Origin of the sequence: Acetobacter senegalensis (assembly GCF_001499615.1) — a bacterium.
Taxonomy (GTDB): domain Bacteria; phylum Pseudomonadota; class Alphaproteobacteria; order Acetobacterales; family Acetobacteraceae; genus Acetobacter; species Acetobacter senegalensis.
The window spans coordinates 2,897,485-2,955,155 of sequence record NZ_LN606600.1 but is presented as its reverse complement, the minus strand read 5'-3'; the positions used below and the strand labels follow the sequence as shown (position 1 = coordinate 2,955,155).

The 57,671-nt window shown below is 55.9% G+C and carries 48 protein-coding genes (1 of these 48 running past the window's edge); 20 read left to right on the top strand and 28 right to left on the bottom strand.

Annotation, left to right across the window (positions count from 1 at the left end; genetic code table 11):
• Positions 1 to 108: 108 nt before the first annotated feature.
• Together ASN_RS13755 and ASN_RS13750 are read left to right on the top strand one after the other, a co-directional pair.
• Positions 109 to 873, top strand: coding sequence for a 16S rRNA (uracil(1498)-N(3))-methyltransferase (locus tag ASN_RS13755; RefSeq protein WP_058988509.1), 765 nt, complete (start codon positions 109 to 111; stop codon positions 871 to 873).
• 64 nt (positions 874 to 937) lie between these two features.
• A complete protein-coding gene (locus ASN_RS13750) occupies positions 938 to 2,365 on the top strand; it encodes a glutamate--cysteine ligase (protein ID WP_058988508.1) in 1,428 nt (475 codons plus the stop codon).
• On the opposite strand, the gene ASN_RS13745 is transcribed toward ASN_RS13750, so the two are convergent.
• The gene (locus ASN_RS13745; RefSeq protein WP_006557546.1) at positions 2,366 to 3,757 is read right to left on the bottom strand and encodes an MFS transporter; all 1,392 of its coding nucleotides are present in this window, start codon (positions 3,755 to 3,757) and stop codon (positions 2,366 to 2,368) included.
• A gap of 315 nt (positions 3,758 to 4,072) precedes the next feature.
• Between ASN_RS13745 and ASN_RS13740 the strand changes: the two genes are divergently transcribed.
• A complete protein-coding gene (locus ASN_RS13740; protein ID WP_058988507.1) occupies positions 4,073 to 5,416 on the top strand; it encodes a GntT/GntP/DsdX family permease in 1,344 nt (447 codons plus the stop codon).
• A gap of 113 nt (positions 5,417 to 5,529) precedes the next feature.
• On the opposite strand, the gene der is transcribed toward ASN_RS13740, so the two are convergent.
• From der to ASN_RS13720, 4 genes are all read right to left on the bottom strand, one after another.
• On the bottom strand, positions 5,530 to 6,984 hold the full coding sequence (gene der / locus ASN_RS13735) for a ribosome biogenesis GTPase Der (RefSeq protein ID WP_082666695.1): 1,455 nt from the start codon (positions 6,982 to 6,984) through the stop codon (positions 5,530 to 5,532).
• Complete coding sequence (locus tag ASN_RS13730; protein ID WP_050942394.1) at positions 6,977 to 8,371, bottom strand: PQQ-like beta-propeller repeat protein; 1,395 nt, start codon at positions 8,369 to 8,371, stop codon at positions 6,977 to 6,979. The genes der and ASN_RS13730 overlap by 8 nt, the downstream gene beginning before the upstream one ends.
• Before the next feature lie 8 nt (positions 8,372 to 8,379).
• Positions 8,380 to 9,072 (bottom strand): tetratricopeptide repeat protein, encoded by a 693-nt coding sequence (locus ASN_RS13725; RefSeq protein WP_058988506.1) that lies wholly within the window; start codon positions 9,070 to 9,072, stop codon positions 8,380 to 8,382.
• Between the two features lie 182 nt (positions 9,073 to 9,254).
• Positions 9,255 to 9,647, bottom strand: a complete 393-nt coding sequence (locus ASN_RS13720) for a hypothetical protein (protein ID WP_039905359.1) — start codon at positions 9,645 to 9,647, stop codon at positions 9,255 to 9,257.
• A 192-nt stretch (positions 9,648 to 9,839) separates the two neighbouring features.
• On the opposite strand from ASN_RS13720, the gene ASN_RS13715 reads away from it, so the two are divergent.
• The 6 genes from ASN_RS13715 to ASN_RS13690 are packed head-to-tail and all read left to right on the top strand — an operon-like array spanning position 9,840 to position 16,032.
• Positions 9,840 to 10,745: a glycosyltransferase family 9 protein gene (locus ASN_RS13715; RefSeq protein ID WP_058988505.1), complete on the top strand. Its 906-nt coding sequence runs from the start codon at positions 9,840 to 9,842 to the stop codon at positions 10,743 to 10,745.
• On the top strand, positions 10,742 to 11,821 hold the full coding sequence (locus ASN_RS13710) for a glycosyltransferase (RefSeq protein WP_082666694.1): 1,080 nt from the start codon (positions 10,742 to 10,744) through the stop codon (positions 11,819 to 11,821). Before ASN_RS13715 ends, ASN_RS13710 begins: the two co-directional genes overlap by 4 nt.
• Complete coding sequence (gene asnB, locus ASN_RS13705) at positions 11,821 to 13,587, top strand: asparagine synthase (glutamine-hydrolyzing) (RefSeq protein ID WP_058988504.1); 1,767 nt, start codon at positions 11,821 to 11,823, stop codon at positions 13,585 to 13,587. Before ASN_RS13710 ends, asnB begins: the two co-directional genes overlap by 1 nt.
• 42 nt (positions 13,588 to 13,629) lie before the next feature.
• Positions 13,630 to 14,502: a CAF17-like 4Fe-4S cluster assembly/insertion protein YgfZ gene (gene ygfZ, locus ASN_RS13700; RefSeq protein WP_058988503.1), complete on the top strand. Its 873-nt coding sequence runs from the start codon at positions 13,630 to 13,632 to the stop codon at positions 14,500 to 14,502.
• Entirely contained in the window at positions 14,499 to 14,921 is a 423-nt protein-coding gene (gene hisI / locus ASN_RS13695) for a phosphoribosyl-AMP cyclohydrolase (protein ID WP_058988502.1), read from the top strand. Before ygfZ ends, hisI begins: the two co-directional genes overlap by 4 nt.
• 52 nt (positions 14,922 to 14,973) lie before the next feature.
• The gene (locus ASN_RS13690; RefSeq protein ID WP_058988501.1) at positions 14,974 to 16,032 is read left to right on the top strand and encodes an SPFH domain-containing protein; all 1,059 of its coding nucleotides are present in this window, start codon (positions 14,974 to 14,976) and stop codon (positions 16,030 to 16,032) included.
• 763 nt (positions 16,033 to 16,795) lie between these two features.
• Here ASN_RS13690 and lpxB read toward each other — a convergent pair.
• Positions 16,796 to 17,980, bottom strand: a complete 1,185-nt coding sequence (gene lpxB, locus ASN_RS13680; RefSeq protein ID WP_058989347.1) for a lipid-A-disaccharide synthase — start codon at positions 17,978 to 17,980, stop codon at positions 16,796 to 16,798.
• A 275-nt stretch (positions 17,981 to 18,255) separates the two neighbouring features.
• On the opposite strand from lpxB, the gene ASN_RS13675 reads away from it, so the two are divergent.
• Positions 18,256 to 19,728, top strand: a complete 1,473-nt coding sequence (locus ASN_RS13675; protein WP_082666828.1) for a SulP family inorganic anion transporter — start codon at positions 18,256 to 18,258, stop codon at positions 19,726 to 19,728.
• Positions 19,729 to 19,981: 253 nt separating this feature from the next.
• Here ASN_RS13675 and sthA read toward each other — a convergent pair whose 3' ends face one another.
• The 4 genes from sthA to msrP all read right to left on the bottom strand — a co-directional run bounded on the left by sthA (position 19,982) and on the right by msrP (position 23,698).
• Positions 19,982 to 21,448 carry a Si-specific NAD(P)(+) transhydrogenase gene (gene sthA / locus ASN_RS13670; RefSeq protein ID WP_006558997.1) on the bottom strand — a complete coding sequence of 489 codons (1,467 nt, stop codon included), beginning with the start codon at positions 21,446 to 21,448 and terminating at the stop codon, positions 19,982 to 19,984.
• 75 nt (positions 21,449 to 21,523) lie between these two features.
• Positions 21,524 to 22,087: a nucleotidyltransferase family protein gene (locus ASN_RS13665; protein ID WP_058988498.1), complete on the bottom strand. Its 564-nt coding sequence runs from the start codon at positions 22,085 to 22,087 to the stop codon at positions 21,524 to 21,526.
• 28 nt (positions 22,088 to 22,115) lie between these two features.
• The gene (locus ASN_RS13660; protein WP_058988497.1) at positions 22,116 to 22,739 is read right to left on the bottom strand and encodes a protein-methionine-sulfoxide reductase heme-binding subunit MsrQ; all 624 of its coding nucleotides are present in this window, start codon (positions 22,737 to 22,739) and stop codon (positions 22,116 to 22,118) included.
• A gap of 5 nt (positions 22,740 to 22,744) precedes the next feature.
• Positions 22,745 to 23,698, bottom strand: a complete 954-nt coding sequence (gene msrP, locus ASN_RS13655; RefSeq protein ID WP_058988496.1) for a protein-methionine-sulfoxide reductase catalytic subunit MsrP — start codon at positions 23,696 to 23,698, stop codon at positions 22,745 to 22,747.
• A 133-nt stretch (positions 23,699 to 23,831) separates the two neighbouring features.
• Here msrP and ASN_RS13650 point away from each other — a divergent pair, with 133 nt between their 5' ends.
• On the top strand, positions 23,832 to 24,719 hold the full coding sequence (locus tag ASN_RS13650) for an NAD(P)-dependent oxidoreductase (protein WP_099048382.1): 888 nt from the start codon (positions 23,832 to 23,834) through the stop codon (positions 24,717 to 24,719).
• A gap of 136 nt (positions 24,720 to 24,855) precedes the next feature.
• Here ASN_RS13650 and ASN_RS13645 read toward each other — a convergent pair whose 3' ends face one another.
• Complete coding sequence (locus ASN_RS13645; protein ID WP_058988494.1) at positions 24,856 to 25,632, bottom strand: squalene/phytoene synthase family protein; 777 nt, start codon at positions 25,630 to 25,632, stop codon at positions 24,856 to 24,858.
• A gap of 247 nt (positions 25,633 to 25,879) precedes the next feature.
• Here ASN_RS13645 and ASN_RS13640 point away from each other — a divergent pair, with 247 nt between their 5' ends.
• Positions 25,880 to 26,488, top strand: coding sequence for a superoxide dismutase (locus ASN_RS13640; RefSeq protein ID WP_006559003.1), 609 nt, complete (start codon positions 25,880 to 25,882; stop codon positions 26,486 to 26,488).
• 95 nt (positions 26,489 to 26,583) lie between these two features.
• Here the strand turns inward: ASN_RS13640 and ASN_RS13635 are convergent, their stop codons facing one another.
• Complete coding sequence (locus tag ASN_RS13635) at positions 26,584 to 27,189, bottom strand: TetR/AcrR family transcriptional regulator (protein ID WP_058988493.1); 606 nt, start codon at positions 27,187 to 27,189, stop codon at positions 26,584 to 26,586.
• A gap of 161 nt (positions 27,190 to 27,350) precedes the next feature.
• Here ASN_RS13635 and ASN_RS13630 point away from each other — a divergent pair, with 161 nt between their 5' ends.
• A complete protein-coding gene (locus ASN_RS13630) occupies positions 27,351 to 27,968 on the top strand; it encodes a septation protein IspZ (protein WP_058988492.1) in 618 nt (205 codons plus the stop codon).
• A gap of 48 nt (positions 27,969 to 28,016) precedes the next feature.
• On the opposite strand, the gene ASN_RS13625 is transcribed toward ASN_RS13630, so the two are convergent.
• Positions 28,017 to 28,439, bottom strand: a complete 423-nt coding sequence (locus ASN_RS13625) for a DUF5367 family protein (protein ID WP_231948242.1) — start codon at positions 28,437 to 28,439, stop codon at positions 28,017 to 28,019.
• Positions 28,440 to 28,501: 62 nt separating this feature from the next.
• On the opposite strand from ASN_RS13625, the gene ASN_RS13620 reads away from it, so the two are divergent.
• The 3 genes from ASN_RS13620 to ASN_RS13610 all read left to right on the top strand — a co-directional run bounded on the left by ASN_RS13620 (position 28,502) and on the right by ASN_RS13610 (position 32,766).
• Positions 28,502 to 29,125 carry a TetR/AcrR family transcriptional regulator gene (locus ASN_RS13620; protein ID WP_058988491.1) on the top strand — a complete coding sequence of 208 codons (624 nt, stop codon included), beginning with the start codon at positions 28,502 to 28,504 and terminating at the stop codon, positions 29,123 to 29,125.
• 273 nt (positions 29,126 to 29,398) lie between these two features.
• On the top strand, positions 29,399 to 32,005 hold the full coding sequence (gene clpB, locus ASN_RS13615; protein WP_006559008.1) for an ATP-dependent chaperone ClpB: 2,607 nt from the start codon (positions 29,399 to 29,401) through the stop codon (positions 32,003 to 32,005).
• Between the two features lie 128 nt (positions 32,006 to 32,133).
• Positions 32,134 to 32,766, top strand: coding sequence for an NUDIX hydrolase (locus ASN_RS13610; RefSeq protein WP_058988490.1), 633 nt, complete (start codon positions 32,134 to 32,136; stop codon positions 32,764 to 32,766).
• Between the two features lie 305 nt (positions 32,767 to 33,071).
• Here the strand turns inward: ASN_RS13610 and ASN_RS13605 are convergent, their stop codons facing one another.
• From ASN_RS13605 to ASN_RS13530, 15 genes are all read right to left on the bottom strand, one after another.
• Entirely contained in the window at positions 33,072 to 33,977 is a 906-nt protein-coding gene (locus ASN_RS13605; RefSeq protein ID WP_058988489.1) for a ketopantoate reductase family protein, read from the bottom strand.
• 665 nt (positions 33,978 to 34,642) lie between these two features.
• Positions 34,643 to 35,959 carry a GTPase HflX gene (hflX, locus tag ASN_RS13595; RefSeq protein WP_058988487.1) on the bottom strand — a complete coding sequence of 439 codons (1,317 nt, stop codon included), beginning with the start codon at positions 35,957 to 35,959 and terminating at the stop codon, positions 34,643 to 34,645.
• The gene (gene hfq, locus ASN_RS13590; protein WP_006559672.1) at positions 35,940 to 36,224 is read right to left on the bottom strand and encodes an RNA chaperone Hfq; all 285 of its coding nucleotides are present in this window, start codon (positions 36,222 to 36,224) and stop codon (positions 35,940 to 35,942) included. Before hfq ends, hflX begins: the two co-directional genes overlap by 20 nt.
• Positions 36,225 to 36,291: 67 nt before the next feature.
• Positions 36,292 to 37,683: a nitrogen assimilation response regulator NtrX gene (ntrX, locus tag ASN_RS13585; RefSeq protein ID WP_006559673.1), complete on the bottom strand. Its 1,392-nt coding sequence runs from the start codon at positions 37,681 to 37,683 to the stop codon at positions 36,292 to 36,294.
• Positions 37,673 to 39,937, bottom strand: a complete 2,265-nt coding sequence (locus ASN_RS13580) for a sensor histidine kinase NtrY-like (RefSeq protein WP_006559674.1) — start codon at positions 39,935 to 39,937, stop codon at positions 37,673 to 37,675. The genes ntrX and ASN_RS13580 overlap by 11 nt, the downstream gene beginning before the upstream one ends.
• 9 nt (positions 39,938 to 39,946) lie before the next feature.
• Positions 39,947 to 41,386 (bottom strand): nitrogen regulation protein NR(I), encoded by a 1,440-nt coding sequence (ntrC, locus tag ASN_RS13575; protein ID WP_006559675.1) that lies wholly within the window; start codon positions 41,384 to 41,386, stop codon positions 39,947 to 39,949.
• A 62-nt stretch (positions 41,387 to 41,448) separates the two neighbouring features.
• The gene (locus ASN_RS13570; RefSeq protein WP_006559676.1) at positions 41,449 to 42,558 is read right to left on the bottom strand and encodes a two-component system sensor histidine kinase NtrB; all 1,110 of its coding nucleotides are present in this window, start codon (positions 42,556 to 42,558) and stop codon (positions 41,449 to 41,451) included.
• Between the two features lie 10 nt (positions 42,559 to 42,568).
• Entirely contained in the window at positions 42,569 to 43,642 is a 1,074-nt protein-coding gene (gene dusB, locus ASN_RS13565) for a tRNA dihydrouridine synthase DusB (RefSeq protein WP_035381003.1), read from the bottom strand.
• 280 nt (positions 43,643 to 43,922) lie between these two features.
• On the bottom strand, positions 43,923 to 45,077 hold the full coding sequence (ispF, locus tag ASN_RS13560) for a 2-C-methyl-D-erythritol 2,4-cyclodiphosphate synthase (RefSeq protein WP_058989345.1): 1,155 nt from the start codon (positions 45,075 to 45,077) through the stop codon (positions 43,923 to 43,925).
• Between the two features lie 395 nt (positions 45,078 to 45,472).
• Complete coding sequence (locus ASN_RS13555) at positions 45,473 to 46,426, bottom strand: glycosyltransferase family 2 protein (RefSeq protein WP_231948240.1); 954 nt, start codon at positions 46,424 to 46,426, stop codon at positions 45,473 to 45,475.
• A 110-nt stretch (positions 46,427 to 46,536) separates the two neighbouring features.
• Complete coding sequence (locus ASN_RS13550; RefSeq protein ID WP_197603293.1) at positions 46,537 to 47,526, bottom strand: glycosyltransferase family 2 protein; 990 nt, start codon at positions 47,524 to 47,526, stop codon at positions 46,537 to 46,539.
• 780 nt (positions 47,527 to 48,306) lie between these two features.
• Positions 48,307 to 49,914 (bottom strand): glycosyltransferase 87 family protein, encoded by a 1,608-nt coding sequence (locus tag ASN_RS13545; protein ID WP_058988485.1) that lies wholly within the window; start codon positions 49,912 to 49,914, stop codon positions 48,307 to 48,309.
• Positions 49,915 to 49,973: 59 nt separating this feature from the next.
• On the bottom strand, positions 49,974 to 50,963 hold the full coding sequence (locus ASN_RS13540) for a glycosyltransferase family 2 protein (RefSeq protein WP_050942435.1): 990 nt from the start codon (positions 50,961 to 50,963) through the stop codon (positions 49,974 to 49,976).
• A gap of 200 nt (positions 50,964 to 51,163) precedes the next feature.
• Positions 51,164 to 52,315 (bottom strand): UDP-galactopyranose mutase, encoded by a 1,152-nt coding sequence (gene glf / locus ASN_RS13535; protein WP_058988484.1) that lies wholly within the window; start codon positions 52,313 to 52,315, stop codon positions 51,164 to 51,166.
• A 331-nt stretch (positions 52,316 to 52,646) separates the two neighbouring features.
• Positions 52,647 to 54,110, bottom strand: coding sequence for a leucyl aminopeptidase (locus ASN_RS13530; protein WP_058988483.1), 1,464 nt, complete (start codon positions 54,108 to 54,110; stop codon positions 52,647 to 52,649).
• A gap of 361 nt (positions 54,111 to 54,471) precedes the next feature.
• On the opposite strand from ASN_RS13530, the gene ASN_RS13525 reads away from it, so the two are divergent.
• The 4 genes from ASN_RS13525 to ASN_RS13510 form a co-directional block, all read left to right on the top strand.
• Entirely contained in the window at positions 54,472 to 55,242 is a 771-nt protein-coding gene (locus tag ASN_RS13525; protein ID WP_197603292.1) for a 3'(2'),5'-bisphosphate nucleotidase CysQ family protein, read from the top strand.
• Between the two features lie 116 nt (positions 55,243 to 55,358).
• Complete coding sequence (locus ASN_RS13520) at positions 55,359 to 56,336, top strand: L-threonylcarbamoyladenylate synthase (RefSeq protein ID WP_058988481.1); 978 nt, start codon at positions 55,359 to 55,361, stop codon at positions 56,334 to 56,336.
• A gap of 7 nt (positions 56,337 to 56,343) precedes the next feature.
• Complete coding sequence (locus ASN_RS13515) at positions 56,344 to 56,880, top strand: hypothetical protein (protein WP_006559263.1); 537 nt, start codon at positions 56,344 to 56,346, stop codon at positions 56,878 to 56,880.
• 114 nt (positions 56,881 to 56,994) lie between these two features.
• On the top strand, positions 56,995 to 57,671 hold the 5' portion of the coding sequence (locus ASN_RS13510; RefSeq protein ID WP_058988480.1) for an FAD-binding oxidoreductase. Its footprint extends 757 nt past the window's final position; the window shows 677 of its 1,434 coding nt (coding positions 1–677); the start codon lies at positions 56,995 to 56,997; the stop codon falls past the right edge of the window.

Sequence of the window (57,671 nt, the reverse complement as noted above, 5' to 3'; positions counted from 1 at the left end):
ATCGGCTGGCCATGAAGCACTTTGCATAACGCCCCGTTCCCGCCTAAATGTGGCCTCCTTCTCCTCTGGGCGTTCCGCCCGCTCTCCTTTTAGCCAGATTATCCGAGTATGAGCGCCCACGCCCACCTGCCCCGCCTTTACCTGCCAGCCGACGCCCTTCCCGCAGCAGCGGCTGGGTCCGCCTGCGCGCTCCCTCCTGCGCAAGCCCGCTATCTGGGCACGGTTCTGCGCAAGCAGGCGGGCGATTCCGTGCGCGTCTTCAACGCCAGCATGGGAGAATGGCTGGCAACGCTGGGAGACATCCGCAAAGACAAAGGGAGCCTGACCTTAACGGAACGCCTTCGCACACCGCAGACACTCCCTTCCCTTGTTCTTGCCTTCGCCCTGCTGAAACGCGATGCCACGGATCTGGTCCTGCGCATGGGCACGGAACTGGGCGTCACGTCTTTCCAGCCCCTGATAACCGAGCGCACCAACACCCACCGCGTCAATCTTGACCGCCTGACCGCCATTGCAACTGAAGCCGCAGAACAATGCGAACGGATGGATATTCCGCAAGTGGTTGAACCCTGCGCCCTGACAACGCTGCTAGGCACATGGCCGGAAAAACACCGTCTGTTCGCTGCCGTGGAACGCACGCAGGACAGAGGGCTGGCCCCAAGCCTGACCTTCCACCATGCCCGCGCCGGTGATGGCCTGTTGATTGGCCCGGAAGGCGGTCTGAGTGATACGGAATGTCAGGCCCTGCTTGCGCGCCCCTTTGTTGCCCCGGTATCACTTGGACCATTGGTGCTTCGGGCAGATACCGCCGTAGCGGCCGGACTGGCATTGATGGGTGATGGCTTGCGCTCTGCGCAGGATCAGTCACAATAACCTGACTTCTCCGTTCTGGGCCGTGCAGCGTCACGGCCCGATTTTCAAGGAACAATACGCTCTCATGTCCAACGCTGGTGCCCTAGACGACACGCCTGTCCGCTCTGTTTCGCAGTTGGCCGAAATTCTGGCGCAGGGATGCAAACCTCGAGACGCGTGGCGCATTGGCACCGAGCATGAGAAATTTGGCTTCATCCGCCCGGAAGCCGCCAGCAATGGCAGCAACCCGCAGGGGGGCCGCCCGGCTTATGCCGCCCCACCCTACGCCCCTGCCGGGATTGAAGACCTGCTTATGGGAATGCAGAAAAGCGCGCCTGATGAATGGCAGCCTATTATGGATGCCGGCAGCATTATCGGCCTGAAAGGCCAGAATGATGCCAAAGGCGCTGGAATTTCGCTTGAGCCCGCGGGCCAGTTTGAACTTTCCGGTGCGCCGTTGCGAACATTGCATGAAACCGCGCAGGAACTGAACGACCATTACGAAACAGTGCGCCCCTTGGCCCGCAAGCTGGGCCTAGGCTTTGCACCACTGGGGTTCCACCCAACCGCCAGCCGCGCAGATCTGCCGTGGATGCCAAAATCCCGCTACGCCATCATGCGGGATTACATGCCCAAGGTGGGCAAACTGGGACTGGACATGATGCAGCGCACCTGCACCGTTCAGGTCAATCTGGATTTTGGTTCGGAACAGGACATGGTGCGCAAGATGCAGGTCTCGCTGGCCCTGCAACCTGTTGCGACCGCCCTGTTCGCCAACTCGCCGTTTGTCGAGGGCAAGCCCAACAACTTCCTCTCCAACCGGGCACGGATCTGGACGGATACGGACAATGGCCGTTCCGGCATGCCTGCCTGCGTGTTTGAAAAAGATTTCGGTTTTGAGCGCTACGCAGAGTGGGCGCTTGATGTGCCGATGTATTTCATCATGCGCAATGGCAAAATGCGTAACGTGGCAGGCCGGTCTTTCCGCGCCTGGATGAATGGTGAGCATCAGGACGGTCTGGAAGATGTCACCCCGACGCTGGGTGATTTTGAAGACCACCTGACCACAGCCTTCCCGGATGTGCGTCTGAAGCAGTTTCTGGAAATGCGGGGAGCCGATGCAGGCTCCTTTGAAATGATGATGGCACAGTCCGCCCTGTGGGTTGGTCTGCTTTATGATGATGCCGCACTGGAAGCTGCTTACGAACTGGTATGTGAACGCCCGTGGGAAGACTACGTAAAGCTGCGGAGCCTTGTGCCCATGCAGGCCCTAGATACCCCATGGGGTGAAGGCACTGTGCGCGATCTGGCCGCACAGATGATCGGCATTGCCATGGATGGTTTGCAGGGGCGTGGAATTGTGGATGAGAACGGCGTGGAAGAATGGGCCTATCTGGCCCCCCTCACTGCTCTTGCCGCTGGTGCCCCCACACAGGCTGAACGGTGGCTGGACCGCTATTACGGAGCATGGATGGGTGACACCAGCCGGATCTTCCTGGAAAGCGAGATCTGATCACCCGCGCATAAACAGGCGGCTTGCACTTAAAGCCGCCGCACTTGCCGCAACACAGGTGGCAGCCAGCAGGCAGGCCCGCGCGCCTTCATGCGCAAACTGCGCGAAGAACGCCGCAACCCCCATCGCCCCAAACGCCTGCCCGGCCTGACGCGCCACCTGCACCATGCCGCTGGCCCCGCCAGCACGGGCATGGGAGACAGAAACCATCATGGCGCGATTATTGGGCGGCTGAAAAAAGCCGAACCCCCACCCGGCTACTGCCGTGCGCCAGGCGATATCAAAAACCGAGGGCTGCAACGGTAAAAGCCACAGCAGCAAAAAGCCGGTTGCCGTGACAGAAAGCCCGATGGACGACAGCACACCCGCAGAAACACTATCTGCCACGCGCCGCACCACGGGGGCGGCACACATGATGCCAATAGGCCATGGCGTAATCAGCAAGCCCGTCAGCGCGGCGCTCAGCCCCAGCTCGTCATGCAGAGTAAACGGCATGGAAATAATGTAGAAATTGGAGGCGACAAACCCCAGAAACCCCGTGACAAACGCCACAGTGAAATCTGGCTTGGCCAGAAGATCAACCGGCAGAATGGGCTGCGGCGCTTCCGCTTCCCGCCGCACCAGTACCACACCAGCACCAAGCCCAATCAAAATCAGGCAGACAGACAGGGCAACATTGCCGTGATGGGAGAGTTCATCACACCCCATAACCAATGCCCCTACGCCCAGAATGCACAGAAAACTGCCCAACGTGTCAGATTTCTGATTGCTCCGGGGCGTTTCCGGCAATGCCTTGAACGCCATAATAAGCGCCAAAGCCCCCAACGGCAGATTGACCCAGAACAGCCACGGCCAGGAAGCAACACTCAGAATAACGGCCGCTGCTGTAGGGCCAAGCGCCACACCCACAGCCACAACCACGCCGTTCAGGGCAATGCCACGCCCGATTTCCGCATGGGGGTAAATAAAGCGCAGCAGCGCAATATTCACGCTCATGATGCACGCGCCCCCAATGCCCTGCAGCACCCGCGCACCCGCCAGCATGGGCAGGGAGGTTGCCGTAGCGCATAGCAGTGAGGAAACCATGAACACCATGATCCCCACCCGGCAGAGGCGGGAAAATCCGACCTTACTTCCCAAAGAAGCCAGAGGCAGAAGGGAGACCAGACTGGCAAGCTGATAGGCGTTCACCACCCAGATTGAGGATGAAGCTGATGCGTGGAGATCGCGCCCGATATCCGGCAAGGCCACGTTGGCAATGGCGTAATCCAGCAGCGCCAACAGAACGGAAAGTGAGACAGCAATCACAGCCAAGGTGCGTGCCGAACCCTGCAAGCCATCGGTAGAAGGGGAAGTTGTTACGCGCTCAGCCGGATGCGCAAGGTCTGTCATGGGCTTGCCGAAGCTCCTGTTTCATTCGCGTCATGATCTTGCGCCGCGCGCTTCTGTGCCATTCCTCTTCCTAAAGAGAAAGCATTTTATCTCGGCTTCCACCTTCGTATGGTGCGTTGCGGTGCGCATGTGCGTCGCTCCACACGAAAACGTGCAATCCACTTGATATAACATGGCCTGTTTTACGCGATGGGGCATTCTCCCTGTTCTCACATCCTTGTGCCCAAAGTTTTTCACGGAATGCGGCACGCTGAAACAGTTTGCCAGCAAGGAAGGAGTTGACATCACCCAGCCACCTCGCTCCATCCTCCGATCATGACGCCTCTTCTCGCTACGGTTCTGACAGCCGCCGCCATTCTGACTTTGGTTTTCCTGATTGGATGGGTGCGCCTCAACCCGTTCATCACGCTGTTGATCGTTTCGGTTGGGCTGGCGCTGGTCGCCGGTATGCCGGCCGAGAAAGCCGTGGCATCGTTTGAGGCGGGCATGGGCCATGTGCTCGGGCATGTTGCGGGGGTCATGGCCCTTGGCACCATGTTGGGGAAGATTCTGGCTGAAACGGGAGGCGCTGATCAGATTGCGCTCACCATTTCCCGCGTTGCGGGCAAAAGGCGGCTGAACTGGGCCATGATGGTGATCGGCCTGCTGGTTGGTCTGCCTGTGTTTTATGAAGTCGGGTTTGTGCTGCTGATTCCGCTTGCTGTTGTGCTGTCCCGCCAGAACAGCCTGCCATTGACCATGCTGGCGTTTCCGATGGCGGCAGCACTCTCGGTTACGCACGCCATGGTGCCGCCTCACCCCGCAACACTTCTGGCCATTTCCGCCTATCATGCTCACACCGCGCGCACATTGTTCTGGGGGATACTGGTGGGCACACCCATCGCCGCAATTGCCGGACCTCTTTACGCCTATTACATTGTTCCCCGTTTGGGAGAGATTGAGCCCACACCTCTGGCCGCCCAGTTCACGCGCGCGTCTTCCCCGCAGAAACGTCCTTCTTTTGTCCTGTCCTGCCTTACGTTGCTGATGCCTGTTATCCTCATGCTCGGTGGCGCGGTGGCGGAAATGATCTATCCTCCGGCCGCATGGCAGTATCGGCTGCTGCATTTTCTGGGAAATACAGATATCGCCCTGCTGGTCGCGACCCTGATGTCCTTCTGGCTGCTCGGTAGTGTCAGCGGTCTCTCGCGCGAGACCATTCTGCGCTTTTCCAACGAATGTCTGGCCCCCACAGCAACCATCATGCTGCTGATTGGCGCGGGCGGCGGATTTGGCAGGGAGCTGATTGACAGTGGCCTCTCCCATTCCATTACAGACATGGCTCTGGGGGCGCATGTTCCGCTGCTGGTGCTGGCATGGCTGCTCGCGCTTCTGGTCCGCATTGCCACTGGGTCCGCCACGGTGGCCACCACCACAGCGTCAGGCATTGTTGGCCCCATTCTGGCGTCTTCCCCCACGGTGTCACCAGAACTGCTGGTGCTGGTAACAGGTGCCGGGTCAGTCGGGCTGAGTCTGATGAACGATGCCGGATTCTGGCAGATAAAAGAATATCTGGGCATGAATCTCAGCCAGACCCTGCGCAGTTGGACGGTTATAGAAACCCTGATCGCGATACTCGGCCTGCTGATCTGCCTGCCGCTTTCATGGATTGTTCACTGAGATACAAATCGCCAGATTGGGCTATTGTAAAATCCTGCCCAAAATAAAAAATGCTTCCTTCTCGAAAGAAGAAAGCATTTCTTTACAATGACCAATACCAGAAAACCGATATCTCAGCGATCGGCATAAGGGTTTTTTGTGCCACGCAACTGTAAGCGAATAGGCACGCCTGGCAGATCAAACGTTTCACGCAGCCCATTGACCAGATACCGCTTGTAATCTTCCGGCAGCAATTCCGCTCGGGTGCCGAAAATAACAAACGTGGGCGGACGGGACTTCACCTGCGTCATATAACGCAGCTTCAGGCGACGGCCTTCCACCAACGGCGGAGTATGGCGTTCAAGCACTGCTTCAAACCAACGGTTGAGTTCCCCTGTTGGCACCCGCGCGTTCCATACCGTCCACGCATCTCGAACAGCAGGAAGCAGACGACGCAAACCTGCCCCGGTCAGGGCAGAGAACGTTACCACCGGCACACCGCGCATCTGCGCCAGAGAAATGCTCAGCCGATCCAGAATGGCTTTGCGGGTGCCAACCCGGTCTTCCACCATGTCCCATTTATTGAGGGCCAGAACGCACGCCCGGCCTTCCCGCTCAATCAGGCGGGCAATCTGCAAATCCTGCTCATGCACACCCAGCGTGGCATCAAGCACCAGCACAGCGACTTCCGCCATCTTCAGCGCTTCGATGGAAGCTGAGACGGACATTTTTTCCAGCGCCTCATCAATCCGCGCCTTACGGCGCAGACCGGCGGTGTCCACAACCTCGAACTCGTCACCATCATCATAAAGCGTAACAGCAACCGAATCGCGGGTCAGCCCCGGTTCTGGGCCGGTAATCATCCGCTCTTCACCCAGAAGGGCGTTCATCAGGGTAGATTTCCCCGCGTTGGGGCGACCAACAATGGCAAGACGCATGGGGCCTTTGGGGCCGACCTCAGGAACGTCCTCGCCTTCTGGAAGATCGACGCCATCAACGGCAAAGTCTTCTTCCGGAAATTCTGGCTCTTCCGGCTCTGGTTCCGGGGGCAGATGCTCCACAATTTCAGACATGAGGTCAGCAAGACCTTCCCCATGCTCGGCAGAAACTGCAACCGGTTCACCCAACCCAAGTGCATAGGCTTCCATGGCGGAGGCAGCGCCGGACCGCCCTTCGGCCTTGTTGGCCACCAGCAACACCGGACGACCCTGACGGCGCACCCATTGGGCAAAATGTTCATCTGCCGGGGTAATACCGGCACGGGCGTCCACACAGAACAGCACCAGCGCCGCGTTCACCATCGCACCTTCGGATGACGAGCGCATGCGGCCAAACAGGGTATCCGGCGCGGCTTCTTCCAACCCGGCGGTATCAATCAGGCGGACATGCCGCCCGCGTAGAATGGCCAGACCTTCCTTACGGTCCCGCGTCACGCCGGGGGTATCTGCCACCAGAGCCTGACGCCGTCCAACCAGCCGATTGAAAAGAGTGGATTTTCCAACATTGGGGCGGCCAACAATGGCCACGACCGGTAGATCACCGGAAGGAAGCGGCGCAACAGGCCGCATGGGCCGACGGCGATCAGCCATAAGAGCGCAGCTTTCCGTCGTTTGTTACAATCAACATTTGCTCATCAACAACAATAGGCGGCACGAAAGAAACCGCATCAGAGGAATCAACGGAGATAATGCCACCGGTTACAGGATTAACCCGCACCACTCCGTTGCCGGGCAGGGTACTGATGCAAACCAGTTGTCCCCCTGCCATAACGGGACCCATCCACGTTATGATATCTTTGCTCACATCCACACGGCGGAAGCGACGCAACTGCGTAATCCAGCGCACATGGCCGGAAAGACGATCAATACAGGTTAGCTGTTCGTCCAGAGACACCACAAACAGCCAGTCCCCTACGCACAGAATGCTGTTCTGGCTGGCAACGGCACGCTCCCACAGGCGGCGCCCGGTCCGAATGTCCACTGCGGCCAGAACCTGCGCCATGCTGACAGCATAGACAGTGCTGTCCACCACCACGGGCAGACCGCGCACACAGGTCAGGTTCAGGGTGCTGGCCTGGCTGCTTACGTTGCCAAGCATGTCGCTCCACACAACCTCACCCGTTTCAGCACGGAAGGCCACCAAGTCTCCCCCGCCAAAGCCGCCAATCACCACGCCATTGGCATAGGCTGGCGCGGGCAGACCGAACACCGTTGTATCTGCCTGCGTGGCCCCGTAGGACCAAAGCTGGCGGCCTGTAGCGGCATCCAGCGCAAAAAAGCGTTCATCAATCGTGCCAAAAAAGACACGTCCATCAACAACCGTAGGAGCGGACCGACCGGGAGTGCCGATATCTGACCGCCACTTCACCTTGCCGGTTGAGGCATTGACCGCCAGCGCTTCTGAAATGGCGCTGACAATATAAACCGTGTCTCCATCCACAGCCACGCCGCCGCCCAGATTGCTGGAGCGCATCTTTTTAGGCTTGGGGTCAACCGTCCAAAGATGAGACATGCGCGGCCAAGAGAACGCCCGCACAATGCCCTGTGCATCCATAATGAACAGGCGACCATTCTGGATAACAGGGGAAGACTGGATCAACCCGCGACCAAAACCGCCCAGCGCCGCCCATGCCAGCATGTCCGGCTCCGAAATACCGGCCCCGATGGATTTGGACCACCGCTCCCGCAGACCGGCCCACTTATAATTGCTGCCCACATGGGAACTCACACGCCCCACCAGCGGCCATTCAGAAACCGTGATCGGATCTGGCAGGGTGATGGAGGTATGGTCTTCCTTGTCTACTTCCAGACCGGAACCGGAGGACAGCACATCTGTCCGGTGGCCAGCCAGAATGGGCTTTTCGTCCTCATCAAACAGACTGCATCCGGCCAGCGCTGGCGCAAGCGCCGCCCCAGCCAGAAGTTTCCGGCGCGCCAGGGAGGCCCGCACAACGGTAGAAAAGCGCGTCTTGGTCATGAAATGCCTCACCCTGCCGAAGGATCCAGTGCCTGGGTCATTGCCTGCGCCCGGCTTCTTACGCCAGAGGGCACATCATCCGCCGCAGCCAGTTCTGCAAATTTCTTACGGGCATCATCCATATGCCCTTCCCTTACATCCAGCGTGGCGAGCGCTTCGGTCGCCAGCCCATGCCATGCCTTGTCTTTGCCCGTCAGCACGGAAAGGCGCGAGCGCAGGCTTGGAATGTCACCTGCATCAATCTGTTTCTGGCACCACAACAGCGTGGCAAGCTGGCGCAGGAGCGGGTCTGCCTTCTGGTCATTCTGCACGGCATCCCATGCCGCCAGCGCTGCCTTGATATCGCCGTGAGCAGCCTGCACGGCCCCTTCCTGCAAACGCGCAAGCGTGGCAATGCCATCAGGGCTGGAGGCTGCAAGCTTCTGCAGGCTGGCGAGACCGGCCTGTGCTGTTTCACCCAAAGGCGTAAGATTTTCGGAAGCCGGAGGGAGATGATCCGTCTGCCGCAGTGCGGTCAGATAAGTGCCTGTCGCGGCAAGAGAGGCTGATTTCTGGCTTGAAAGATGCCAGGACCAGGCGCCCGCACCTGCCAGAACCACCACAAGCACCCCAAGCCCCAGCCCCGCGTAACGACGGGCGGCCTGCCGCAGGCGCTCTGCCTTCAGTTCGTCATCAACTTCCTTGAAAACATCTTCTGCCACGTCTGGCCCGTTCCCGTTCTGGCTAACTATAAGTGCGTAACGGGCATATCTGCCCTACATGCACGCATCATACAAGGCACCACTCCGGAAAGACAGCCCCTAACAGGCGTGCACCGCGTGCGTTTTCCTCCATACCGGACAGGACGTTGCCCGGCCGGCATGCCTCCCGCCGGGCACTTTATTTAGTGAGACGCCCCTCCGAACTTGCTGCTTCCCGTCTTGAGGGTTGCCGTCATGCGGCTGAAATTGGCTGCAATCCGCTTCTGCACCGCAGCACTGCCTTCATGAATGTGCGCAATTTTTTCACGCGCTTCATTGCTGATGGCTGTTTCTTCCTTGTTGGCAGTACGTGCAACACAACTGTTATAGGCGCGGGCCGCTTTTTCGTAGGCCGTGGCTTTGTCAACGCTGGCGTTATAATGTTCGACCGAGGAGACATCCATGGAAGGCATGGTGGGCTCAGCACCGCAGGCTGATGCCGTCCAGGCGGTGGTAGCGGCCTGCGCCTTACCGCCCGCAGTCGGCAGGCTCGCCATAACGGCTACGCCACAAACCAGAAAAAAACCTTTCCTCATTCTTTTTATTCCCTGTGATAAGCAACCTCTCCTGCCTGACACACCACAAAGGTAAAAATCAGGCGGCCGCTGCAACGCCGGGTTCATGGCACAGGCTGTATAAATGTCCAGACCCTCTTCACGCAGCACGGGCTCACGCCCATCCTCTCCCGTGCCTTGGAAAAAACAAAAGGGCGGTATAACAGAGGTCTAATGCGTATTCTCTTCATCACGGCCACACGCTTGGGCGATGCCGTGCTCTCCACTGGCCTGCTGGCAGATCTGATACGCACCATTCCTGATGCCCGTTTTACCATTGCCTGTGGCCCTGTCGCTGCCGGGCTGTTTCAGAACCTGCCGGGACTCGACAAAGTGCTGGTGATGGACAAACGCAAATACGATCTGCACTGGCTGGATTTATGGAAAGCCTGCATCGGGCAGAAATGGGATCTGACCATTGATCTACGCGGCTCTGCCACCACGCTTTTTCTCCGTAGCCGTAAAAGACTGATCATGCGCGGCGGTCGTCGGCCCGGCCGACGCGTAACCCACCTGGCCAAGGTGCTGGAACTTACCCCTCCCCCTTTACCTACCGTCTGGCTGAGCGAAGCAGACAAAGCTGTTGCCACGGCTACCTTACCGGCAGACGGACCACTTATCGCATTGGGGCCAACGGCCAACTGGACCGGAAAGATCTGGCCCACAGACCGTTACCTGCCGTTATGGGACGCCCTTTCCGCCACCATGCCTCAGGCTCGACCCGTCATTTTCTATGGTCCCGGCCCGCAGGAGCGCGCCCTTGCGGAACCCGTTCTGAACGCCCTTCCCAATGCGGTGGATGCAGGCGGTCATTTCTCTCTGCCTCAGGTTGCCGCCATGTTGGCCCGTTGCCGCCTGTATATCGGCAACGATTCCGGGCTCATGCATCTGGCCGCCGCGGCAGGTACTCCCACACTGGGGCTATTTGGTCCCTCTCGTGCGTCAGAATACGCACCCTCCGGCAAACATACGGCATGGGTGGTTGCTCCGGGCCCAGAAGGCGACGCGCCGATTGCGGGCCTGAGCGTTCCCACGGTTGCACAAGCCGCAAGGCGCCTGCTGGCGGAAACAGATTTATGAGCCCGATCATGCCGCACTCTCCTCTACCTGCCTCCTCCGGCCCCAGCGCGCCCCTCCGTGTCGCGCATGTGATGGCCGGTGCGGCGACAGGCGGTGCTGAACTGTTTTTTGAACGTTTGTGCATCGCACAGGCGGCCTCGGGGCTATCCGTGCTTCCCGTTATCCGGCAGGAAAAAGCCCGCGCACAGCGGATGCAGGCGGGCGGTATTGCCCCGACAGAACTCACCTTTGGCGGCATGGCGGATCTTACCACCCGCTGGCGTCTGAAACGGGCCCTTACAGCCTTTGCACCCCGTGTCACGGTTGCATGGATGAACCGTGCAGCCCGCTTCACCCCAAAGGGAAACTGGGTTTTAGCCGGGCGGCTGGGCGGGTTTTATGATCTTTCTTATTATCGCCGATGCGACCATCTGATTGGCAACACGCATGGTCTGGTCCGGTGGATGAAGGAACAGGGCTGGCCGGAAAACCGTGTGCATTATCTGCCCAATTTCGCCACGGACCTTGCCGATACGGCCCCTGCCCGTCCCGATGGCGTGCCGCCCAATGCCCCTTTTATTCTGGCGCTTGGCCGCCTGCATAAGAACAAGGCGTTTGATGTGCTGATCCGCGCCATGCGGTATTTACCCGGCCAATGGCTGGTGATCTGCGGAGAAGGCCCGGAACGCGAAGCGCTTGAAGCACTTGCCCGACAGGAAGGGGTCGCCGACCGTGTGCTGATGCCGGGCTGGGCCACACAACCGGGAGGATTGATCCGTGCCTGCTCCGTGCTGGTCTGCCCTTCCCGCCATGAACCGCTGGGGAATGTGGTGATTGAAGGGTTTTCCGCCCTTAAACCGGTTGTGGCTGCGGCGTCTCAGGGGCCTACGGAATTGATCCGTTCTGGAGAAAACGGCCTGCTGGCTCCCGTAGAAGATGCGCAAGCTCTTGCACACCAACTTGGCACGGTTCTGGAAGACCCCGCTCTCGCGCACAGGCTGGCCCTTGCAGGGCGCGCGGATTATGACCAGATATTCGCCACAGGCCCGGTTCTAACCGCCTGGCAGCAGTTTCTCTCCTCAGTGGAGGCCCCCTGATGTGCGGCATTGGCGGACTGGTCTATACCCGCGGCACATCCCCAAAGCCGCAGGATGTGCTGGACCGCATGGCCGCAGCCCTGAAGCATCGCGGGCCAGACGGTGCGCATTTTGCCCGCCTGCCGCATGCTGATCTGGTTCATACCCGCCTGTCCATTATTGATCTGGCCGGTGGAGACCAGCCGCTTTCCGCAGGGACGGGTACGCTTATTGCCAATGGCGAGATTTATAACGACCCCCAAATCCGTCACCAGATCGGGCAAAGCCATTTCAAAACCGGCAGTGACTGTGAATCCCCCCTGCTTTTATGGGAACGCAACGGAACAGATTATGCTCGGGGGCTGCGGGGCATGTATGCCATCGCCCTCTATGACAGCGCACAGGAAGAACTCCTTCTCTCCCGTGATCCATTCGGCATAAAGCCGCTTTATGTCACGGAATTTGAAGGCGGACTGGCGTTTGCATCAGAACCCGGTGTGCTGCTGGCCGCAGGGCTTGCACCCCGCACAATGCGCACATCCGCACGAGATGAATTGCTGCAACTTCAGTTCACCACCGGGCGAGAAACCATTTTCAACACCATTCATCGCGTCATGCCCGGTGAAACGGTACGCGTCGTCCAAGGTCGTATTCTGGATCGCCAGCATTGTTCAGCCCTGCCTGACGTACAGCCAGATCAACCCCCGCTTGGGGAAGAAGACGCCCTTCATCGGCTTGATGCTGCCCTGATGAACAGCGTGCAGACCCATGAACGCTCTGATGTGCCTTTTGGCCTGTTCCTCTCCGGTGGCATAGACAGCGCCAGCCTGCTGACCGCCATGGCGCGCCTGCCGCGCCCGGAAAAGCTCCGCACATGGACTGCCGTTTTTGAAGCCAGCAACGCAGCGGATGAAGCAGATGCCGCAGCAGAACTGGCTCACGGCGTGCAGGCCGATCATGAAACGGTGCAGATTACCGCGCCCATGGTATGGGACCACCTGCCCGCCATTGTAGCCTGCATGGATGATCCCGTAGCCGACTATGCCATTATCCCCACATGGTTCCTTGCCCGTAAAGCAGCGGAAGACGTACGCGTCATCCTCTCGGGAGAAGGCGGGGATGAGCTGTTCTGCGGGTATGGTCGATACCGGTCAGCCATCCGCCCATGGTGGCGTGGAGGACGACGCATGTGGCGTCGTGGCATGTTTGATGGGCTGAATGTACTGCGCACCCAACCGGCCGACTGGCGCGATGGCATCATGGCTGCCGAAGTCAATACTTCTACCGCCCCCTCTCGCCTTGCAGCGGCCCAAGCGGTGGATTGCGCCGAATGGCTCCCCAATGATCTGCTGATAAAGCTGGACCGCTGCCTTATGGCGCACGGGCTGGAAGGCCGCACGCCCCTGCTGGACCCCGTGGTGGCGGATATTGCGTGGCGGCTGCCTGATACGCTGCGGGTACGTGGGGACAAAGGAAAATGGCTGTTACGCCGGTGGCTTGAACAGCATTGCCCCGCAGCCAGACCCTTTGCACCAAAACAGGGCTTTACCGTTCCCATCGGCGCATGGATTGCCAAGGAAGGCGAGCGCCTGGGCACGTTGGTGGCGCAACAGGATTGCATTCAGGAAATTGCCCGACCAGACCGTGTACGCGCCTTGTTCCAAGCCGCCGGAGGCCGCAAGACAGGCCATGCGGCATGGACACTGCTATTCTATGCCCTGTGGCACCGCACACACATACGTGGCCTTGCCCCCGCCGGGGATGTATTTGAAACGTTAAGCCAGTAACCTCATTTCAAGAAGATCGTCCTGCTTCTGGGAGAAAACGCCATGCCACCCATCACGCATGTTGCCCTGCTTGAAAACCGAACCGTTCTGAAGCTGTCTGGCGCAGACCGTGTGAAATTTCTACAGGGCTTGGTTACAGCCGATATTGCCGCCCTCACACCCGGGACGGCAGCATGGTCCGCCTGCCTGACGCCGCAGGGACGCTGGCAGGCCGATTTCTTTATTGTGGCAGACCCCGATGACACCTGCCTGCTGCTGGACTGCGCAACGGAACAGGCCGAAGCCCTGCGCAAACAGCTATTGCGTTTCCGCCTGCGGTCTGACGTGCAACTGGAGCCGACAGGCATGCGCGTGCTGGCTGCGTGGGGAGAACGCCCGGAAGCCGCCCTGCTGGAGAACGCCATTACCTTTGCAGACCCCCGTGTAGAAGCCGCTGGCTGGCGTCTGCTTGATGCCCCGCCAGAAACCACGCTGACTGCAACCGAACAGGATTATAACCTGCACAGGCTGGTTCTGGGTCTGCCCGATGGCGTGCAGGATTGTGAAGTGGGCCGCACGCTGGTGGCAGAAGCCAACATGGATCTTCTGGGCGGGGTTTCCTGGACCAAAGGCTGCTATATGGGGCAGGAGGTGACCGCACGCATGCATTACCGCACGCTGGTCAAACGTCGGCTGGTGCCTGTTGCCAGCACCGCTCCTCTCCCCGCGCCCGGCACCCCAATTCTGGCCGATGACGTCGAGGTTGGCACATTACGGTCCTCTCAGGATCATGTCGGCCTGGCCCTTCTCAAAACAGCAGCCCTTGAAAAAACCTTACTTTGTGACGGCCACAAACTGGTGCCTCGTCCGCCAGCGTGGCTCACCGCAGCCCTTGAGACACCGTCTTCCACCTCTGAAAATCCTGAGCCTTCATGACCTACACAGCCCCTTCCGCCGCCGTAATTGACTCCATGCTGGAGGCCGTCAATTTTGACGCATCCGGCCTGATCGCCGCCATTGCCCAGCAGCATGATACGGGCGAAGTGCTGATGATTGCATGGATGACGCATGACGCCCTGCGGGAAACCCTGCAAACGGGCCGTGTGTGCTATTATTCCCGCAGCCGCAAAAAACTCTGGCGCAAAGGCGAAACATCCGGACAGGTGCAACATCTGCATGAAGCCCGGCTGGATTGTGATGCTGATGCCGTTCTGCTTCTGGTCAATCAGATTGGCGTAGCGTGCCACACGGGGCGCAGAAGCTGTTTTTATCGTGCATTTGAGCCGGATGGACTGGTAGAACTGACCAAACCGGAAATTGATCCCAACCAGCTCTACGGGCACACTCATTCTTAAAGCCAGAGCCCGCATCTTTCCTTCCCCGCCCCCTTCATAAAGGACGCGCGCCATGCCCTCAGCCCCACAGTCTCCCAACACTGCACGGCCTGAGGGGGAGCCTTCTATCCGCTCCGGGCACATTACTGAATACACGTTCCGCGCCATCAGCGCGTGGCCTGTGCTGGCAACGTGTCTGGTGCTTGTTCTTGCCGGTGCGTGGCTTTTTTACCTTGCAGGCCACCCTCCGATACTGTCCCCCGCCCTGCCGGTTGTCGGCATTGCCTGTTTTCTGCTGACTTTTTTCCTACTGAAAGGCCTGATCATTCTTCAGCCGAACGAGGCCGCCGTCTGCCTGCTGTTTGGAAAATATAAGGGAACACTCACGCAGGCTGGTTTCTGCTGGCTAAACCCGTTTTATACCCGCCAGAAACTCTCCTTGCGGCTTAAAACCCAGGAAACAGGGCCCCTCAAGGTCAATGATGCCGTGGGGAATCCGGTAGAAATTGGTGCGGTCATTATATGGCGGGTGGCGCAGGCTGCACGCGCCACACTGGAAGTAGATAATTACGGCCTTTATGTCTCCGCCCAAAGTGAGACCGCCTTGCGTCTGCTTGCCAGCCGCCACCCCTATGACCCAACAGAACAACAGGACGCCCAGCCGACAACTGGCACTGGCACTGGCACTGGCACTGGCACTGGCACTGGCACTGGCACTGGCACTGGCACTGGCACTGGCACTGGCACTGGCGTCCCCACCCCTGCTGACGCCCTTTCGTCAATAACCCTGCGTGACGGAAGCGATGTTCTGGCCAGCATTCTCCTGCAGGAATTGCAATTACGGATGGCGCCTGTTGGCATAGACGTGGTGGAAGCCCGTATTTCTCATCTGGCCTATGCACCGGAAATTGCTGGTGCAATGTTGCGCAAACAGGCTGCCAGCGCCGTTATCGCCGCCCGCCGCGTCATCACGCAGGGCGCTGTCTCCATTATTGATGATGCGCTGGCAGACCTTGAAGCCCGCATGGGTCACCAACTGGAACCCCAACAGCGTGCTGCCATGATCTCCAACCTGCTGGTTGTCCTGATCGGGGATCGTGAAGCCACCCCCACCGTCAATACCGGATTATAAAAGAGTTTTTCTTAAAAAGGGACTTTAGAAAAAGGTGCATCAGTCCTGTAATGGCATAATTCTCACCATTCCCCACCCAGACTGAAACACTTCACTGCCAGATCGTATAAAAAATGAAATAGGCCGACTACACTGACACATTTGAATGGGACGGCTCTCTTCAGGATATTTATATCTTTGAAACGCCCCTTCATGACTGGCAATAAGTCTGATCTTTCCTGTTATCTTTTCATGAAAAGCTGTGCTTTCAGGTAGAAGGAACGGTTGCGCAGGCTCTTGAGCATGTCCGCGATATTTTTGCGATCAGAGCAAACAATACCGTCGTTGCATCCTTTTTCCCGGGACATTTCCAATCAACTGTCATTTTTTGGCATAGAACTGACGGAATGTGATCTCGACCCAAGAGACATCCATGATGCTGTAACATTCCAAATGTTACAGGATACTCTGAAAACCATCGCGCGGATTACGTCCAAACCCGTTTTCCTGACAGAAGAAAATGGGCCGGGCGTATCCTCTGGCATTATGATCCAGCCTGTAACCCCAGCATCCCGTAATAACAGCACAATGCTAAAATTTAAGTATCCCGAAATTACAAAGCATTTCTTAGATTTGATATGCGAAAGAAAAGGGAAGCGAATTTTACAAAGATTCATGAAAATACACTATTCCTACAGAAATATTTATTTTATCACCCTGTAGACATGCGCTATTGGCCTGTTTCAATTCACAGGCCCCCTTTTTCTTTACCATAGGGCGAGCCTTATTTTTGTCTCCCCGCTTGCCGCTCAGCCAGCAAGGCCAGCACGGCATCGGCTGCCGCGTCAGCAGGCAGTTTTCCTTCTGGCCCCTGTAAACCGTTCAGAACCGTTTTAAAGGCCTCTTTCTGCCGGTTCGCTATATCCGGGTTTTCAAAAAGAGTTCTTACTGCACTGGCCAGAACGGAAGGCTTGCAGTGTTCCTGCAACAGTTCAGGCACAATGGCCCGCCCCGCCAGCAGATTAACCATAGCCACATAGGGCACTCTGATAAGTCGCCGCGCCATAAAGGCCGTAATAGGGTTCACCCTGTAGGTGACTGCCATGGGCACGCCCGCCAAAGCCAGTTCAAGGGTGGAGGTGCCTGATTTGGTCAACGCCGCCCCTGCTGCGGCAAAAGCATCATGCTTGTCCTGCCCATCGGTCACAATGACCGGCCGCACCGGCCAGTTTTCAGTCTCACGCTCAACAGTAGCAGCCACCACAGGGGAAACGGGAATAACCGGTACCAGATCAGGCATATCCTTGCGGAGCAGAGCCAGCATTTTTCCAAACACCGGCAACAGACGTGGCACTTCGGAGCGTCGGCTGCCGGGCATCAACACCAGCACGCGCGCCTTGGCCGCCAGCCCATGCCGTTGGTGAAAGCGGGCACTCTCTCCATCCTGCGCACCAGACTGAAGCACAGGATGGCCGACAAAACGCGTCAGTAATCCATGGCGGCTGAAAAACGCCTCTTCAAATGGCAACAGACACAGCAGTTCATCCCACAGACCGGGAAATTCCTTTACGCGTTTCTGCCGCCAGGCCCACACCTGTGGTGCCACGTAGTGCACCCGCAAAATCCCCTTATCCGCAATACGACGAAGCAACCGCAATGCAAACCCGGGGCTATCAATGGTGATCACCATATCTGGTTTTCGGGCGGCAATGTCCTCCACGGCCTCGTTCAGTCGGACCGAAAGTGAACGGAGCCTTGGCAGAACCTCCACCAACCCCATCACGGCCAGATCACGCATGGGGAACAGGCTCGTCAACCCCTGCGCCTCCATCCGCACGCCCCCCACCCCAACAAACCGCACTGCAGGCTCACGTGCCCGCAGTGCCTGCATCAGACGTGCGCCAAGCACATCACCACTGGCCTCGCCAGCCAGAATCCAGATAAGGGGGGAAGAAGATTGGTCTACCATGCCTTCACGCATAAAGAGGTGTCCACCCCGGCACAATGGGGTCAGACGTTGACCGCGCTTTCCATGCGCTGTGATACCACGCGCAGAGCAGAAACCACATATCTCTCAAACCCAGTGGGATCATCCGAAAAAACGGCGAGGCGTGGGTTGCTTGAGATCAGGCACAACGAAACCAGGCCGCTGGCCCTTTCCCTTACATTCCGTGTCGTTCCACGATAAACAGGGCGGGCTTTTATCCCATGACCTTTTGCACCATTGCCTGAGAAAGGATGCCCGTGACTGTTAGCCAATACCTGAAAGAGTGGACGGAAGACCCTGTCAGAAACGTGCTTGCGGGCATGGTGGGCACCTTCGCACTTATTCCGGAAGTCATTGCATTTTCCTATGCCGCAGGGGTGGCACCCGCCGTCGGGCTGTATGCGTCTTTTGTCATCAGCGTTGCCATTGCAATTACAGGCGGCAGACCGGGCATGATTTCTGGGGCCGCGGGTTCCGTAGCACTTGTGGCTGCGGATCTGGTGCATGGCCACGGTTTTGACTACCTGCTGCTGGCAACATTACTGGCCGGTGCCATTCAGGTGTTATTCGGCCTGTTCAAACTTCAGAACATGATGCGGTTTGTCTCGCGCGAGGTTGCAACCGGCTTTGTGAACGCGCTGGCCATTCTGATTTTTTCCGCCCAAATTCCGCAAATGGTGAATGTTAGCTGGCAGACCTATGCGCTGATCGCGCTGGGGTTGGCCATTGTTTATCTGCTGCCGCGGTTTACAACACGCATCCCTTCCCCGCTCATCTGCATCATTGTTCTCACTGGCCTGACAATGGCGTACCCCATGCCTGTACATGTGGTGGCTGATCTTGGCCCCCTGCCAACAGGCCTGCCCTCCTTTGTTCTGCCGCATGTGCCGTTCACTCTGGAAACGTTTAAAATTGTGCTGCCCTACGCATTCGCCATGGCCATGGTGGGTGTGCTGGAATCTCTGATGACAGCAGGCGTCGTTGACGAAATGACGGACACGCACAGCAACAAACGTATGGAATGTACCGGCCTTGGCATTTCCAACATTCTTGTTGGCCTGTTTGGCGGCATGGCCGGATGTGGCATGATCGGCCAGACGGTCGGTAATCTGCGCTATGGCGGGCGCGGCCGCCTTTCTACCTTCACTGCCGGAGCGTTTCTCCTTTTGTTGCTGGTTGTCCTGCATAATTTTGTGGCGCAGGTGCCGGTGGCTGCGTTGGTCGCCATCATGATCATGGTCTCAATCAGCACCTTCTCATGGTCATCCCTCCGAGATCTGGTCAGGCACCCACGGCTATCTTCCACCGTCATGCTGGTAACGGTGATTGTGGTGGTGCTGACGCATGACCTCGCCGCTGGCGTAGCGTGCGGTGTGCTGTTGAGCGGCCTGTTTTTCTCATTTCAGGTCATGCAGCTTCTCCAGGTCAACTCCAGCCTCAGCCCGGACGGCCAGACACGAACCTATTATGTGCAGGGGCAACTCTTCTTTGCGTCCACAACACTTTTGACAGACGCCATCGATTTTCAGGATGCCGCCCCGCACGTTGTGCTTGATCTGAGCGCCGCCCACCTGTGGGATATCAGTGCAGCAGATGCTCTGGAAAAACTTGTCTCTCGCCTGCAAACACGCGGCAAGACGGTGCATATCATCCACGCGGATGAACGCGCTGCCCGCCTGTTAAAGGCGCTGGGGCATGATACATTGCTGGATGATACGCAACCTGCGTAAAACCACGAGAGCAGAGACATTTCTTGCAACAAGCCGGACCACACACACCGCATGGTCCGGCTTTTTTATGCTTCCTAATTGAAACGTCTGCGGTTGAGAAATCGTGACATATCTTTCGGGACTGAACAGACGACTGTAACAGGCGCTATGCGTCACCAGCGGCTCGAAAACCCAGCGCGTTCAGCCGCAAAAAGATCTACCAGACCACTCTGATAGATTGTTCAAACAGCCCCTTATTTCCGGCAGGTATGGTTCAATCTGTTTTTGCGGCTCGTTCAGGAGCCAACGTTTCCGGAGCCACGGCAGGAGGCTCACCATCCTGCCGGGGGGTCATACGGTTCCATACATCCAGCGCTGCTATTTTATAGGCCTCGGCGAATGTGGGGTAATTGAACGTAGCCTCAATAAAATACTCAAAACTACCACCAAAATTCAGAACAGCCTGCCCGATATGAATAAGCTCGGTTGCTGCTTCCCCAACAATATGCACCCCTAGCAGCCGATGCGTTTCAAGGCAGACAATAATTTTCAGAAACCCGGCTGTCTCTCCCATAATCTGTCCGCGTGATGTTTCACGAAAACGGGCAATACCGGTTTCATAAGGCATTTTCTTTTTCTGAACGTCTTCTTCCGTCAAACCAACGGTGGAAATTTCCGGCACGGAATAAATGCCATAGGGGAAAAACGCTGGGGCTGGCGGCACCGCGTACCCGCAGGCGTGGCAGGCCGCTATGCGTCCCTGCTCCATGGATGTTGAAGCTAAAGCCGGGAACCCGATCACATCCCCCGTCGCATAGATATGCGGCACCTCTGTCTGAAAGGAGTTGGCATCCACTTTCAGGCGTCCGCGTCCATCCGCGCTCAGGCCTGCTGCTGCCAGATTAAGGTCCGCCGTCGCGCCCTGACGTCCCCCTGTATAAAGAAGAAGCTCGCCGCGCACTCGTCGGCCACCTTCAAGCAGCGCCACGGGCTGGTCATCCTCAATCACTATGGATTCCAGAGTGCACCCAAGACGAAAATTCACGCCACGATCACGCAGTTGCTGCACAAAATCCTGCACAATCTCCCGATCCACAAAATCCAGGATCTGGTCACGCTGATCTACAATGGTGACACGCACATCAAGGGCGCTGAAAATGGTGGCATACTCAATCCCGATTACACCACCACCAATCACAACAAGAGAACGCGGGATATGCTCCAGACAAACCATGGCATCGCTATCGATCACATACTTTCCATCAAAAGGAATGTGATCGGGTCGATGCGGAACAGAGCCGACTGCAATCACAATAGCCTTGCCACTCACCTGCCGGGACCGTCCCTGTTCACCCACAATTTCAATTGTATGCGGATCAACAAACCGGGCCACACCGTAGGCCACGTCAATTCCGTTGCGTGAAAACTGATGTTCCAGAACATCAATTTTATCAGAAAGCGTCTTATCCAGACGCCGCCCCAGATCCTGTGCGTCAATATGGTGCTTGACGCGATAACTGAAGCCATAAATGCCCCGTTCCCGCCAGCCCGTGAGGTTCAGCACCGTTTCTCGCAAGGTTTTTGACGGAATAGTGCCTGTGTGAACCGAAACACCGCCTATCTTCTGGTGCCGCTCTATCACCAGAACGGCCTTCCCGAACTTGGAGGCCTGCACAGCCGCCCGCCGTCCTGATGGACCACTGCCAATAACAATCAGGTCATACGCATACGCCTTGTTCATGACAGCCCTCTCTGTGCTCACTATCCCTCAACAAGGACGCCCATGCAGCAAAGGAGTTGCCTCGCGCGCGTGCCATCAGGGCATATCGGGCTCGTATTCAAGCAGCGGGTAGCGCTGGAGCCACGTCTTCTGCCTCACCCGCTCTTCAAAAACTGATTTCTTTGCCCCACAAAAAGACGGACCGGGCCGCAGTTTCAACTGAAAGAGATCCGCTAACCCGAACGGAGCATTGACCTCGATCCTGCCATCATCACCCAAACGCACTGCAACGGCAGTCGCTGTTTCCGGCCAATACCGCATGGCGTCAGCCACACTGTCATAGGGCGCATCACCATTGCGTCTATGCATCCGGGCCTGATTTTTGACGGACCAGCTTGTATCGGGCATCTGCCTACATAACGCCTGCTCTATGGTGCGCTCTGTTTGCGCCTGTGTGTGTTCCGCTTCAAACCACACGACATCCACATCGCCAATGGGGCGAGAGGCCGGAAAACCATGCAGATCATCCCATACAGCATCGCGCACAAAACCTGCAGCAATCCAACAGTCCGGTAAGGCAAGCGCGCGCACCAACCGCACCATATCCATCCTGACAGGATCATCGTGCAGGAGGGCAATCAGCTTCTCTTTATAGCACATATGCTAAAATCTGTTTTTAGAATTTCTCTTACTGCACACTCCTGCGTGGCGGTTTGGGCACCAGCCGTAACGCCAGCACAAACAAAGCGACCGCACCGTAAAGAAAAGGCTCCACATGCCAGGTTTTAAAAGCAATGGTATAATGGATCGTTGCCAGAAGCATGGCCAGATAAGCCAGCCGGTGCAGAGGAACCCATTTGCGCCCCAACGCCCGAATGGCACGGCGCGTAGAAGTTGCCGCCAAGGCTGCCAGAATCAGAAAAGTGATTACCCCAAAGGTCAGGAACGGACGCGTTGTGAAATCCTGCCACAGAATATGCGTATCGAGATGCCGTGCCACAACCACGTAAAAGAAAACATGCAATGCCGCATAGGTAAACGCCAGCAACCCCAACGGCCGCCGGTACAGCATAAGATCCACGCCCACAAAACGCTTGAGCGGTGAAATAACCATAGAGGCCAGCAAAAGACGAAACGCGTATCGCCCAAAATCATGCAGGCAGACCGAAGTCGGGTTAGGCCCCAATGTGCCTGCCATGCCCTGTGCAATATCCAGAGCGGCCGGAAGCAGAAAAAACAGATACAGCAAAACCTGCCGCGTCACGGGCGAAAAACGCGAACGCCTGCGGCGCGGGGAAGAAAAAGAAGGCATCCTGCTTAAAAGTCCTTCCGCAAATCCATTCCCTGATACAGGTCTGCAACCTGTTCAGCATATCCATTAAAAAGCTGTGTTGGTTTTCTGGCTGTGCGGAACAGGCTGCCTTCTCCAATAACCTGTTCGCTGCCCTGGCTCCATCGTGGGTGATCCACAGCAGGATTCACATTGGCATAAAATCCGTATTCTTCCGGTGCCATCAAATTCCAGCTTGTTGGCGGCTGTCTGTCCGTCACTGTAATGCGGGTTATGGATTTAATCCCTTTGAAACCATATTTCCACGGAACCACCAGCCGAATGGGCGCACCATTCTGGGCAGGTAGAGCTTCCCCATAAACACCGGTTGCCAACAAGGTAAGTGGGTGCATGGCTTCATCCAGCCGCAACCCTTCCACATAAGGCCACTTCAGCGCGAATAATCCTCCTCGTTGGCCCGGCATCTCGGAAGGACGGAACACGGACGTAAACGCGACATATCGCGCACCTATTTTGGGCCCTGCCGCTTTCAACACTGCAGCCAGCGGAAAACCGTTCCACGGAATAACCATGGACCATGCCTCCACACACCGCATGCGATAAAGGCGGTCTTCCTGCCCGAACTGTCTGGTCAGATCCTCCAGCGGCCAGGTGCGGGGGTTATCAACCATGCCATCAACCTGCACACTCCACGGCAATGGTTTAAACGCACCTGATAATTCAGCGGGGTCTGACTTATCCGTACCAAATTCGTAAAAATTGTTATACTGCGTTACATCATTACGGGGTGTGGGTTTTTCTGGTGCAGGCCAGCCAGCCTCTCCGCCTGCATGCCCTGCCGCAGCCTGCGCCGTCTGGTCTGTATGTCCTACAGCAAGCATACTGCCGGCGGCTCCCGCAATCAGGGTACGGCGGGAGAGAAAATAAGAACGAGGTGTGATTTCTGATGCCATAGGCTGGGGGTATCGATACGCCTCCATAGCTGGAATCCCCTTTTCAGTATAAAACCGTGCATCAGAGAGCGACGTACGCACGCCACCCTGACGAGAAGGGCCAGAGACTCCGCTCGCTTATTTTTCGTTTGTGACACAAACCAGGGATGAAAGAGAAAGGATTTATTCAAAAATGAGCACTCAACAAACCATTGGGTTCATCGGCTTTGGTGCCATGGCCAGCCGTATGGCCGCCAACCTGCAAAAGGCCGGATATGCAGCCATCGCCTATACGCCCTCCGGCAAAGGTGGTGATGGCAGCACGCCTTTCTTTTCCTCCCCTGCGGAAGTCACCCAGAAGGCAGATATCGTTCTTGCATGCGTTCCGGATGATGAAGCACTTGCGGCCTCCATGTACGGCCCATCAGGGGCTCTGGCAGGCATGAAGGCAGATCAGCTTCTGCTCAACACCAGTTCCGTCTCGCCAGAAGCAGCAGATGCCCTGTTCAAAGCCGGGCAGGAAAAAAACATTATTGTGATCGACTGTCCGGTTTCCGGCAGCACACCGGAAGCCGAAGGCGGAAACCTTGTGGTGCTTGCTGGAGGAGAAGACTCCGCCATGGCACGCGCCAAACCTATTTTTGATGCCATCGGCAAAACCACCATCCACGCAGGCCCATCTGGCAGCGGTGCGCGGCTGAAGCTGGTTATCAACGGCATTATGGGGACAGGCCTTGCTGCCGTAGCAGAAACCATTGCCTACGGTCTGGCCGCAGGCCTTGATCGTTCCATGCTGTTTGATGCGCTGGACGAAGTGGCTGTGATCTCACCTCACCATAAACGCAAGATCCGGGCCGCTAAGGCGGGTGACTTCTCCCCACAGTTCCCAACCCGCCTGATGCAGAAAGACATGCGCCTGCTGATGGATGCTGCCGCCCGTCTGGCTGTACCAGCTCCCACACTGGCGGCCACCACCCAACAGCTTTCCCTCACCCGCCGCGCAGCCGAGGACGCTGACTACTCCGCCCTGATTGGCGTGATGGAAAAAATTGTCGCCAACGACGCCTGATTGAAACGGCTACAGTTCTTTACCCAGAGAACAGCGGTTCACTCAAAAAACGACACACTTACCCATTGGCAAGACTTGCTGGCCGTATCCGCTGGATGCGGCCAGAAACTTTATTGGCCCGAAAAAAGCCGAGACGTTAGCGCGCTTTCAAGGCGGCCATCATAACGGCCAGCCTGTCTCCTATCCCGCGAGGTTGGCCTGCTTGCTCGCTGTTACGCGCCAGATCCCGCGCAGCAAGGACGGCAAGCAAAGCCGCGAGCCGCCCCTTGCGTGGAAGAGATTTGACATCTGCTTCTGCCAGAAAGGCGCGACCAGCCTGCTGCAATGCGGCCTCTCCACCCGGAAAAAGATAGCGCCCGCTTTGCTGAAGTTTGGGCCAGTGCCGCACCATGGCCCCAGCACCATAGGCCGCGCCTACAGCCTCAAGCCTTACCAGTAACGCCTCGTCCTGTAAGCCCAAGGCCTCTCCCACCGCGCGTTGCAGGGCACCGGCTCCGTTCCGCATCATGGTCCGCCATGCGGCCTCATCGGGCTCGGGCGATAATTCGGCTTCACGAGCCTCCAGCACCCGCAAGAGAGTCGCCTGTTGGAATGTGCCCTTCCTGATTGCTGACACCATCAGGGGGGCGAGTTCATGGTCAGGCGCGCGCGTGCCCTCCAGCACTTCCTGCCACCATTGCAGCTTTATAAACCCCGCCATTGGCCCTGCCACAGCAGCGGAACGCGCAGGAGCAAGCGCCCGCACCAGTTCATCATGAAATGCAATAAGGCCAAATACGTCCGGCCGCACAGCATCCGGCAGGAAGCGGGCACACAGAGCACGATCAGGATCAACCTTCCGCACCCGTTCTTCCACTTCGCGCTCAGGCAGCATAGCTGGCAGAGTCTTGTTTTTCTGTATGGCCGCCGTCATTCCACCTCTGCACCTGAAAGTCTCTGCGCAGGGAGCATCTCCCCCACCGCGCCAAAGGCAGACCAGCCCTGCCGCATCCTTTTTCTACCTCATGCGTTAGCTGGGGCACACCACACATGACGGGCAAGAATGTGTGAGGCGAGCATTATGCGGCATTTGTCACGCCGCAGTCCCTTGACGCATCCGCCGTCGCCCCATAGCTCTGGGAGACGGCGCATTTCCGCCCTGATTTTTAACGGAGTATGTCATGGCTTTTGAACTGCCAGCTCTTCCCTATTCCTACAATGCACTGGCCGCACGTGGCATGTGCCAGGAAACGCTTGAACTGCATCATGACAAGCACCATCAGGCTTATGTCACGGCGCTGAACAACTTTGTTGCCGCCAAGCCGGAACTTCAGGGCAAGTCCCTGGATGAAATCATTCTGGCCGTAAAAGGCGACAGCAGCCAGGCTCCTGTCTTCAATAACGCTGGCCAGCATTGGAACCACATTCTGTTCTGGCAGAACCTCTCTCCGGCTGGTGGTGCCATTCCGGACAAACTGGCCGCCAAGATCAACGGTGACTTCGGCAGCGTTGATGCCTTCAAGGAAGAATTCAAGAAGGCCGCCACCACGCAGTTCGGCTCCGGCTGGGCATGGCTGGTTCTGGGTCAGGACGGCAAGCTGGCTGTGACCAAAACAGCCAATGGCTCCAACCCGCTGGCCGAAGGCCAGGGCAAGGTGCTGCTGGGTCTGGACGTGTGGGAACACGCTTACTACCTTGATTTCCGCAACCGTCGCCCAGACTACATCACCAACTATCTGGACAAGCTGGCGAACTATGAATTCGCTGAAGCGCAACTGAGCGCTGCTTGAGTCAAAGCCGGGCTCCGCTATCGGAGTCCGGCCCCTCCGGGGCCATAAGCGCCCTTGGTATTATTATTCTCTGACAATTTGATCTTGATGGCGGATTATCCGCTGGTTGCTGCCTTCATGTAATCCAGCGCCTGTTCAAGAAACTGTTCCAGATCAATGTGTGGATCTGTAGCCTGCACCAACGGTGTAAGCAGCCCATCAATGGCGAGAATCGCCAGTCCATGCACTTTCCCCCACATCACCGCTTCCGCAATCTGAGGGGCAAACCCTGCCGCATTGCCACTTGTGCCTGCCCAAGTGCCCAGTAACGCAAAGCTGTCACCCGCAGCCCCAGCAAAGGCAGGATCGCTTCTGTCTATTGCATCTCCCCGAAACATCAGTGTGAACAAGCCCGGATTCCGGATGGCAAAATAAATATAGGCCAATCCCGCATCTTTCAGGGACCGAGCCTTCCCCGTTTTTATGGCATGAGCCAGTTCCTCAAACCCTTGGGTGGCAAGTGCTGTCAGCAGACCGCATAAGTTCCCGAAATGCGGCGCTACGGCCATGGGAGAAACCCCCACCTGCCGGGTAATGGCCCGCAGTTTCAGCGCACCGACCCCTTGCGTCTCCAGCATTTCCCGCGCTGAAGCCAAGAGGGCAACACGCAGATTGCCGTGATGATACCCCTCCTTGCTACGCTCCGTTGTCGCTCTGACCATATTTTTTCAGCTTCCCCTCAAACTTTACAGTGTATATTTTTCTTGACACCCATCAAGGTGTCATTAATCTTTACAATGTAAATATGACAGACATACGGTCACGTCTCCATACCCCGCGCCACGAGGAACAGGCACGCCTCAAAGTCGTCAAAGGAATAGTCATGGCCCGCTTTTTTCTTTTTTCCAGAATACTACTGGATTTCGGAAGTTTGCTGGTGTTCTGGGTGCTGGCTTCGTTTTATTCCGTGCGTATCGCCATTGCCGGCACATTTATTTTCATTCTGTGTGATGGCCTGCACCGTTATCTGGGCAAGCGGACTTTTCCGCGCCTATGGATTATCAGCAATACACTGGCCATCGTGTTTGGGGTGATTGATCTGATCTCGATCACCCCTTTCATGATCCGGTATGAAGGCGTGCTGACAAACCTGATTATCGCCCTCTCCTTTGCTGTTGGCGCGTTCGGTGCAACTACGCCCATTCAGGAACTGGTAGAGGAACAGCAAGGTTTTCCTTTTCCACCTGAGCGGCAGGAAATCCGTGCTTATTTTAAATCTCTTACGCTTGTCTGGGCCCTCTATTTCGCAGCCAAGGCCATCCTGTATTTCTGGCTTTTAACCTATTTTCCACTGCCCCACGCCCTGATGCTCCGTTCCGTTATCGGCACTGTCAGCCTTGGCGTCATGATTGGCATCAGTTTACAGGGCAGACGCATTTTCCTGCTCTGCCAACGGGCAGGATTTTTCCTGCCGCGCTACAGCACAGAACCTCAAGCCTGATGTGGGCCGTCCATGGATGTGCTGGAACCAACAACAGGTGGAACAGGGTCATCCACCTGCATGGACCCCACTTGATGCCATCCTCTGCCGGACGGTTGCGCTCATCAAACCAATCCATGCGCTGGCACCATAACCCCATAGCAACCAGGCAGCCCCCAGCCGCGCCACATGATCATCTGCCGCATACAGGGCCGGAAACCAGCGCAGCGCAATGCCGTCCATCAGCATGGAATCGGCAATAACCACAAAACATCCGGCAAGACTTTGCTCAGGTGACAGATTCGCCAGTCGGCATATCAGCCAGACACAGAAGAACCCCACGGGCAGCGCCGTTATAAAGCCTATTGTTCCCCAGACAGGATCAGTGAACGAGTCTGGAACAAACCGTATGAACAACGTCGCCAGCCCCCAGAAAATGGTCGCCAGAAGAACGCAGATGCAGACCTGCCGGAATGTGAGCGTCATCATCATTTCCCTTCAATGTAGCAGGCACTACATAGCACACGCCATGTAGCACGTGCTACAAGATTCCGATGGACAAGACATCCTCCTCTCCCGCCTCGCCAAGCCATCAGTCAGACACGGACCCCACGCTGCGCAAGCAACAGATGATCATGCAGATGGCGGATATCGTGTTGGCCGAGGGGCTCAATAATCTGTCCTTGCGGGCGTTGGCCGCACGGATGGACACTAGCGACCGAATGCTGCTGTACTATTTTAAGACCAAAGATCTTCTGGTCCGTACAGTTCTGGACGAAGTCAATAACCGGCTGAGCGCCATCCTTGCAGCGCAGAGCACCGGGCCACGTGTAACGGCTACCCAGTTTCTCTCCCGCGTTATGCCCATGGTGTCTGATCCCGCCATTGCGCCTTTCATGCAGATATGGACAGATGTCATTGCCCACGGCGCACGTGGCGTGAAACCGTATGATGACATCGCCCGAACGGTCGTGCGGTCCTGGACCACATGGATAAACAGCCGCCTTGTCTCCAACCCGGAGGAAAGCCCGGAAAATGACGCCGCCCGCGCCACATTTCTGCTGGCATGTGTAGAGGGAATAATGCTTCTGGCTCAGGTCAATCCGGAGGGGTTACAGCCCGGCAAAACAGATATCGCACATATTGTCGGCACCCTGTTTGGAGAGCCCGGCCAGTAACACGCCTGATTTTCTGACTATCAAGCGTGTCGGAATTTTTTTTCTATGATCTCAGTCACTTCCGGCCCGCAGAATAGGCCGGAAGCAGAAGCGCGCAGGGTATAGGACATGCCTTTGCCCTCATTTTCTTCTGGTCAGACCTGCCCACTTCCCTCTTGATTGTTGCAACGAGCGTTCCAATCTTTGTTAGCGAGAAAAGACCATGTTGCCGTTGCCAGAATGGGGCGGTGATACGGCCTTCAGTCGCCTAAGAGAAAGGGACACGAGGGAACTATGGATATCGCAAAATTTACAGAACGGTCACGGGGTTTTCTGCAGGCTGCGCAAACCATCTGTATTCGTGACTTCAACCAGCAGCTTACACCCGAACATCTGCTGAAAGCCATGCTGGATGATGAGGAAGGCGCTGCCTCCTCTCTTATCCGCGCGGCAGGTGGTAAGCCGGAAGCCGTAAAGGCCGCAACGGAACAGGCTTTGGCCAAGCTGCCCAAGGTACAGGGTGGCGGCGCAGGCCAGCCTCAGGCCACACCTGACCTTGTGCGCGTGCTGGATGGAGCCGAACAGGCCGCCCAGAAAGCAGGGGATTCCTTTGTTGCACAGGACCGCCTGCTGATTGGTATCGCCCAGTCTGACACGCCAGCAGGCCGTGCTTTAAAAGAAAACGGCGCAACGCCTGATGCTTTGGAAAAAGCCGTTGCCGCCATCCGTAAAGGACGCACCGTGACCAGCGAAAACGCTGAAGCCAATTTTGATGCCTTGAAAAAATATGCCCGCGATGTGACGGAAGTTGCTCAGGCAGGCAAGCTGGACCCTGTTATTGGTCGTGATGAAGAAATTCGTCGTGCCATTCAGGTTCTGGCCCGCCGCAGCAAGAACAACCCCGTGCTGATTGGTGAACCCGGTGTGGGTAAAACCGCCATTGTGGAAGGGCTTGCCCAGCGCATTGTGAACGGTGACGTTCCGGAAGCCCTGAAAAACAAGAAGCTGCTCTCACTCGACATGGGCGCTCTAGTAGCTGGTGCCAAATACCGCGGTGAGTTTGAAGAACGCCTGAAAGCCGTGCTGAAAGAGATTGAATCCGCCGAGGGGCAGATCATTCTCTTTATTGATGAAATGCACACGCTGGTGGGCGCTGGCCGGACGGATGGCGCCATGGATGCCTCCAACCTCATCAAGCCGGAACTGGCCCGTGGCACCCTGCACTGCATTGGCGCGACCACGCTGGATGAATATCGCAAATACATTGAAAAGGATGCGGCACTTGCCCGCCGGTTCCAGCCTGTATTTGTAGGTGAGCCTTCAGTTGCGGACACCATCTCCATTCTGCGTGGCATCAAGGAAAAATACGAACTCCATCACGGGGTCCGTATTACGGATGGCGCACTGGTGGCAGCGGCAACGCTTTCCAACCGCTACATCACAGACCGTTTCCTGCCGGATAAAGCCATCGATCTGATTGACGAGGCGGCCAGCCGCCTGCGCATGCAGATTGACAGCAAGCCGGAAGAACTGGACGAACTTGATCGGCGTATCATCCAGCTCAAGATTGAGCGGGAAGCTCTGCGCAAGGAAGATGACAGCGCCAGCAAGGACCGTCTGGAAGCCGTGGAAGCGGAACTGGCCGATCTTGAAGAGAAATCCGATGCCATGAGCGCATCCTGGCATGCGGAAAAAGACCGTGTGAACGCTGTGCAGAAACTTCAGGAACAGCTTGATCAGGCGCGTTCTGAAGTGGAAGTCGCGCAACGTAAAGGCGATCTCGGCAAAGCATCCGAACTGATGTATGGCGTTATTCCCAACCTTCAGGCCCAGATTGCGCAGGCGCAGGAAACACAGTCTGAAGCTGGCAAGACCGATCTTGTGTCTGAAGCCGTGACAGATCAGGGTGTGGCCTCCGTTGTCTCCCGCTGGACGGGTGTGCCGGTTGACCGCATGCTGGAAGGCGAACGCGCCAAACTGCTTCGTATGGAAGATGAACTGCGGAAATCCGTGGTTGGTCAGGAACCCGCCCTCAAGGCCGTTTCCAACGCGGTGCGCCGTGCCCGTGCAGGCTTGCAGGACCCCAATCGCCCGATTGGCTCCTTCCTGTTCCTCGGCCCAACGGGTGTCGGGAAAACCGAGCTGACCAAAGCGCTGGCCCGCTTCCTGTTTGATGATGAAAAAGCGCTGCTGCGTGTGGACATGAGTGAATTCATGGAAAAACACGCAGTAGCCCGTCTGATTGGTGCCCCTCCGGGCTATGTGGGGTATGAAGAAGGCGGCGTGCTGACAGAAGCCGTGCGGCGGCGGCCGTATCAGGTCATCCTGTTTGACGAAGTTGAAAAAGCCCATGAGGACGTTTTCAACATTCTGCTTCAGGTTCTTGATGATGGTCGCCTGACGGATGGCCAGGGTCGGACAGTGGACTTCCGTAACACCATTATTGTGCTGACCAGTAACCTTGGTTCGGATGTTCTGGCCCATCAGCCAGATGGTGAATCTACGGATATGGTGCAGGCGCAGGTCATGAAGGTGGTGCGTGAGCACTTCCGCCCGGAATTCCTGAACCGGCTTGATGAAATCATCCTGTTCTCGCGCCTGCAGAAAGCGGACATGACGAAGATTGTCGATATCCAGATCGGCCGTCTTCAGAAACTGCTGGATGATCGCAAGATTACGCTCAAGCTGGATGAACTGGCCCACGCATGGCTCGCCAATGAAGGGTATGATCCGGTTTACGGTGCCCGTCCGCTCAAACGGGTTATACAGCGCAGCCTGCAGAACCCGCTGGCTGAACTGCTGCTGCAAGGCACGATCCATGATGGTGAAACCATCACCATCTCTGCTAACGGAGATGGGTTGCTGATCAACGGTCAGGAAGCCGCGGCCGTTATGGCCTGACAAGATCAGCCACATATGGCTAGTGAAACGGGAGGGCCTCGGCCTTCCCGTTTTTGTTTGTAGCGCGCAAGTGCCGTATCCTTGCCTTACACGATGATGCACCACTGACCTGTTTTAAGGAGAGAAGAATGTCAGAACCCGCATGGCTTGTCTGGGCACGTGAAATTCAGGCCATTTCTCAAACCGGGCTGACATACGCCACAGATCCCTTTGACAAAGAACGCTATGAAATACTGCGGGCTTTATCTGCCCGCATGATGACGGCAGGCAGTGCAGAATTGGAAGATACGCTTCTCACCCTGTTCAGCCAGCAGGATGGATACGCCACCCCCAAGCTGGAAGTACGTGTTGGCGTGTTTGATGCTGAGGGCCGCATTCTGATGGTGCGTGAAGTGCTGGATAAAAACCGGTGGACCGTGCCGGGCGGCTGGACAGATGTGAACCTGACCGCAAGCCAATGTGCCGCCAAGGAAGTGTGGGAAGAAACGGGATACACCGTGCACATAACAAAACTGGCTATGGTGCTTGACCGCTCAACCCAAAATCATCACCCACCGGAAGGTTTTTCCATAACCAAACTTTTCTTTCTGGGCCACATTACAGGCGGAGAAGCCACAACCAGTGTTGAGACCAGTGAAGTCCGCTTCTTTGCAAAAGACCAGATTCCACAAGATCTTTCTACCGGACGCATATTACCGCACCAGATTGAACGCCTGTTTGCGCACCACGCAAACCCACAGTTACCAACTGAGTTTGACTGAATAGAAAGCAGACTGCTCGGCGCACCTCACGCACTCTGCTCACGTCTTGAACCAACATCCTGCTGGGTGCTGTTTTTTGAAATACCAGCTTCCCTCAAAACATAACGTTGCTTCACGTATCATGAAGCAACTTTGTCTTTTCCCGCCTCAGCCTCAAATGGGAAACCTCAACAAAACGCAGGTAAGAGGCATTTGATAGGGCTCTTTGCTGAGGATGCAGTTCACCGGCCATCATCTGATAAGATAAGACCAGACATTGGTTAGCTTATCGAAAAAACTCTACCGACTTCCTTACTCCGTCTCCGTCATCTCTCAACATGGCAGTGGCTTTTTTCTGCCAGTTTGACCATGACCTGCAATGCCTGATTGGTGGGGGTTGCGATACCAAACTCGGCGCCTTTGCGCACAATATAACCGTTCAGGTAATCAATTTCCGTTGGCCGACCACGTTTGATGTCCTGCGCGGTTGAGGATTTCTGGTCTGGCATGAGTTTTGCAATATCCAGCACCTGTTGCAGCATTGTCTCTGGCAACCAGACCTGACATGCAGCCGCCACGTCCTGACATTCCTGCACCACCTGCGCCATGACTGCCTTTACCCCTTCCACTTCCAGCATGGGCGTGTAGGCAATCTGCGCCACGGCAGAAAGTGCGTTGTAGGCACAGTTTATTGTCAATTTCGTCCACAGCGCATTCAGCACACGCTCTGAAATAATAGTCGGCACCCCAGCCTGCGTGAAAGCTGACGCAATAGCCTCACTTTCCGGGCAGGAGCCAATCAGTAATCTTCCTCCCCCATGATAACCAACATGACCTGGCCCCTTCATGTCCACAGCCACATAGACCACCGCAGGCACAACGGAATGTCCGGTCACGGTTCGGAGTTTTTCGGCATTATCAACGCCATTTTGAAGACTGAGAATGACAGTCCCTTCCCGCAAGATCGGGAGGAGTTCACGTCCTGCGTCTTCCGTATCGGCGGATTTGACGCACACCAGCACAAGATCGGCAGGAGAAAGATCAGCCGCGTCCGTAACTGCTTCCACCTCAATCCGCCTGCTGCCATCAGGCATATCCAGCAGGAGTCCGTTTGCCTTGATCGCATCTACATGCACGGCACGGCCCAACAATGTAACATTATGCCCAGCGTGGGCCAGCAGGCCACCCACGTAACAGCCAACGGCTCCTGCCCCTATGACAGCAATGCGCATCGCCTCTTTTCCTTCCTGCTCGTTTTTCCGAAAATTTCATATCAGCCCGCCAAACAGCACGTTCGTTGAACCTCCCCAGAAACGCCCCTCTTTTTTCGGAAACGGTTTTGAAGCAGGAAGACCTACACCCCAGAAAAGGAATTTTTGTGACACCTTTTTTTCAAAGAACATCAACAATAAGTGAAAGGATAAAATCCCGCTCTCAGCTCCATGGACAGAAGACATCCCGCGACGAAAAAGGGAACTCTGCTTATAAAATATGCGGATTTCACGATTAAATCGCAGTCATTCGTTAAGTATCAGGCGTGTCAAAGCGACTCCCAAGAACGCGCTCCATCATAAAAACAGGCATGCCCTTTTTAGATAACAGCATAGAATTGTGGCATAAAAAGCCGACTGTCCCGAAGCAGGAACGCAGGAACGCAGGAACGCAGGAACGCAGGAACGCAGGAACGCAGGAACGCAGGAACGCAGGAACGCAGGAACGCAGGAACGCAGGAACGCAGGAACGCAGGAACGCAGGAACGCAGGAACGCAGGAACGCAGGAACGCAGGGTCCGGCTTTCCCGTCCCTTCCTCAAGAGAATTTTCCGCATAGTCCCATAAAAAATGGCCAGTCCTGACAGGAACTGGCCAATTTCTAGTCTTTTATCCTGAAGAAAAAATCAGGCGACGAGCGGTTCAACATGCTTGAATAGACTTTCAAAGCGGGCTCGCTCTTCAGCAAGCAGGCGCACGGTAATGGTTGTGCATGTATCATCATCCTGCCGGTCAGTTACCTCACCGTGCTGATAGAGCCACGCCGAAGCCGCACCATCAGAAAGCGGAACCCGATACCGCACATTTTCCATGGAAGACGTAATACGGCGGTCAATCACATCCATCAGGGCTGGCAAACCATCACCGGTGATAGCGGAAATGGCCACAGTATCTTCTGTCTGCGGCACCGCATCCGGGCCACCCAGCAGATCAGCCTTGTTCATAACTTCAATCATGCGGCTGGCCCAGTCAGACTCAATCATGTCGTCCCGTGCCATGCCATCCAGCACACCAAACACATCTTTCTTCTGGGCAGCACTGTCCGGATGCGCAATGTCACGCACGTGCAGGATAATATCTGCCTCCGCCACTTCTTCCAGCGTGGCACGGAAGGCCGCAATCAGTTCTGTTGGCAGATCACTGATAAAGCCCACAGTGTCGGAAAGGATGATACGCCTGCCAGATGGAAGCGTAATGGCCCGCATGGTCGGATCCAGCGTGGCAAAAAGCTGATCCTTGGCGTAAACGGTGGCCCCGGTCAGGGCATTGAACAGGGTTGATTTGCCTGCGTTGGTATAGCCCACAAGTGCAACAACCGGGAAAGGCACACGTTTACGGGCCTGCCGGTGCAAGCCGCGGGTACGCCGAACCTGCTCCAGTTCCTTTTTCAACCGCACAATGCGGTCACCAATCATCCGGCGGTCAGCTTCGATCTGCGTTTCACCGGGGCCGCCAAGAAAGCCGAAGCCCCCGCGCTGACGTTCAAGGTGAGTCCACAGCCGCACCAGCCGCGAGCGCTGATATTCCAGATGCGCCAGTTCAACCTGAAGCGTGCCTTCCTTGGTGGCAGCACGCGCCCCGAAAATATCAAGAATAAGGCCCGTCCGGTCGATCACCTTACAGCCAAATTCCGTTTCCAGATTTCGCTGCTGGCCGGGGGTAAGCCGGGCATCAACCACCAGAACATCAATCTTGTCCGCTTTGACGGCGACCTTGAGCGAGTCGACCTGCCCGCTTCCCAACAGGGTGGCAGACCGTTTGGCCCGTACCAGCAGCACTGCCTGCCGGACAATGACCAGACCGATGGAGGCTGCAAGGCCCACAGCTTCTTCAAGCCGAGCTTCTGCCGCCCGGATATCCTGATCATGGGAGGATTTTTCCCACGGCAGGATAACGGCGCCGCGCGTGGCGGAGGGTTTTGTATCAGATAAAGTCGTCGCCAAGAGTTGCTTCTCTGTCTGCCGACGCGCCAGACGCCGGGGTTTCAAATATATTGACTGGTATGGAAGGCATGACCGTGCTGATGGCATGCTTGTAAATGAGCTGGGTATGCTCGTCCCGCTTTAGCAGAACGGTCGTCTCGTCAAACCACGTAATGTTGCCCTGTAATTTGACGCCATTGACCAAAAATACCGTAACAGACGCACGTGAGCGACGAATCTGGCTCAAAAACGCATCTTGCACGTTATACCCGGTTTCCTTTTCCACAGTGTGAGGCCCTATTCTCGTTTTTTGTTAAAGTCGGAACCCGCGTGCAGTGTACGCTGCAATCGCCCTAGCCCGCCCCTCGTTCTTCTGATGTTACACCAAGCTGTTTCAGTTTGCGATGCAATGCGCTACGTTCCATGCCAACAAATATGGCCGTACGGCTGATATTGCCGCCAAAACGTAATAACTGCGCCTGAAGGTACTGGGTTTCAAACATATCTCGCGCTTCACGCAGCGGAAGGCTCATCACATCCGCCGCGGCATCAAACTTCAGCAGGGCTGGCGCACCCTCCCCGATGGTGGAAGGCAACATGTCCGCCCGAATGGGCTCCACCGTATTGCCGGGCAGCATGATCAGCACCCGTTCCATCAGGTTCCGCAGTTCACGCGCGTTACCGGGCCAGTCATATGCCTGAAGGGCGGCTATGGCATCAGCCGAGAGTTCCCGTTTGGGCAGCCCGGCCATTTCAGCGGCCCGCCGCAGAAACAGTTCCGCAAGGCCCGGAATATCATCCCGCCGCTCCCGCAGGCCCGGCACGCTCAGGGGCACAACCGCCAGCCGGTAATACAGGTCCTCACGGAAGCGCCCTGCCATGATTTCGGCCTGTAAATCCCGGTTTGTGGTCGCCAGAACACGCACATCAACCTTTACACGCGTAGAACCGCCCAAGCGCTCAAACGTCTGATCCTGCAAGGCACGGACAATCTTGCCCTGTGTCTCAAGCGGCATATCAGCCACTTCATCCAGCACCAGCGTGCCGCCATGGGCGCGTTCCAGAACCCCGGTGCGGCGGCCTGTGCCATCTGGCGCACCTTCCAGCCCGAACAGTTCTTCCTCAAACCGGCCGGGAGCCAGAATCGCGCAGTTCAGGGCCACAAAAGGACCATCAGCCCGGCGTGAGCGCGCATGAATCATCCGCGCAGCCACTTCCTTGCCGGAACCGGGGCCACCCGTAATCAACACGCGGGAACCTGTGGGGGCTACCCGTTCAATCTGCCCACGCACGGCTGAAATCAGGGCGCTGTTACCAAACAGTTCTGTGTCCTGCCCAGCGCGCAGCCTGAGTTCTTCATTTTCCTTGGCCAGACGGGAGGCTTCAAGAGCACGCCGCACCACAACCAGCAACCGGTCTGCCTGAAACGGCTTTTCAATGAAGTCATAGGCACCGTGCTGCAACGCCGCCACGGCTGTTTCAATCGTGCCGTGCCCGGAGATCATGATAACGGGCACAGAGGGTTCTTCCGCGTGCAGTACATTAAGGATACCAAGCCCATCCAGCTTGGACCCCTGCAACCACACATCCAGTACAACCAGAGATGGCCTACGCGCGCGGAACGCCGCTATGGCTGCATCGGAATTTCCGGCAACCCGCGTTTCGTATCCTTCATCTTCAAGAATGCCCTCAATGAGCATCCGAATATCAGGCTCATCATCAACAATCAGGATTTCATGAGCCATGGTCGTCCTTCATCGGCAACATCAGAATAGCCACAGTTCCTGTTTCCTCCGTCCTGTCTTCCAGACGCACTGCACCCCCGTGGTCTTCCATAATTTTCTTCACAATGGCCAGCCCCAGTCCGGTGCCTTTGGCCTTGTGCGTCACATAGGGTTCCGTCAGGCGGTGCCTGTCATCTGAAGGCAGGCCCACACCATTATCTGCAACTGAAATCTCAACCTCGTCCTGATCCTCTTGCAGACCAATCCATATCGCGCCTGCCACGTTTACGCCATGTTCTCCAACATCACCCTGTTTTGCCGTCATGGCAATGGCATCTGCCGCATTCTGTAAGAGGTTGATCAACGCCTGGCTGATCAGACGTCGATCACACCGCACGATCGGCCCCCTGTCCGGCAGGCTGACATGGTAGGTAATCTCCGGGTGTGCATTGCGTTGCAGCACCAGAACTTCCCGCACGATGCGGGACAGATCTTCCTGAGTCATAACAGGCTGCGGCATGCGGGCGAATGCGGAAAACTCATCCACCATACGCCCGATATCCCCCACCTGGCGCACAATTGTATCAGCACACTGGGCAAATGTTTCAGGATCAGACGTAATTTCGCGCAGAAAGCGCCGCTTCAGCCGCTCCGCCGCAAGCTGGATAGGGGTCAACGGATTCTTGATTTCATGGGCAATACGGCGGGCGACATCCGCCCAGGCCGCCTTGCGCTGGGCAAGCTGCAGGGCCGTAATATCATCAAACGTGATCACGTACCCTTCCGTTACCGTGCCGCGTAGCTCCGCCCCCAGCCGCACAAGCAACATGCGGCGGTTGGTTACCGGGCCTGTCTGCACCTCCCGCGTGATAACCTGATCAGGGGCCTGACGAGCTTCGGCCAACATTTCCGCAAAGTCCGGTACCCGGACGGAAAGCGGCTCGCCAATGGCATCCATCAGATCTGTTTGAAGCAGTAGGCAAGCGGCGCGGTTCGGCAGTTCAATCCGTTGCTCCACATCCAGCCCGATCACGCCGGCGGAAACACCGGACAACACAGCCTCCGTAAAACGGCGGCGTTCATTGATCTGGCCATAGGCCGCCATCAGTTCCGAACGCTGGCTGGCAAGCTGTTCCGTCATGCGGTTAAAGGCGCGGGACAGGCTCGTCACTTCATCATCACGGTTGGATTCGGGCACATGGACGCCCAGATCCCCTTCACTGATACGGCGTGCTGCCAGAATCAGCAGGCCTAATGGCTTGGCAATCTGATTGGCCAGAGCCAACCCGATCAGCGCTGCTGCCGCCAGCACCAGCAAGGCCACCAATGCAAAGATCATGATGAAGGTAAGCTGGATTTTCGCCTTGTTGTCATTCAGGCGCTTGTAATCCGCCACCACTTTTTCCGTGCGGTGCATGTGCTCCAGAATGGTGGGGTCCACCAAGCGGGTGATCACCAGCATCAGGGCAGGCGTCTGAGAAAGCTCTACCACGGCGCGCACACGGCGCTCATCCGGGGAATCAAGGATGGCAACATCATTGGTGCGGGCCATCAGCGTGGCAGCCGGGGGCGGTAGATCCTGCATATAGCCGGTGCGGCTCATCAACCCGCCAGCCGCCACCACCTTGTTGGTAATAGGATCATACACCAGAGCTTCGGTCAGACCGCGCATGGTGGCCTGACTGTCCAGCATCTGGCCCAATGCATCCGGGTCCTGCAACAGGTTCATGCCGCTGGCCGCCAGTTCGTTTTCCGCACTGGTGATATAGTTGGCCATCGAGAACGCATCTGTCCGGATATTGGCGTTGTGTTCCGTCAGATACCCACGTGATGCTTCAAGGGCTTCCGTCAGCGCTGTATTGACCCTGTCCGCAAACCAGATCTGAATGCCGTAATGAAAAAACAATGTGGCGAATGCGCCCACCACCAGAGTGGGGGCCACAGCCACAATGCCAAAAAGAGTAACCAGCCGCACATGCAGGCGTGCCCCGGCCAGCCCTTTGCGATGTTCGGCCAACATGGGCCCCACACGCATGGCCAGCGCCAGCAGCAGCAGACCCAGCACAAGGCTGTTCACCAGCAGAATCAGCGGTTCTATGATGGCATAATGCCCGAAGGACATACCGCCTGAAAGCGCGACAAAGGTTGCAAACCCCAAGCACAGCGCAAGCGCTGCCAAGGTAAGCGCCACACTTTTCCGCTCAAGGGACCGCAGCAGCCAATGCAGCCGGGTGCGGGAGAGCAGCGCCTTGAACGTGGAGAGAAAGTGCTTCATGCGCGCCGGTCAGACCACGCCACGCACAACCGGTATTTCCAGTTCACGTATTTTCTTGCGCAGCGTATTCCGGTTCAACCCCAGCATGGAGGCCGCTTTGATCTGATTGCCCCGTGTTTCAGTCAACGTCATCTGAATAAGCGGGCGCTCCACTTCCATGATGACGCGGGAATACAGATCATTCAGGGGCATCCCTTCCCTGCCAGCCACAAGGTAACGCAGGATATGGCGGGAAACAGCCTCGGACAGCGGCTCTTCCACCGCTGTTTTTTCCACCAATGCCTCGTTTGCCAGCGGTTCAGCCAGTTCCGCGTCAATCAGATCACTGCCTATGGTTTCCTGCGGATAAAGCGCCACAATACGACGGATCAGGTTTTCCAGCTCCCGCACGTTGCCGGGCCACCGCCAGGACTGCAAACGCTCGATAGCGGACTCATCCAGCACCTTGGAAGGACCACCTGCATCCCGACACTGCGCCAGAAAATGGCGGGCCAGCAGCGGAATATCCTCCAGCCGTTCCCTCAGCGGCGGCAGGCGCACAGGCACCACATTCAAGCGATAGTACAGATCCTCACGGAAGGTTCCGGCACGGATAGCCTGCCGCAGATCACGGTGAGTTGCGGCAATAATGCGCACATCTGCCCGAATGGGAGCACGCCCCCCAACCGTCGTGAATTCGCCGTCCTGCAAGACACGCAGCAGACGAGTCTGGGCTTCTGGCGGCATGTCGCCAATTTCATCCAGAAACAGTGTGCCTCCCGCCGCCTGCTCAAAGCGCCCCGGACTTCTGCCCCCTGCTGTGCGCTCCTGGCCAAACAGCTCGCTCTCAATCTGGTCACGCGGGATGGCCGCCATGTTCACTGCAATAAAGGGGCCGCCCCGCCTGCGCCCATATTCATGCAGAGCACGCGCCACCAGTTCCTTGCCGGTGCCACTTTCCCCGCTGATCATGACCGTCAGATCAGATGTCGTCAGGCGAGCGATGCTCCGATAGATGCCCTGCATCACCACGGACTGACCAATCAGCGGCAAGCGTTCTTCCGGGCTGGCGCTTACGGCTGGTTTGGCCACTTCCTGCGCTGGGGCCGCCAGCGCCCGGCCAACAACGCTCAGAAGCTCTTTCAGGTCAAAAGGCTTGGCCAGATATTCAAACGCGCCCCGCTGTGTCGCTTTCACAGCCGTCATGAGGTTGGATTGTGCGCTCATGACAATAATACGCAGGTCGGGCCGCGCCTGCCTGATGCGCGGAATGAGATCAAGCCCGCTGCCATCAGGCATGATCACATCCGTAATCACCAGATCGCCCTCGCCTTCCTCAACCCATTGCCATAGCGTGGCTGCATTGGGCGTGGACTGCACCTGATATCCGGCCCGCCCCAAAGCCTGCCCCAGCACAGTACGAATAGAACGGTCATCATCAGCAACAAGAATGGTGGGCAGAGGCGTCATGGCAGAAAGATCACATTCAGCAGCGTTGAAATCAGGTAAAATCCGGAAGCGCGCAAAACGCTTCAGGTGACGGGATGGTCTTCAGAAACAACTGGCAGATACAGGCTTATTTCCGTCCGGCCGGGGCGGCTTTCTACTTCAATCACCCCACCGTGGTCATCCATGATCTTGCCCACAAGGGCCAATCCAAGCCCGCTTCCACTCATTTTGGTGCTCAGAAAGGGCTCGAACAGATGCGGACGAATGGTCTCGGAAATACCGGGCCCGGTATCCCGCACCGTGACCACCAACGGCAGATGCCGCCATTGGGTTGTGCCGGGCACAGCCATGCGAATACCAGGCCGGTAGCTTGTCATAAGCGTAATTTCACCCGGCTTGCCGGTTTCCCGGATGGCTTCCGCAGCGTTTTTCACCAGGTTGATAAGCACCTGAACAAGCTGATCCCGGTCTCCCCACACATGCGGGAGGGACGGATCATACCGCTCTACAATACGGATACCCGCGGCAAACCCCTGATTTGCCAGGAGTTTCACATGCTCCAGAAGCCGGTGGATATTAAGCGAACGGTAATCCGTTGGGGCTTCTCCAAACATGCCCATCCGCTCAACCAGCGCATCAATCCGGTCTACTTCATCACAGATCAAGGTGGCCAGTTCCCGATCCTGATCGGAAACCGCATTTTCCAGAATTTGCGCCGCCCCTTTTATGCCTGACAGGGGATTACGCACTTCATGCGCCAGCATGGCCGCCATGCCAGACACACTACGGGCAGCAGATCGAAACGCCATCTGCCGGTCGAGCGTCCGCGCGGTGGAGGAATCATACACGGTCAACAGGATGGAACCCGGGCAATCGGGCACATCCGCCCCCTGCACCGTCACCCCTTCCCGATGGAAGCGCGGACTGCTGAAGGCCAGTTCATGCTCGGTTACACTTCCACCTTCACGGCGGAGATGCTGCACCAACAGAAAAAGCGGGTGATCAGAAGGAACCAGATCCTGCAAGGCGCCCTGACACAACTGATGCCGGGACATGGCAAAAAACTCTTCCGCCGCTGAATTGGCAAAACGAATGCCATCATCCGGGCCAAGTTCCAGCACTGGCACAGGCAGACTATCCAGAAGAATACCGGGGTCTGACCTTTCTGTTGCTGAAAGAGCGCCGGGTTTCATGCAGACCTGATCACGCAGCGCAGGCCTGAGCCTGCTCCGCCGCTTCTGCATGGCGGGAAACGCGTGGCTCACGCACTGCGCCTGCTGCAATCTGCTGATCGTAAAAATCAGTCATCATGGCAATGGCTTCTGGCGCGTTATCCACCCGGTTGAACGCAGCCCGGAAACCGGCGGAATTCGGCAGGCCAGCAGAATACCAGGCCACATGTTTGCGGGCCAACCGCAGGCCCGGACGCTCGCCAAAATGGCGGAGCATCATGTCATAATGTTCAAGCACAATGGCTTTTTCTGTAGGTAGGTCAGGGTCAGGCACGTTTTCACCCGTAAGCAGAGCCTGCGCCACCTGTGCCAGAAACCACGGCCGTCCATAGCAGCCACGGCCGATCATCACTCCATCCGCACCTGATTCCGCCAGGGCGGTTCTGGCATCATCAAGGGTCAGGATATCACCATTCACAATAACAGGCAGATCAACGGCGTCCTTCACAGTGCGCACAAAGGCCCAGTTTGCCGTGCCATTATAGAATTGCTGCCGGGTACGCCCATGCACCGTGATCATGCGAATACCAGCCTGCTGCGCAATACGGGCCAGAACCGGCGCATTCAGATGCTGATGATCCCACCCCATCCGCATTTTCAGAGTAACTGGCACATCTACGGCTTTGACCGTGGCTTCCAGCAGACGGCCCGCAGCAACCTCATCCCGCATAAGGGCCGAACCGGCCATCTGGCCCACGGCCACTTTCTTCACCGGGCAGCCAAAATTGATATCAATCATGTCCGCACCGCGGCCAACGGCAATGCGTGCTGCTTCCGCCATGGCATCAGGGTCACACCCGGCAAGCTGCACGGCGTTGGGGCCGCCCGCGTCTGCAACCTCGGCCATGCGGAGGGTTGTGTCATTCTCACGCACCATGGCCCAGGAGGCGATCATTTCTGAAACCACAAGCCCTGCACCCAGCTTGCGCGCCAGACGCCGAAACGGCAGATCTGTCACGCCAGACATGGGGGCCAGAATAACAGGCGTTTCAATACGGATGCCGCCGCCCAACTCAATAGGCCGCACTAACGGTTGCGTTTGCACTATCTTTTCCACATTGCCTATGATTTAGGCAGGAATAGCGTTTTCCCGCCCCGGAATCAATCTTTTATATCCGAAACATTCTAACGCTTCAGGACAACAAAAAGCTCAGTTTCCCAACGGTTTTATAACCGGGCCTTACATGTTGTAACGCGGGTTATAGTCTCCTGCCCAGCCAGCTTCAAGACTCTCTTGCGCAGGCCTCTTCAACAGAAAAAAGGCACCCCTCCTTACGGAGCAGAGTGCCTTTCTGGCCGCAAGCAGCGCAAAAATGCCCTTCGGGTCAGGGCACCAGAACGGAAACTGCCGCCGTGCAGGCAATGCCTTCTTCACGCCCCGTAAAGCCCAGACGTTCGGAGGTTGTCGCCTTCACGGAAATGCGGCCAATATCCACCTGCAACAAATCCGCTAACCGCTGGCGCATGGCTTCTGCATGCGGGCCGATTTTGGGACGCTCGCAGATCAACGTCAGATCCGCATTAATCAGCATGCCACCGCGCTCACGAATACGCTGGCCAGCATGCACCAGAAAACGCGCACTATCCGCATCTTTCCATTCATTCTGGCTTGGCGGAAAATGGCGCCCGATATCGCCTTCAGCCAGCGCACCATAAATGGCGTCACACAGCGCGTGTATCCCAACGTCTGCGTCAGAGTGACCAGCGAGCCCTTTGGTGTGCGGCACAGTAATGCCACACAGAATAAGCGGACGCCCTTCTTCAAACGCATGCACGTCATACCCAAGCCCCACGCGCGGCAAAAGGGTCGGGCCGATCAATCGTTCAAGACGCACGAGATCATCCTCATAAGTCAGCTTGATATTGTCTTCATCGCCACGCACCAGCGCCACGCTGAACCCGGCATCTTCCAGCAGCTTGGCATCGTCCGTCGCACTCTGGGAAGAAGCCGAACGATGCAGGTCACGAAACAGCCCGAAGCGGAACCCTTGCGGTGTTTGCGCGCGGAACAGGTGATCACGCGAGACTGTGCCCGCAATCACGCCATTTTCTTCCCGCTTGAGCGTATCGGCCACCGGCACCGCCGGTATTGCCCCCGGATGTTCGCTCAGGGCTGAAATAACGTTCTGGATTACGGTCGCAGTCACATAGGGACGCGCACCATCATGCACCAGCACCAGATCAGGCTTCTGATCTTCCGGCAGCTCGTCCAGCGCCTCAAGCCCGGCCCGCACACTGGCCTGGCGGGTTTCTCCCCCTGCTACCGGCGGCAGGGTTTCAAGCCCGTCCAGCGCATCCCGCAGGGAGTCCGGATGCCCGACTGGTTGCAGGCAAGTCACATGCGGCATCAGGGCTTCCGCAGCGTGACGGATAACCGGCAGGCCCGCCAGAAGCACATATTGCTTTGGCGTATCAGACCCGCTGGTAGCGGCGTAACGGCTGCCTGTTCCGGCAGCCAGAAGAATGGCAGCAACTCGCATGACGGGAGGAATGAGGCCGGAACCGTGCGGCGTCAAGGCGGAAAATGGCATACCGCATGACCATCAGAGGCTGCTACCCGCTTTGTCGGCCAACCGGACATAAACCAGCAGACGGGGGACTAAAGCCTCTCGCATCAGTTGGGCGTTCCTTTTTACACCTGAATGCGGTGCCTTCTTGACCCTGTAATACCGCCGTCAGACGTCAAAGCCGCCTTTTCAGACACAAAAATCTGGAGGGTTCTAAAAACCCTCTTTTCCGCCTGTATAACAATCGTAACCCATTGATATCGCTACTACTGGAAAAATCAAAACAAGGGGTTTTAGAACTCTCCATCTTTAACCACTTCGATTTCCAGATTTTTGAAAGAGCTCCCCAAAGGACGGTCAGATTACTGTCAGGTGGTCTGCTCAATAAAGAAACGGGGGCGCCGCTTCACCTCGGTATAAATACAGCCAATATATTCCCCAACAATTCCCAGCGCGAGCATCTGAAGCCCACCAATCAGGCAGATCATGGCGTTAAGAGACGCCCACCCGATCGCAGGCTGGAAAAACAGCTTATCCACCACGCTCCAGAGAATACTCACAAGCCCCAAGAGAAATACACTGACACCCAGAAGCGCGATCATCCGTAAGGGAACGACTGAAAAAGATGTCACTCCCCGTAATGCAAGGGTCACCATCCGGAACAGCGTGTATTTGGACTCTCCGCCCAACCGAGGCGTACGGGTATAATAGACGCTTGCTGTTCTGAAACCCACCAAGGGTACAATACCACGCAGATAAAGGTTTTCTTCCGTGAACGAGAGCACGGCCTTTCTCGCTTCAGGACCTAGCAGACGATAATCTGCGTGATCTTCAATGGTTTCCACGCCCATTATCGTCATGAAGCGATAAAAAAGACGTGCCGTGGTCCGTTTAAAAAGCGTATCGGCTGAACGATCCTGCCGCACTCCATACACCACCTGGCAACCGTCCCGATAATGTTCGACCATGGCGCTCATGGCCGCAACGGAATCCTGCAAATCCGCATCTATGCTGATACACGGGCCTTCCTGCACAGCGCTCAACCCCGCCAGAAGCGCATTCTGATGCCCAACATTCCGAGACAGCTTCATCCCGCCAAAAGAGCCCGAGCGGGCAGCCAGATTGGTAATTATAGGCCACGTCTGATCAGTGCTGCCATCATCCACAAACAGCACCTTGCTCTGTTGTGCCACAAGACCTGCCTCAACCATTTTCTGGAGTTGTTCTGCCAGACAAGCCGCAGACTGCAACAGAACAGGCTCCTCATTATAGCAGGGCACGATGATGGTCAGCACGTCAGGCTGATCTGCGCCTTCATGCACGAGTACGCCCTCTTCCTTTTTCGGCACTTACGTAACAGACACCATGAAACATGGAGCAATGTTGCCCTGCCTTGGCGCAACACGCCATGCCGCATGCGCATTGGAGCAGATCACTCTGGTTTAACACCAGCCTGCGGCACCCCTGCCACATGGTAGGACTCAACAAAATAGAGAGGGCGATTTTTTGTCTCGTTAAAAATACGACCAATATATTCGCCTATTAGCCCGAGCGTCATGAGCTGAACACCGCCCAGAAACAGGATAACACTCATCAGGCTGGGATAGCCGGGCACATGGGAGCCGAACAGAAGTGTATTCAGCACAATCCATCCGCCATACAACACGGCCAGCAGGGAAATCACAAACCCCAGATACGTCCCTAACTGCAAGGGCAGTACGGAGAACGAGGTAATTCCTTCCAGCGCAAAATTCCACAGAGACCAGTAATTGAAACTGGTAACCCCTGCGGCCCGTGGCGCCCGATCATAAAACACGGCCTTGGAGGGATAGCCTATCCAGGCAAACAACCCTTTCATGAAGCGATGGCGTTCACGCATCTGCAACAGACTATCCAGCGCTCGGCGGCTAAGAAGCCGAAAATCGCCGGTGTCTGGCGGAATGACAACACGGTTCCCAAGTTTAGCCATCACCCGGTAAAACATCCACGCCGTAAAACGCTTTGGGATGCTCTCACCCTCCCGCGCCCGTCTGCGGGCATATACCATATCCACATCGTCCGACCATTCGGCCACCAACGTTTCAATAACTTCAGGCGGGTCCTGCAGATCGGCATCGATCACAATCACGCCCTGAGTTCCACGGGCATGGTCCAGCCCGGCTGTCAGCGCTATTTCCTTTCCGAAGTTGCGGGAAAGATTGACACTGGAGACCCGATTATCCTGCTGTTCCAGATCACGCATGACCACAAGTGTCTGATCTTTGGAACCATCGTTGACATACACCACTTCCCACGGCCGCCCGACACGGTCCATCACGGCGCAGAGATGCTGGTGAAACTCCGGCAAAACACCCTGCTCATTATAGCAAGGCACAACCACACTAAGAGAAGGGATATCTGAAACAGGTAATGGAGTGGGCATGTTTGAAAAACCGTATCGTTTAGCGCGCTACAACTTAAAAAGTATTTTCCAGAACGGAAAATCGTCATATGGCCTAGCTTACATCTTAATGAGTTTAGCAGAGTAACTGAACAGCGTAGCAAGCATACGTGATAGGATGCAGCGTTTAAACGCCGATGCTGACTTTAATATTTTATCCTTCCCGTAACCACACCTTATTTTTCTTCAAATCCACGCATGAACGATGATTTTTTCTGCTTTCTTTTGTGCAGATAGGTACATCAAATAAAAAGCATCTTTTCAGCAACCCCAATCTCAGATCAGAGGATCTTCCTCGGCATGGATTTACTTCATGCACAAGCTGGAAGGTTCTAAAAACCCACTTTTCCGCCCGCACAAGAATCGTAACCCGTTGATATTGCTACTACTGGAAAAATCAAAATAGGGGGTTTTAGACCCCTCCAACTCTATTCTGCTCTATGACGCCTCATAAGGTGAGCCTCGCGGGGATAATATATGTCATGTAAAGCTAAAATATTGAGGCCTTTTTTTCCAGTTATCTTCTGGATCAGCAAAAAAACCATCCCGAATGAGAAACTGTCTTTCTGCGCCCCCTCCAGACTGGATCGCCCATCCATTACGAAGCCCCACGCATGGAGCCCCGCACGGACACTTAACAAGAACGCATCAATATTCTACAGAACGAAACTGCCCCGCATTCTGATACCTCCCCTGCTTAAAAAGCCGAATTTTCCCTCTGCTTTTCACCGAACGAAATCATCTGCTGTGTGAAACCGCCTCTCAGGCATTGCCGGGGTTAACCGACAGAGAGCAGTACGTAATATCGCTTTTATAGCTCGACAATCTTACCGGAAATTTTTTGCAGGATGAGAAGTCTATCTGCATATTATAATGCTCCTTGAACTTAGTGATGGCCCAATTTTTGGCCACCTGATCATTTGGATCATTGAATAATACATACTGCTTGGGCGTCCTGTTTTTAGGCAGGTAGGTATAATAAATATCCCAATATTTTTTAGTCCCGAAATCAAACAATCCTCTATTGATCTGAATAACATGTCCTTGAGGGTTAATGACCGGAACGATCCATGCAGAGAAAAAATTGGCATTGAACAAAACATCTGCCTCTTTTACCTCTTGCGGTATATTGCCTTCAAAATAAGGGTGACTGTAACTCCCCCGTCCCCAATCGGGCACGCCTTTGACAAAACTGACCGCCACCAAAACCGCAGCCGCCCAACATGCCTTTTTTCCGGGTTCATACACAGGTGTCTGCTGCATATTCAAAATTTCATATATCAAAACATAGAAAATAATCGGGCAGATAAGGTCTGTAGGGATAAAATAACGGTAAACACCAAAAACATATTGCCAGACATAGAAAGAGAGAAAGAAAAATAGGAATAAAATATTGTCCCGACTTCCCAACAGACTCTTGAAGCCAAATTTCGCAATTTTTATCGCAAAATATAATGCAAAGAGAACAAAACAGAATAAAGCTGTATAGCAAACAACCGCTTTATCATTTGATGCGGTCACAACCCGATCAATATGATCTGCAAAGTAAAAAGGATATATGATTTTTTCCAACCCATGGAATTGAAAAAACATCATGTCCCGCGTTGCGTTCTTATCCAGAGACGCATAGGGAGAGCGAAAAATATTATTGAAGAACGGGAACAGAGGGTTTCCGAAAAGGGTATACAGTTTGTAATACCAAACCCCGGAAGATGCCATCAACGCTAGAAACGAGGAACTTAAAAAAGAAAAGGCACCCACAATTCGGCGGCCATAAAACAAAGAAATAAGAACAAGAAAAACAGGTATATAGAGCGCCGAGGTCAGTTTAAGGCCAGTTGCAGCACCAATGAGCAAACCTGAAAAAATCAGTGCTTTATTTTCTTTTTCTGCAATAGCTTTAAGAACACAGCAAAACGACATTAAAATTGGAACAGCAATAAGATTATCATGCATGGAAGAGCCAAGTTCTCCAATGAAGAACGTGCTTCCAAAACAGCATATAGCTGTCAAAACAAATTGATGTATTTTATCTTTTATAAAAAAACGAGCGATATACATTATTGGAAAGGCCACAAGGCCCTGTAAAAATCCAAATAAAAATGCAACCACAAAAGGGTTTAGATGCAATATTGCAAAATAGAAAAGTGAATCCAGATACGGATTTAAATAGCTATGCGCGCCAGCAGGACCAAGATCATACCCTAACCTGCCGTTAAACCAAGCATACGCATTGTATAAATGATAGTTCCACACATCTCCGTTTGTATCCTGACGCCGAAGAAGAGAGACACCACCTTCAACCAATGCCAGAAAAAATGGAAACACCATGTATTTCCATTTCTCTTGATACTCAGAATGTTTTTCCATGATGCATTCCCGACATAAGTTTTCTATTTTTTATATTTGTGAAAAATGCAGCGAAAAAATCATTCTCTTGCTTTTTCTTCTGCTATCGGAGGTGCTGGATAAGAAAGATAGCTCAGACGTCGGTTTTCCAATCGGTCAAGGGCAACGCTATCCAGAATTTGACCACAACAAAACGCCAGGGCTGCCAGAATTTCCATCCCTGTCGCCAACAAAGCTGTCGGCAGACGAGGAACATAACCGCTGCTCATGAATTCCAGAACAACCGGCAGCCCAAGCAGTATACCAGCAAAACAGAATATGAAGCTGATAACGCTAAAAAACAGAAAAGGCCGTTCGCGCCTGAGAAGATTAATAATGGTGCCCAGAATACGCACACCATCACGATAGGTATTCAACTTGGAAACCGAGCCTTCCGGCCGTTCCACATAAACCGTTTCAACTTCCCCTACCGGCATACATAGTTTGAGGGCATGAACAGTAAATTCCGTTTCTGTTTCAAACCCAGCCGATAGTGCGGGAAACGATTTAACAAAACGTTTGGAAAAAATACGATAGCCGGACAACATATCTTTATTACCTTGTCCAAAGAGAGCACGGACAAGGTTTGTTAAAACTTTATTCCCCAGAACATGGCCAAATCGATAGGCAGCCTGCCGCTCCGTGATGCGAAGGCCGGTCACCATATCAAGACAGTTTTCCCTGGCCAAAGCCAACATACGTGGTGCGGCTGCAGCCTCATAAGTGGCATCACCGTCTACCAGAACGTAAAAATCAGCATCGATATCAGCAAACATACGCCGGATAACGTGCCCCTTCCCTTGCCTGACTTCCGTCCGCACAACAGCCCCTGCCTCTTTTGCAAGAGCCATCGTTTGATCTTGGGAATTGTTGTCATACACATAAATGGTTGCGTTCGGTAAGGCGTCCTTAAATTCCCGAACAACCTGAGCGATTGTCACTTCCTCATTATAGCAGGGCAACAAAACAGCCACATTTGGAGACACCTCCGTTGAGGACGGCAAGACAGAAAATCTCGACAGATCAGGCATTTATATATCTACCAAATGAACGATTGTAGGGGATAAGGAAGCAGCAACAGACAATATTTTATGCGTGATGACAAAGTGTGTGTAGGTGAGTGTCTTAACTTCATCAAACGTCATCAAGACACTTACTATACAGACACTTGATTGAGAAAAAATGAATACGGATTGCATCCATTTTTTTCTCAATCAATGAATGCTTTCAGTTAATCTGGATCAACAAAGAAGGCTGGTAGATCCAGTTCTTTCGCCTGCAAGGCTGCATCAATCCGGTCACACGCGGCAAGGGCTTCCGTGATGGTGACATCCATATCCAGATAACGGTAAGTGCCCAGCCGCCCGAGGAAAGACACGCCTTTCTCTGCACGGGCGAGGCCGATATAGCTCTCCAGCATCTGCTTTTCGTTCACGAGGCGGATGGGGTAGTACGGCACATCCTTCTCACCAGCCAAGCGGCTGTATTCGCGGAAACACACCGTCTTGGAGAATTTGTCCTGCTCCCAGGGTGCAAAGTGCTTATGCTCGGAAATACGGGTGAACGGGACGTTTTCATCACAGTAATTGATGACGGCAGTGCCCTGATGATCGCCTTCATCAACAAACCGTTCGAAATCCAGAGTTCTGTAGCCCAGCCGGCCCAGTTTGAACTGGAAGAAGCGGTCAATCGGGCCTGTATAGAAAACGTGCTGGAATTTTTCTTCCAGGCTTTCAAACGAACAGCCCAGCCGGAGATCAATCCCCTCAACATTCAGAATATTCTGGACAATGGCCGTATAGCCTTCCTCCGGCATACCCTGATAGGGATGATTGAAATAGTTGTCGTCATAATTGAAACGCAGGGGCAGCCGCTTCAGAATGGAGGCAGGCAGTTCCGTGGGTTCAAGGCCCCACTGTTTGCGAGTGTAGCCATAGAAAAAGGCCCGATACAGTTCCGGCCCGATCATGCTCAACGCCTGCTCTTCAAACGAGCGGGGGTTGGTGATGGTTTTATCCGCTTTGCCTTCAATAAAGGCACGCGCTTCCTTCGGCCCCATGGTGGTGCCAAAGAACTGGTTGATGGTCAGCAGGTTCACCGGAAGCGTATAGACACGCCCTTGGGAAATGGCTTTTACCCGGTTCACATACGGTTTGAACGCGCCAAAACGCTGCACGTAGTCCCATGCGCGTTGATCTGCCGTATGGAAAATGTGAGGGCCATATTTATGCACCATCACGCCCGTTTCGGCATCCCGTTCGGTATGGCAGTTGCCGCCAATATGCGGACGCTCATCCACAACCGTGACCTTATGCCCGCGTTCCGCAAGATGGCGCGCAATAATGGCACCACTAAACCCGGCACCCACAACGCAAAAAGACATCCAATCCCCCAGTGTTCATCACCTGCATGGCGGCTCCTGAACGGGCTTTCCCACTCATGGCAGCCATTCACATGACCGTTTTGTCAGACTGTCTCTTTCATGCCAGATTGCCACACTGGCACCAACCCATCCCTTGATGAAAATAGAAGAGTGAGCTTATTCTCATTCTGTTTTTAATTATTTAACCTTTTGCATCTTGTCGGCTGCTTTGGCGAACCGCACCAAAGAGAGCGATGCAAAATGGAGCCTTCTCTCCCTTAGGAATAAAGAAGGCTCCTCTTCTCAGGCTGGATCAGGAACCAATCCAGCCTGCCCTCTCGGTAAAATTTGATCAGGCTTTTTCGTGCTGCGTGCGCACGAACGTATCCAGCAACCGAACGCCAAAGCCAGTTGCGCCTTTGGGCTGCCCGTTACGGGGCTTGCTGGACCAAGCCGTGCCTGCAATATCCAGATGCGCCCACGGTGTTTCTCCCACAAAACGCTTGAGGAACTGCGCAGCCGTAATGGCCCCGCCGGGACGACCACCGATATTCTTCATATCCGCAATATCGGACTTCAGCAGGGCGTCATATTCCTTGCCCATGGGCATACGCCACAGCTTGTCACCCGTAATCTCACCAGCCTGAGCCAAGCCACCGGCAAGGTTATCATTATTGGAGAACAGTCCGGCATATTCATGCCCGAGGCTGATGATGATAGCCCCCGTCAGAGTAGCCAGATCAACCATCAGTTTCGGCGCAAACCGTTCCCGTGCGTACCACAGGATATCCGCCAGAACCAACCGACCTTCCGCATCCGTGTTCAGAACCTCAATGGTCTGACCAGAGGCACTCCGCACCACGTCCCCCGGCCGCTGAGCATTGCCGGAAACCATGTTTTCCACCAGCCCGATAACGCCCACAGCGTTAACCTTGGCTTTGCGGCCCGCCAGTGCTGCCATCAGACCTGTAACAGTGGCAGCGCCTGCCATATCCCACTTCATTTCCTCCATACCCGCTGCGGGTTTGATGGAAATACCGCCGGAATCAAACGTCACCCCTTTGCCAATAAAGGCCAGAGGAGCATCGTCTTTCTCGCCACCGTTCCAGCGCATGATAACAGTGCGGGGTTCGGCATCACTGCCCTGCGCCACACCCAGCAATGCGCCAAAGCCCAGCTTTTCCATTGCGGGCTGATCCAGCACTTCCACGTCCAGACCAAGGCTGCGCAGGGTGCTGACACGCTCAGCAAATTCAACCGGATTCAGCACATTGGCTGGTTCCGTCACCAGATCCCGCGTCAGAATGACGCCGCGCGCAACAGCGGACAATGCGGGCCATGCTGCTTCTGCCTGTGCGGCATCAGCCGCCAGCACAGTAAGAGACGCCAGACGATGTGTTTTATCGTCTTCCGGTGCGCCATGGTACAGAGAAAAATGATAAGCACCCAGCACGGCACCAAGGGCAACGTGAGCCGCATGGGGCAAGCTGCCAACAGCCAAAGCTGCCTTTTCCCCACGCCCAAGAGCAGTGGCCGCAATACCGCCAGCCTTTTCCGCATCCTTGGGTTCAAAAGCCTCAGCGCGGCCCACACCAATCAGAACAACACGATCAAACCCGGCTCCGGGCGCCAGCACAACGGTGGAGGAACCTGCCTTACCGGTAAATTCATCTGCCTTGACGGCGCGGCTCAGAGTGCCGCCGGTTGCATCATCCAGGCTCTTAAACAGTGCAGGAGCTTCCGCGCCTTCAGGCACCAACAAAGCCAGCGCGCCACCCTGCGGCAATGTTTCGGCAGAAAATGAAATCTCAAGCATAAAATCCGGACTCCTCATGCTTTCTTTTAAAGCGGTCACGTATTGTTCAGCCTTTACCGCTCGCTCTCGGACAACCCCTTCGGCAGGAAGCAGAACCGGGCACTCACGCTAAGAGACGAACAGGTCTGACATGGCCATTCTGGGCAAACTGGGTACGTCTCCCCTGCGGCGTTGGCAATAGCCAGCGCCGCATCCCCCCGAAAAAACCGCACACCCCGCGTTATCAAGGCACACAGCAGCGAATACCCCCTCACCCAGCCTTACTCTGCAACTGGCGCATAAAAACCATCTCCGTTTTTTTGCGCAGAATCAGAGTGCGTGGGGCATGACGGCCTCGTTCACTTGTCGTATGGTGCGGGCCATGACCAGCCACACAGATGCAGACCTTCTGGCTCTGGCCGCCCGCCTGGCGGAAGAAGCCGCGGAAATTATCCGCACCATCCGCGCCCGCGGGTTTGAGACACTGACCAAAACAGATGCCTCGCCCGTGACCGAAGCCGACCACGCAGCGGAAGCCCATATCCTCAAAGGATTGCGCTCTGCTGTACCGGATATTCCCGTCATTGCGGAAGAAGAAGTGGCTTCCGGCCTGCGGGGAGCGGTTTCTCCCTCCTACTGGCTGGTGGACCCGCTGGATGGCACACGCGAATTTGCAGCTGGGCGGGATGATTTTACCGTCAATATCGGGCTGGTGCGTGACGGCCGCGCCGTACTGGGGGCTATGGCTCTCCCTGCATACCACCAGCTTTACACAGGCGGCATCAACGCGCCTGCAGAACGCAGGGACCGCACGGGCGTCCACCGCATTCACACCCGCACACCGCCGGCAGAAGGGCTGAGTGTTCTGGCCTCACGCCACTATGCTGATGATCCGCGTCTGGCCGCCTATCTGGGCGAACGGCGCATTGCCTCTATCGGGAATATCGGTTCTGCCGTGAAGTTTGCGCGCGTGGCCGAAGGGGCGGTGGATTTCTACCCACGCCTTGGCCCGACCATGGAATGGGATACCGCCGCCCCGCAGGCTATTGTGGAAGCGGCTGGCGGCCATATTACCCAACTGGACGGCACCTCGCTGCTTTACGGCAAACCGGACTGGAAAAATCCACCGTTTCTGTGTACCGGAACTCTGTAATTACATCCTTTCTGCGCGCTTTGGTGCTAGTGCCACCAAGCCAGATAAAGCCAGAACCTGTATGAAATTTGAGCTCCCCTAGCGTTAGGGGGCTTAAGCGCGTTAGACGGAACTGCATGACCCAGCGCCTTCCCGCCACACCTTCCGGCCTTGAAACCGCCGCCCGCATTTTGCGGGAAGGGGGGCTTGTGGCGTTTGGAACCGAGACCGTTTACGGCCTTGGAGGAGACGCAACACAACCGGCAGCCGTCGCCCGTATATTCGAGGCCAAGAACCGGCCCCGCTTTAACCCGCTGATCAGCCATTTTGCCACGGCAGACACCGCATTTGCGCAGGTTGTCGCCACACCGCTCGCGCGTAAGCTGGCACAGGCTTTCTGGCCCGGTCCGCTCACACTGGTTCTGCCCCGTGCTCCCACCAGCACAATCTGTGATCTTGCAGCAGATGGGCTGGAGTCCTTGGCTGTACGAGTACCCAAAGGAGAGTGTGTGCAGGCGCTGTTACAGGCCGTCAATCGCCCCATCGCCGCCCCTTCTGCTAACCGTTCCGGCCGCATCAGCCCCTCAGACGCCAGTCATGTTCTGGAAGAACTGGAAGGACGCATTGACGCCGTGCTGGATAGCGGTCCCTGCGCTGTTGGGCTGGAAAGCACTGTTCTTGATCTGACTTCAGAAGACCGTCCGCTACTACTGCGCCCTGGCGGTATTCCTGCTGAAGCATTGGAAGAAATTTGCGGTCCCCTCGCCTATCCGGAAACAGAGACTGATGCCGCACCGGTCTCTCCCGGCAGAATGCTTTCCCACTACGCCCCTGCACTGCCGGTACGGCTGAATGCAACCTCCGTAAAACCGACGGAAGGCTTGCTGGCATTTGGCCCGACACCGCTTGCCGGGGCTGGCGCCGTATGGAATCTCAGCCAGACCGGCAATCTGGAAGAAGCCGCAGCACGCCTGTTTTCCGGGCTGCGTTATCTGGATAAACAGGGTGCCGTGCTTGGCCTGACGGGTGTGGCCGTGCAATCCGTACCTGCGCATGGACTGGGCCGTGCCATTCAGGACCGTCTGCGTCGCGCCGCAGCCCCACGGCCGCTTTGAGGCTTCCATGAGCACATTTGACCCCAAAGAACTCAAAATCCTGTCTGATATTCTGGCTCTGGTGCTGGAAGATCAACCGGGCCAGTCCGCCACAGCGCTGGAAGCCATCAAGAACCGGGCGCGCCGAAACAACATGACCGGCGGTGCGCTGAAAAACCTGTTTCAGGCCATAGCACCAGACCCCTCTCAGGCCCGAAGTGCGACACGCAGCAGCCGCACCGCCCGCGCCAGCACCCCGATGGACGAACATCGCGCCCAATTGAGGCAGATGGCGGAAAGCATCAACAAGCTGGATCGGGATCTGCGCACGGCCCGCGCCCAGAACGAGACCCTGAAATCTCAACTCTATCTGACACAGCAGGCCAGAGCGGAGACACTTGCCCAGTTATCTCAGGTACAGACAGACGCCCGTTATCCACGGCTGATGATTATTTTCATGGCAGTTGGCGCTGGCCTGCTCAGCGGCATTGCCGGAACAGAAGTGTTTCATCTCTTTCAGCATACAGTCTGCAATGCTGCGGATAACGCACGTTATCTCTACTGACCAAACCATGCCGAAGTCTTTTTTGCCGTGCCATACATGATCTGATTTTACGGTACGGAGTATCCGTGTTTCCGCTCACTCCGTTGCGTCCTGTTTTTCAAACAAGGTTTGCCTATGTCTGATGCCTCTCTGCCCCCTGCCCTGCACGATGCCCTTCTGACCCTGCTGGGGCCAGCCGGCTTCCTGACCGATGCAACCGACACGGCTTCCTTCTGCACGGACTGGCGGCTGCTGTATCATGGCCGCTGTGCTGCCGTACTGCGCCCGGCAACAACGGAAGACTGTGCGAAAGCTGTTGCCCTGTGTGCCCAGTATGACGTGCCCATGGTGCCCCAAGGCGGCAATACCAGCATGGTTGGAGGCGCGACACCGGATGAAAGCGGCAAGGCAGTTGTCATTTCCACAACACGCATGACGCGCATCCTGAGCATTGATCACGCTGATCTGACCATGACGGTAGAAGCCGGGGTGACGCTCAAGGCCGCACAGGATGCAGCCTGGGCGGAAGACCTGATGCTGCCTCTTTCCATTTCATCGGAAGGATCTGCTGATATTGGGGGTATTCTGGCTACCAACGCTGGCGGCAACAATACTGTGCGCTATGGCAACGCCCGCGAACTGGCTCTGGGGCTGGAAGCCGTGCTGCCGGATGGCTCCGTTCTGAATCTGCTACGCAAGCTGCGCAAGGATAATACAGGTTATGCCCTGCGGCAGCTTCTGGTGGGGTCTGAAGGCACATTGGGTCTTATCACCACCGCCGTGCTTCAGCTTCAGCCCCGCCCTCGCTCGCG

What these genes read in the sequence shown, in the direction of transcription:
- ASN_RS13755 (WP_058988509.1), top strand. Translation starts at nt 109, where the DNA reads ATGAGCGCCCACGCCCACCTGCCCCGCCTTTACCTGCCAGCCGACGCC.
- ASN_RS13750 (WP_058988508.1), top strand. Translation starts at nt 938, where the DNA reads ATGTCCAACGCTGGTGCCCTAGACGACACGCCTGTCCGCTCTGTTTCG.
- ASN_RS13745 (WP_006557546.1), bottom strand. Translation starts at nt 3,757, where the DNA reads ATGACAGACCTTGCGCATCCGGCTGAGCGCGTAACAACTTCCCCTTCT.
- ASN_RS13740 (WP_058988507.1), top strand. Translation starts at nt 4,073, where the DNA reads ATGACGCCTCTTCTCGCTACGGTTCTGACAGCCGCCGCCATTCTGACT.
- der (WP_082666695.1), bottom strand. Translation starts at nt 6,984, where the DNA reads ATGGCTGATCGCCGTCGGCCCATGCGGCCTGTTGCGCCGCTTCCTTCC.
- ASN_RS13730 (WP_050942394.1), bottom strand. Translation starts at nt 8,371, where the DNA reads ATGACCAAGACGCGCTTTTCTACCGTTGTGCGGGCCTCCCTGGCGCGC.
- ASN_RS13720 (WP_039905359.1), bottom strand. Translation starts at nt 9,647, where the DNA reads ATGAGGAAAGGTTTTTTTCTGGTTTGTGGCGTAGCCGTTATGGCGAGC.
- ASN_RS13715 (WP_058988505.1), top strand. Translation starts at nt 9,840, where the DNA reads ATGCGTATTCTCTTCATCACGGCCACACGCTTGGGCGATGCCGTGCTC.
- ASN_RS13710 (WP_082666694.1), top strand. Translation starts at nt 10,742, where the DNA reads ATGAGCCCGATCATGCCGCACTCTCCTCTACCTGCCTCCTCCGGCCCC.
- asnB (WP_058988504.1), top strand. Translation starts at nt 11,821, where the DNA reads ATGTGCGGCATTGGCGGACTGGTCTATACCCGCGGCACATCCCCAAAG.
- ygfZ (WP_058988503.1), top strand. Translation starts at nt 13,630, where the DNA reads ATGCCACCCATCACGCATGTTGCCCTGCTTGAAAACCGAACCGTTCTG.
- hisI (WP_058988502.1), top strand. Translation starts at nt 14,499, where the DNA reads ATGACCTACACAGCCCCTTCCGCCGCCGTAATTGACTCCATGCTGGAG.
- ASN_RS13690 (WP_058988501.1), top strand. Translation starts at nt 14,974, where the DNA reads ATGCCCTCAGCCCCACAGTCTCCCAACACTGCACGGCCTGAGGGGGAG.
- lpxB (WP_058989347.1), bottom strand. Translation starts at nt 17,980, where the DNA reads ATGGTAGACCAATCTTCTTCCCCCCTTATCTGGATTCTGGCTGGCGAG.
- sthA (WP_006558997.1), bottom strand. Translation starts at nt 21,448, where the DNA reads ATGAACAAGGCGTATGCGTATGACCTGATTGTTATTGGCAGTGGTCCA.
- ASN_RS13665 (WP_058988498.1), bottom strand. Translation starts at nt 22,087, where the DNA reads ATGTGCTATAAAGAGAAGCTGATTGCCCTCCTGCACGATGATCCTGTC.
- ASN_RS13660 (WP_058988497.1), bottom strand. Translation starts at nt 22,739, where the DNA reads ATGCCTTCTTTTTCTTCCCCGCGCCGCAGGCGTTCGCGTTTTTCGCCC.
- msrP (WP_058988496.1), bottom strand. Translation starts at nt 23,698, where the DNA reads ATGGAGGCGTATCGATACCCCCAGCCTATGGCATCAGAAATCACACCT.
- ASN_RS13645 (WP_058988494.1), bottom strand. Translation starts at nt 25,632, where the DNA reads ATGACGGCGGCCATACAGAAAAACAAGACTCTGCCAGCTATGCTGCCT.
- ASN_RS13640 (WP_006559003.1), top strand. Translation starts at nt 25,880, where the DNA reads ATGGCTTTTGAACTGCCAGCTCTTCCCTATTCCTACAATGCACTGGCC.
- ASN_RS13635 (WP_058988493.1), bottom strand. Translation starts at nt 27,189, where the DNA reads ATGGTCAGAGCGACAACGGAGCGTAGCAAGGAGGGGTATCATCACGGC.
- ASN_RS13630 (WP_058988492.1), top strand. Translation starts at nt 27,351, where the DNA reads ATGGCCCGCTTTTTTCTTTTTTCCAGAATACTACTGGATTTCGGAAGT.
- ASN_RS13625 (WP_231948242.1), bottom strand. Translation starts at nt 28,439, where the DNA reads ATGATGATGACGCTCACATTCCGGCAGGTCTGCATCTGCGTTCTTCTG.
- ASN_RS13620 (WP_058988491.1), top strand. Translation starts at nt 28,502, where the DNA reads ATGGACAAGACATCCTCCTCTCCCGCCTCGCCAAGCCATCAGTCAGAC.
- clpB (WP_006559008.1), top strand. Translation starts at nt 29,399, where the DNA reads ATGGATATCGCAAAATTTACAGAACGGTCACGGGGTTTTCTGCAGGCT.
- ASN_RS13610 (WP_058988490.1), top strand. Translation starts at nt 32,134, where the DNA reads ATGTCAGAACCCGCATGGCTTGTCTGGGCACGTGAAATTCAGGCCATT.
- ASN_RS13605 (WP_058988489.1), bottom strand. Translation starts at nt 33,977, where the DNA reads ATGCGCATTGCTGTCATAGGGGCAGGAGCCGTTGGCTGTTACGTGGGT.
- ntrX (WP_006559673.1), bottom strand. Translation starts at nt 37,683, where the DNA reads ATGGCTCATGAAATCCTGATTGTTGATGATGAGCCTGATATTCGGATG.
- ASN_RS13580 (WP_006559674.1), bottom strand. Translation starts at nt 39,937, where the DNA reads ATGAAGCACTTTCTCTCCACGTTCAAGGCGCTGCTCTCCCGCACCCGG.
- ntrC (WP_006559675.1), bottom strand. Translation starts at nt 41,386, where the DNA reads ATGACGCCTCTGCCCACCATTCTTGTTGCTGATGATGACCGTTCTATT.
- ASN_RS13570 (WP_006559676.1), bottom strand. Translation starts at nt 42,558, where the DNA reads ATGAAACCCGGCGCTCTTTCAGCAACAGAAAGGTCAGACCCCGGTATT.
- ispF (WP_058989345.1), bottom strand. Translation starts at nt 45,077, where the DNA reads ATGCGAGTTGCTGCCATTCTTCTGGCTGCCGGAACAGGCAGCCGTTAC.
- ASN_RS13550 (WP_197603293.1), bottom strand. Translation starts at nt 47,526, where the DNA reads ATGCCCACTCCATTACCTGTTTCAGATATCCCTTCTCTTAGTGTGGTT.
- ASN_RS13545 (WP_058988485.1), bottom strand. Translation starts at nt 49,914, where the DNA reads ATGGAAAAACATTCTGAGTATCAAGAGAAATGGAAATACATGGTGTTT.
- ASN_RS13540 (WP_050942435.1), bottom strand. Translation starts at nt 50,963, where the DNA reads ATGCCTGATCTGTCGAGATTTTCTGTCTTGCCGTCCTCAACGGAGGTG.
- glf (WP_058988484.1), bottom strand. Translation starts at nt 52,315, where the DNA reads ATGTCTTTTTGCGTTGTGGGTGCCGGGTTTAGTGGTGCCATTATTGCG.
- ASN_RS13530 (WP_058988483.1), bottom strand. Translation starts at nt 54,110, where the DNA reads ATGCTTGAGATTTCATTTTCTGCCGAAACATTGCCGCAGGGTGGCGCG.
- ASN_RS13525 (WP_197603292.1), top strand. Translation starts at nt 54,472, where the DNA reads ATGACCAGCCACACAGATGCAGACCTTCTGGCTCTGGCCGCCCGCCTG.
- ASN_RS13520 (WP_058988481.1), top strand. Translation starts at nt 55,359, where the DNA reads ATGACCCAGCGCCTTCCCGCCACACCTTCCGGCCTTGAAACCGCCGCC.
- ASN_RS13515 (WP_006559263.1), top strand. Translation starts at nt 56,344, where the DNA reads ATGAGCACATTTGACCCCAAAGAACTCAAAATCCTGTCTGATATTCTG.